At 40.1% G+C, this 57,671-nt stretch carries 54 protein-coding genes, 1 tRNA gene and 1 other RNA gene (2 of these 56 running past the window's edge); 44 read left to right on the top strand and 12 right to left on the bottom strand.

Annotation, left to right across the window (positions count from 1 at the left end):
* Positions 1-173: the 5' portion of a peptidylprolyl isomerase gene (locus MKZ26_RS10225; protein WP_340741506.1), read on the bottom strand. Its footprint begins 739 nt before the window's first position; 173 of the gene's 912 nt are visible here — the first part of the coding sequence; the start codon lies at positions 171-173; the stop codon falls past the left edge of the window.
* A gap of 144 nt (positions 174-317) precedes the next feature.
* On the opposite strand from MKZ26_RS10225, the gene MKZ26_RS10220 reads away from it, so the two are divergent.
* Positions 318-419, top strand: coding sequence for a YjcZ family sporulation protein (locus tag MKZ26_RS10220; RefSeq protein WP_082786481.1), 102 nt, complete (start codon positions 318-320; stop codon positions 417-419).
* A gap of 84 nt (positions 420-503) precedes the next feature.
* Here MKZ26_RS10220 and MKZ26_RS10215 read toward each other — a convergent pair whose 3' ends face one another.
* From MKZ26_RS10215 to MKZ26_RS10195, 5 genes are all read right to left on the bottom strand, one after another.
* Entirely contained in the window at positions 504-689 is a 186-nt protein-coding gene (locus MKZ26_RS10215; protein WP_067205932.1) for a hypothetical protein, read from the bottom strand.
* Between the two features lie 60 nt (positions 690-749).
* A complete protein-coding gene (locus MKZ26_RS10210; RefSeq protein ID WP_067205934.1) occupies positions 750-1,358 on the bottom strand; it encodes an HTH-type transcriptional regulator Hpr in 609 nt (202 codons plus the stop codon).
* Positions 1,359-1,698: 340 nt separating this feature from the next.
* Positions 1,699-2,061, bottom strand: a complete 363-nt coding sequence (locus tag MKZ26_RS10205; protein WP_340766106.1) for a YtxH domain-containing protein — start codon at positions 2,059-2,061, stop codon at positions 1,699-1,701.
* Positions 2,062-2,408: 347 nt separating this feature from the next.
* Positions 2,409-2,933 carry a tryptophan transporter gene (locus MKZ26_RS10200; protein ID WP_340766105.1) on the bottom strand — a complete coding sequence of 175 codons (525 nt, stop codon included), beginning with the start codon at positions 2,931-2,933 and terminating at the stop codon, positions 2,409-2,411.
* A 113-nt stretch (positions 2,934-3,046) separates the two neighbouring features.
* Complete coding sequence (locus MKZ26_RS10195) at positions 3,047-3,472, bottom strand: HIT family protein (protein ID WP_340766104.1); 426 nt, start codon at positions 3,470-3,472, stop codon at positions 3,047-3,049.
* 314 nt (positions 3,473-3,786) lie between these two features.
* Between MKZ26_RS10195 and MKZ26_RS10190 the strand changes: the two genes are divergently transcribed.
* From MKZ26_RS10190 to MKZ26_RS10165, 6 genes are all read left to right on the top strand, one after another.
* Positions 3,787-4,536: an ABC transporter ATP-binding protein gene (locus MKZ26_RS10190; protein ID WP_067205945.1), complete on the top strand. Its 750-nt coding sequence runs from the start codon at positions 3,787-3,789 to the stop codon at positions 4,534-4,536.
* Positions 4,520-5,731: an ABC transporter permease gene (locus tag MKZ26_RS10185; RefSeq protein ID WP_340766103.1), complete on the top strand. Its 1,212-nt coding sequence runs from the start codon at positions 4,520-4,522 to the stop codon at positions 5,729-5,731. Before MKZ26_RS10190 ends, MKZ26_RS10185 begins: the two co-directional genes overlap by 17 nt.
* Positions 5,732-5,958: 227 nt before the next feature.
* A complete protein-coding gene (locus MKZ26_RS10180; protein ID WP_067205951.1) occupies positions 5,959-6,195 on the top strand; it encodes an IDEAL domain-containing protein in 237 nt (78 codons plus the stop codon).
* A 156-nt stretch (positions 6,196-6,351) separates the two neighbouring features.
* Positions 6,352-8,334 (top strand): excinuclease ABC subunit UvrB, encoded by a 1,983-nt coding sequence (gene uvrB, locus MKZ26_RS10175; protein ID WP_067205953.1) that lies wholly within the window; start codon positions 6,352-6,354, stop codon positions 8,332-8,334.
* Between the two features lie 7 nt (positions 8,335-8,341).
* Entirely contained in the window at positions 8,342-11,215 is a 2,874-nt protein-coding gene (uvrA, locus tag MKZ26_RS10170) for an excinuclease ABC subunit UvrA (protein WP_067205956.1), read from the top strand.
* Between the two features lie 184 nt (positions 11,216-11,399).
* The gene (locus tag MKZ26_RS10165; protein WP_340766102.1) at positions 11,400-12,602 is read left to right on the top strand and encodes a DUF4097 family beta strand repeat-containing protein; all 1,203 of its coding nucleotides are present in this window, start codon (positions 11,400-11,402) and stop codon (positions 12,600-12,602) included.
* A gap of 400 nt (positions 12,603-13,002) precedes the next feature.
* Here MKZ26_RS10165 and MKZ26_RS10160 read toward each other — a convergent pair whose 3' ends face one another.
* Positions 13,003-13,122 carry an N-acetylmuramoyl-L-alanine amidase family protein gene (locus MKZ26_RS10160; protein ID WP_340767636.1) on the bottom strand — a complete coding sequence of 40 codons (120 nt, stop codon included), beginning with the start codon at positions 13,120-13,122 and terminating at the stop codon, positions 13,003-13,005.
* Between the two features lie 215 nt (positions 13,123-13,337).
* Between MKZ26_RS10160 and hprK the strand changes: the two genes are divergently transcribed.
* The 12 genes from hprK to MKZ26_RS10100 all read left to right on the top strand — a co-directional run bounded on the left by hprK (position 13,338) and on the right by MKZ26_RS10100 (position 24,549).
* Complete coding sequence (gene hprK / locus MKZ26_RS10155) at positions 13,338-14,264, top strand: HPr(Ser) kinase/phosphatase (protein WP_338653539.1); 927 nt, start codon at positions 13,338-13,340, stop codon at positions 14,262-14,264.
* 30 nt (positions 14,265-14,294) lie between these two features.
* The gene (gene lgt, locus MKZ26_RS10150) at positions 14,295-15,104 is read left to right on the top strand and encodes a prolipoprotein diacylglyceryl transferase (protein WP_067205964.1); all 810 of its coding nucleotides are present in this window, start codon (positions 14,295-14,297) and stop codon (positions 15,102-15,104) included.
* Between the two features lie 15 nt (positions 15,105-15,119).
* On the top strand, positions 15,120-16,064 hold the full coding sequence (locus MKZ26_RS10145) for a nucleoside recognition domain-containing protein (RefSeq protein WP_067205966.1): 945 nt from the start codon (positions 15,120-15,122) through the stop codon (positions 16,062-16,064).
* Positions 16,057-16,710, top strand: coding sequence for a pyrophosphatase PpaX (ppaX, locus tag MKZ26_RS10140; RefSeq protein WP_340766101.1), 654 nt, complete (start codon positions 16,057-16,059; stop codon positions 16,708-16,710). Before MKZ26_RS10145 ends, ppaX begins: the two co-directional genes overlap by 8 nt.
* Positions 16,707-17,231, top strand: coding sequence for an acyltransferase (locus MKZ26_RS10135; protein ID WP_340766099.1), 525 nt, complete (start codon positions 16,707-16,709; stop codon positions 17,229-17,231). The genes ppaX and MKZ26_RS10135 overlap by 4 nt, the downstream gene beginning before the upstream one ends.
* Before the next feature lie 85 nt (positions 17,232-17,316).
* On the top strand, positions 17,317-18,837 hold the full coding sequence (locus MKZ26_RS10130; RefSeq protein WP_067205973.1) for a tetratricopeptide repeat protein: 1,521 nt from the start codon (positions 17,317-17,319) through the stop codon (positions 18,835-18,837).
* A gap of 940 nt (positions 18,838-19,777) precedes the next feature.
* Positions 19,778-20,728, top strand: a complete 951-nt coding sequence (gene trxB, locus MKZ26_RS10125; protein ID WP_067205976.1) for a thioredoxin-disulfide reductase — start codon at positions 19,778-19,780, stop codon at positions 20,726-20,728.
* 196 nt (positions 20,729-20,924) lie between these two features.
* Positions 20,925-21,407, top strand: a complete 483-nt coding sequence (locus MKZ26_RS10120) for an NUDIX hydrolase (protein WP_067205979.1) — start codon at positions 20,925-20,927, stop codon at positions 21,405-21,407.
* Positions 21,404-22,294 (top strand): RNase adapter RapZ, encoded by an 891-nt coding sequence (rapZ, locus tag MKZ26_RS10115; RefSeq protein ID WP_067205982.1) that lies wholly within the window; start codon positions 21,404-21,406, stop codon positions 22,292-22,294. Before MKZ26_RS10120 ends, rapZ begins: the two co-directional genes overlap by 4 nt.
* A gap of 4 nt (positions 22,295-22,298) precedes the next feature.
* A complete protein-coding gene (locus MKZ26_RS10110) occupies positions 22,299-23,282 on the top strand; it encodes a gluconeogenesis factor YvcK family protein (RefSeq protein WP_067213832.1) in 984 nt (327 codons plus the stop codon).
* 25 nt (positions 23,283-23,307) lie between these two features.
* Positions 23,308-24,255, top strand: coding sequence for a DNA-binding protein WhiA (gene whiA / locus MKZ26_RS10105; protein ID WP_067205985.1), 948 nt, complete (start codon positions 23,308-23,310; stop codon positions 24,253-24,255).
* Positions 24,256-24,291: 36 nt separating this feature from the next.
* Positions 24,292-24,549, top strand: a complete 258-nt coding sequence (locus MKZ26_RS10100; RefSeq protein WP_067205987.1) for an HPr family phosphocarrier protein — start codon at positions 24,292-24,294, stop codon at positions 24,547-24,549.
* Between the two features lie 474 nt (positions 24,550-25,023).
* Here MKZ26_RS10100 and MKZ26_RS10095 read toward each other — a convergent pair.
* A tRNA-Arg gene (locus tag MKZ26_RS10095) sits at positions 25,024-25,095 on the bottom strand.
* Positions 25,096-25,285: 190 nt separating this feature from the next.
* Here MKZ26_RS10095 and clpP point away from each other — a divergent pair.
* From clpP to MKZ26_RS10005, 18 genes are all read left to right on the top strand, one after another.
* Positions 25,286-25,906, top strand: a complete 621-nt coding sequence (gene clpP, locus MKZ26_RS10090) for an ATP-dependent Clp endopeptidase proteolytic subunit ClpP (protein WP_067206000.1) — start codon at positions 25,286-25,288, stop codon at positions 25,904-25,906.
* A 178-nt stretch (positions 25,907-26,084) separates the two neighbouring features.
* Positions 26,085-26,663, top strand: a complete 579-nt coding sequence (locus MKZ26_RS10085) for a LemA family protein (RefSeq protein ID WP_340766097.1) — start codon at positions 26,085-26,087, stop codon at positions 26,661-26,663.
* On the top strand, positions 26,660-27,460 hold the full coding sequence (locus MKZ26_RS10080) for a TPM domain-containing protein (RefSeq protein WP_340766094.1): 801 nt from the start codon (positions 26,660-26,662) through the stop codon (positions 27,458-27,460). The genes MKZ26_RS10085 and MKZ26_RS10080 overlap by 4 nt, the downstream gene beginning before the upstream one ends.
* Positions 27,432-27,785, top strand: a complete 354-nt coding sequence (locus MKZ26_RS10075; RefSeq protein ID WP_340766093.1) for a glutaredoxin family protein — start codon at positions 27,432-27,434, stop codon at positions 27,783-27,785. Before MKZ26_RS10080 ends, MKZ26_RS10075 begins: the two co-directional genes overlap by 29 nt.
* A 136-nt stretch (positions 27,786-27,921) precedes the next feature.
* Complete coding sequence (locus tag MKZ26_RS10070) at positions 27,922-28,956, top strand: sugar-binding transcriptional regulator (RefSeq protein WP_340766091.1); 1,035 nt, start codon at positions 27,922-27,924, stop codon at positions 28,954-28,956.
* Positions 28,957-29,207: 251 nt separating this feature from the next.
* The gene (gene gap, locus MKZ26_RS10065) at positions 29,208-30,215 is read left to right on the top strand and encodes a type I glyceraldehyde-3-phosphate dehydrogenase (RefSeq protein ID WP_067206007.1); all 1,008 of its coding nucleotides are present in this window, start codon (positions 29,208-29,210) and stop codon (positions 30,213-30,215) included.
* Between the two features lie 117 nt (positions 30,216-30,332).
* On the top strand, positions 30,333-31,514 hold the full coding sequence (locus MKZ26_RS10060; RefSeq protein WP_197485404.1) for a phosphoglycerate kinase: 1,182 nt from the start codon (positions 30,333-30,335) through the stop codon (positions 31,512-31,514).
* 15 nt (positions 31,515-31,529) lie between these two features.
* Entirely contained in the window at positions 31,530-32,291 is a 762-nt protein-coding gene (gene tpiA / locus MKZ26_RS10055; RefSeq protein WP_067206017.1) for a triose-phosphate isomerase, read from the top strand.
* Entirely contained in the window at positions 32,284-33,810 is a 1,527-nt protein-coding gene (gpmI, locus tag MKZ26_RS10050; RefSeq protein ID WP_067206019.1) for a 2,3-bisphosphoglycerate-independent phosphoglycerate mutase, read from the top strand. Before tpiA ends, gpmI begins: the two co-directional genes overlap by 8 nt.
* 15 nt (positions 33,811-33,825) lie before the next feature.
* Complete coding sequence (gene eno, locus MKZ26_RS10045) at positions 33,826-35,121, top strand: phosphopyruvate hydratase (protein WP_067206021.1); 1,296 nt, start codon at positions 33,826-33,828, stop codon at positions 35,119-35,121.
* A 175-nt stretch (positions 35,122-35,296) separates the two neighbouring features.
* Positions 35,297-35,524, top strand: coding sequence for a preprotein translocase subunit SecG (gene secG, locus MKZ26_RS10040; RefSeq protein ID WP_067206024.1), 228 nt, complete (start codon positions 35,297-35,299; stop codon positions 35,522-35,524).
* 409 nt (positions 35,525-35,933) lie between these two features.
* Positions 35,934-36,680 (top strand): alpha/beta hydrolase, encoded by a 747-nt coding sequence (locus MKZ26_RS10035; protein ID WP_340766088.1) that lies wholly within the window; start codon positions 35,934-35,936, stop codon positions 36,678-36,680.
* A gap of 47 nt (positions 36,681-36,727) precedes the next feature.
* Positions 36,728-39,055, top strand: coding sequence for a ribonuclease R (gene rnr / locus MKZ26_RS10030; protein ID WP_257722499.1), 2,328 nt, complete (start codon positions 36,728-36,730; stop codon positions 39,053-39,055).
* A 152-nt stretch (positions 39,056-39,207) separates the two neighbouring features.
* Positions 39,208-39,675 carry an SsrA-binding protein SmpB gene (gene smpB / locus MKZ26_RS10025; RefSeq protein WP_067206031.1) on the top strand — a complete coding sequence of 156 codons (468 nt, stop codon included), beginning with the start codon at positions 39,208-39,210 and terminating at the stop codon, positions 39,673-39,675.
* An 80-nt stretch (positions 39,676-39,755) separates the two neighbouring features.
* Positions 39,756-40,116, top strand: a transfer-messenger RNA (tmRNA) gene (gene ssrA, locus MKZ26_RS10020).
* A 162-nt stretch (positions 40,117-40,278) separates the two neighbouring features.
* Entirely contained in the window at positions 40,279-42,159 is a 1,881-nt protein-coding gene (locus MKZ26_RS10015) for a hypothetical protein (RefSeq protein WP_340766086.1), read from the top strand.
* Between the two features lie 20 nt (positions 42,160-42,179).
* Positions 42,180-44,045, top strand: coding sequence for a T7SS effector LXG polymorphic toxin (locus tag MKZ26_RS10010; protein ID WP_340766083.1), 1,866 nt, complete (start codon positions 42,180-42,182; stop codon positions 44,043-44,045).
* Positions 44,046-44,057: 12 nt separating this feature from the next.
* Positions 44,058-44,600, top strand: a complete 543-nt coding sequence (locus MKZ26_RS10005) for a T6SS immunity protein Tdi1 domain-containing protein (protein WP_340766081.1) — start codon at positions 44,058-44,060, stop codon at positions 44,598-44,600.
* Between the two features lie 482 nt (positions 44,601-45,082).
* Here MKZ26_RS10005 and istB read toward each other — a convergent pair whose 3' ends face one another.
* A complete protein-coding gene (istB, locus tag MKZ26_RS10000; RefSeq protein ID WP_338655207.1) occupies positions 45,083-45,829 on the bottom strand; it encodes an IS21-like element helper ATPase IstB in 747 nt (248 codons plus the stop codon).
* Positions 45,826-47,373, bottom strand: coding sequence for an IS21 family transposase (gene istA / locus MKZ26_RS09995; protein WP_340767593.1), 1,548 nt, complete (start codon positions 47,371-47,373; stop codon positions 45,826-45,828). Before istA ends, istB begins: the two co-directional genes overlap by 4 nt.
* A 166-nt stretch (positions 47,374-47,539) precedes the next feature.
* On the opposite strand from istA, the gene MKZ26_RS09990 reads away from it, so the two are divergent.
* From MKZ26_RS09990 to MKZ26_RS09970, 5 genes are all read left to right on the top strand, one after another.
* Positions 47,540-48,685: an HNH endonuclease gene (locus MKZ26_RS09990; RefSeq protein WP_340766079.1), complete on the top strand. Its 1,146-nt coding sequence runs from the start codon at positions 47,540-47,542 to the stop codon at positions 48,683-48,685.
* The gene (locus tag MKZ26_RS09985) at positions 48,676-49,098 is read left to right on the top strand and encodes an SMI1/KNR4 family protein (protein WP_340766077.1); all 423 of its coding nucleotides are present in this window, start codon (positions 48,676-48,678) and stop codon (positions 49,096-49,098) included. Before MKZ26_RS09990 ends, MKZ26_RS09985 begins: the two co-directional genes overlap by 10 nt.
* A 20-nt stretch (positions 49,099-49,118) precedes the next feature.
* Positions 49,119-49,568 carry an SMI1/KNR4 family protein gene (locus MKZ26_RS09980; protein ID WP_340766074.1) on the top strand — a complete coding sequence of 150 codons (450 nt, stop codon included), beginning with the start codon at positions 49,119-49,121 and terminating at the stop codon, positions 49,566-49,568.
* Between the two features lie 532 nt (positions 49,569-50,100).
* Positions 50,101-50,442, top strand: coding sequence for a transposase (locus MKZ26_RS09975; protein WP_187045315.1), 342 nt, complete (start codon positions 50,101-50,103; stop codon positions 50,440-50,442).
* 5 nt (positions 50,443-50,447) lie between these two features.
* A complete protein-coding gene (locus tag MKZ26_RS09970) occupies positions 50,448-51,299 on the top strand; it encodes an IS3 family transposase (protein WP_187045316.1) in 852 nt (283 codons plus the stop codon).
* Positions 51,300-51,617: 318 nt separating this feature from the next.
* On the opposite strand, the gene MKZ26_RS09965 is transcribed toward MKZ26_RS09970, so the two are convergent.
* Together MKZ26_RS09965 and MKZ26_RS09960 are read right to left on the bottom strand one after the other, a co-directional pair.
* A complete protein-coding gene (locus MKZ26_RS09965; protein WP_340766072.1) occupies positions 51,618-52,379 on the bottom strand; it encodes a restriction endonuclease in 762 nt (253 codons plus the stop codon).
* 90 nt (positions 52,380-52,469) lie between these two features.
* Positions 52,470-55,241: a DNA methyltransferase gene (locus MKZ26_RS09960; RefSeq protein ID WP_340766071.1), complete on the bottom strand. Its 2,772-nt coding sequence runs from the start codon at positions 55,239-55,241 to the stop codon at positions 52,470-52,472.
* A gap of 524 nt (positions 55,242-55,765) precedes the next feature.
* On the opposite strand from MKZ26_RS09960, the gene MKZ26_RS09955 reads away from it, so the two are divergent.
* Both MKZ26_RS09955 and MKZ26_RS09950 read left to right on the top strand, forming a co-directional pair.
* Positions 55,766-56,941, top strand: coding sequence for a DUF3800 domain-containing protein (locus MKZ26_RS09955; RefSeq protein ID WP_340766070.1), 1,176 nt, complete (start codon positions 55,766-55,768; stop codon positions 56,939-56,941).
* Between the two features lie 517 nt (positions 56,942-57,458).
* Positions 57,459-57,671 carry the 5' portion of a hypothetical protein gene (locus MKZ26_RS09950; RefSeq protein ID WP_340766068.1) on the top strand. The gene runs 18 nt beyond the window's last position, so only the first 213 of its 231 coding nucleotides appear in the window; its start codon is at positions 57,459-57,461; its stop codon lies off the right edge, out of view.

The raw sequence follows: 57,671 nt of genomic DNA, 5'->3' as shown, positions 1-57,671 counted from the left end.
AGTTGTAATGTTTGTTCACCTTGAGCATCTTTCATTTCGTTATAAAGTTCACTTTGTGTTACATTTCCGGCTTTTGATTTGACAAGAACTTCATCACCGGCATTCTTGTCGCTGCACGCTGAAAGTGCAAGTACAGATGCGGCCATTGTAAGTGCTAAAATAGTTTTTTTCATTTTGAAATCTCCCCTAACTTTTATGTGCAACAGTAGACACTATACCATAAAAACGTATCTAAAACAAAAAGGTTCCCCTAGAATATACTGCCTACAACGAGCCAATTGTTTTGCATAGGATACATAGAGAGAGGGGGTGCTCCTATGAGCGGATATGACCAAGGTTCCCATGGTACTTCGGGATTTGCGTTGATTGTTGTTTTGTTCATTTTATTAATCATTGTCGGTGCAGCCTTCCTGAATTAATTCCAGAAAAGCTCAAGGCGTTAGGCGCTGAGGGTATCGATAATGGAAAAAGTCCATTTCCCGTAAAAAAGGGAATGGACTTTTTTATACTTGTAACAGAATCTCGACGTAAAATGACACGATTAAAATGGTTACAAGAACGTTAACGGTTGTGTATATTTTCTGTTGCTTCTCTTCAGGGATTTCCTTAGATTCGCATAGTGCATACGTCATTTTATTGATTTGAAACAGATATAATAACGAGAACAGAATTGTAATAATAAGGATCAAATCTATTCCTCCTCTTTAACTTCCCAAGGCAATCATAGCAGAAGTCCTTCTAAAATGAAATTAATTTTCCTCTGCGCTAAATACTGGGTTTTTAAGTTCTTCGTTACTTTTCGTATGATTAATAGCCATCATTTCACCGGTGGAGTCATCATATGATTCTTTGATTTTCTCAAAGCCGCGCTCAAATATTTCCATAAAATCTTCCCCATAAATATTTCGGACAACGGACATTACTTCGAGAAATTCTGGGAACTTTCCGTAAAGGTCTTTAATAGGGAGTGATCCCTCTAAAATATCATGTTTAGAATCATAGTAGTTCATGTTCATCTCGAGTATCAGTTTTTCCCCTTCTTCTGTAACTTCAACATATGTATTTCTTCTGTCATCATCTTTTTTATAAAACCGTAAATAATTACGTTCTTCTAGCTTCTTCGAAAAGTTGAAAGCTGTCGAAACATGCATGACTCCAAATTTAGCGATGTCAGAAATGGTTGCGCCTTGAAGATGGTAAGAAATCCATAAAATATGATGCTCATTAATATTCAAGTCATAAGGTTTTATCCACTGCTGCCAATCTTTTTCTACTGCTTTCCAAAGAGCTTTTGACATCTGTGCAACCCTTTGACTGAAAATCATTGCTTCTTTCGGAGAGTACTTTTGCTCTGACATTGGAAACACCTTCTTTCTATTTTTTCCCGCTTCTTTTATTATAGCAGGAAAGCAAAGAAGAAAAAAGTAAAAATTGTGAAAAAGCTTTCGATTCAATAATAATATTTTGGGAAATGGGTATGAAAATAAGGAATGCGGCCGTATCCACTAGTTAAAACCTATACAATGTAGGTCTTTCGTGGAGAGTTGACTGCATTCCTTACTGGTGGATTGTATTTACTTTTAACTTGAATTGGCATTAATCCCCGGCATCTATAAGTGGGAACAAATTCCCTGTAGGACCAAGCCTCCGAGGGATATTACAAATTTTGGACGTAATTACGCCGAGGCATAATTGACATTACTTTTGCTGTTTTGCGAAGTTTTGCTCAAGCTCTTCAATAGCGGATTGGATTGCGGCAATTTCTTTTTCCATGCGTTCCCGATTAGATTCCGTTGATTGTTGCCACTGATCTACTGACCCTTTAATTCCATCAATTGCTGTTGGAACAGTTTCTTTTGCTTCTTTCGTAAGGTGGGAAATGGACTCTTTTAAATCATCGACTTTTACTTTTACATCTTTGAACAAAAATTTCATGTCGCTTGAAGCATCCCTGACGGATGTCCGAAGTTGACTGCCCGATTGGGGAGTCGAATACAATACCGTAACAGCAGCTGCAACTGAACCTGCTGCGAGTCCGATGAAAAATGTAGATGCTTTCATTGTATAATACACTCCTTCCTGTTATGAATAGTATTCCTTACTCTAGTTTTATTAAAACATTTAAAAAGTGCATGAGCAATAAAAACAAGCGCAAGTGACCTGTTTAGACGCTACTTTATATTTTAAACTACATGTGTTGAGTAACCAGTAGATGACTACTTACTCCTTTTCGATAGCATTTCCTTTTCGAATTGGGGCAGTGTCACTTTCAATATAGCGTAGCACTGTTACTTGTATGATCTTTTCTTTAGTAAAAGCGGAGGAGTGCCCGAAATTTCATCTTCGGGTATATTATACAGACAACAAAAAAGCCCTCCTCGTGGAGACGGAAAGCTTTCGCTATAATTTCAATTAGATAATGCAGTTTTAAATGAGGAACGTTTGACCAAACCCTTAACAATCGGGTAAATCAAGAAAAATGCAATTCCGTTCATCGCAACAGCTGGAAGTACAACCGCTAAGAATAAACCACCGAACGGTAAATCTGCTCCAAGAATGAAAATGGCGATTGAAAGGAAGATACTCCCTGACAATACAGTTCCAATACCTGCAACAACAGTGGAAGCAATCAAGTTACCTGCAACTTTTTTAAGTGAGATAATAATTGCATAGATGATAAATGCAGTAATGAACTTATCAATCACATTGGGGATGAAACCTCCTGGAAAGTTTGAAAAAATACCTGATATAATACCTGTTGTTCCACCAAGTAAAAATACATTGCGCACTTCAGGGAACAGGAATATGCTGATAAACATCATCGTCAGCATGAAATCGGGTTTCATTCCACCCATAATTGGGGGAATTATTAAGTACAGTGCAGCACCTACAGCAGTTAATAATGACATTAACACAAGACTTTTCGTATTCAATTCTCATCTCTCCTCGGCTCATCTAGTATTTTGTGTTTCTCCCATCGTATCCTCATGATCGACAGCGAAAAACTTATTATGAATCATACACGGTATTCAGATAATTGACAAGCTTATTTTTGTAATTTCATTCGAATTCCAGCTGCAACTTCCTGAATTCGTTCCATACTTGTTTCAGATTCCTTCGTTTCAAACGTAAGTTGGAAGCCGTCAGTTTCATCATAGCGAGGGATGAGGTGTAGGTGTGAATGAAAAACGGCTTGTCCCGCATATGCGCCATTGTTTTGTAGTAAATTCATTCCAGCTGGTTTGAATTCATCTTTTATGGCATTGGCGATTTTGGGTACGACGGAAAATAGTTGTGCCGCTTCTTCAGCAGTTAAATCATAGATATTTTCACGATGTGTTTTCGGGATGAGAAGGACATGCCCTTTCGTTACAGGTACAATATCCATGAAGGCAAGAACGTTCTCATCTTCATAAACTTTAACGCTAGGGATCGTACCTTCAATGATTTTACAAAAAATACATTCAGTCATTTTCAACACTCCTGTTCATATTTTCATGAATGGGACAAGTGTAGCATAATTTTAGATATAGGTTGAAATATTGAATACGGTAAACTAGCGTAGGAGCCTTACAGGGGGAGACGAAGGCAGTCTAAGTTCGCGACGTCGTGTCGCAACAAGGAGGGATGTAGGTCAATCCCTCCCTCCCTCCCCACTGCATGACCTGCATCCTACAGGTCCAAGCTTTATTCGATTGCAATCATTCAATACTATATCGGTTGTATGAAGGAAAAAGCTTTTTGTAGCGTTTTTTGCTAAAATGAATGAAAGAATGGAGGATGGATATGGAAATTCTTGAATTACAAGACGTAACAGGCGGTTATACACGTAAACCTGTTCTGTATGATTTGTCATTTAACATCGGACAAGGTGAGTTAGTAGGTTTGATTGGACTAAATGGGGCGGGAAAAAGTACAACCATTAAACATATTATTGGATTAATGAATCCTCATAAAGGAGAAATTCGTGTCAACGGGGTGACATTCAGTGAGGATCCCGAAAAGTATAGAAAAGCGTTCACTTATATACCGGAAACGCCGATACTCTATGAAGAATTGACGCTTAGGGAACATCTTGAACTGACAGCAATGGCATACGACCTTGATAAAGAAGTGTTTGAAGCACGGTCTGATGAGTTACTCCGGGAATTCCGAATGGAGAAACGTCTAAACTGGTTCCCAGCGCATTTTTCAAAAGGGATGCGTCAAAAAGTAATGATCATGTGTGCTTTCCTCGTTAATCCATCTTTATATATTATTGATGAACCATTTGTGGGTCTCGATCCAATCGGCATCAAATCACTTTTAGAGCAGATGACGCAGAGAACAGAAAATGGGGCTTCCATTCTCATGTCAACGCATGTATTGGCAACTGCGGAAAAATATTGCGACAGGATCATCTTGCTGCACGAAGGACGGGTGCGAGCAGAAGGAACGATGGATGACTTGAGAAATGCATTCGGACGTCCTGGCGCGTCACTGGACGACTTGTATATCGCGATGACAGAGGAAACCGACAATGAACAATTTGCGTGAAATATGGGGATCTCGGTTCGTCCATTATATAACCGAGCTCCAAAAGTATTTGAAGTATGTATTTACAGGCCATTTGGCAATTGTCCTTGTCTTCACAATTGGGGCGGGGGGCTTTACGTATAGCGAATGGTTGAAGGAAGTGCCAGCGGAATTCCCTGCAGCGTTGCTTACGGCTCTCATACTTGGATTAGCGCTCACCTTTTCGCCGCCAGTGACGCTATTGAAACCTGCTGACACGGTTTATTTCCTACCACTGGAACAAAAGCTTATTACGTATATGAAACGGGCTTTGAGTTGGAGCTTCTATTCCCAATTGCCATTACCATTTATTTTATATATTGTGGCGTTGCCGTTACTTTCAGCTACAGGGACCGGTTCAAAGATGGAATACATCGTTATCGCGATTTTGATACTAGTCATTAAGCGAGTATTCATTGAATCAGAATATAATTTCAGACATGTATTGGATGGAAAAGGGATCTTGCTAGATAGGACCCTCCGGTTTTTATTGGCGGGAACCATAATTTATGCAGGTCTTGAAGGAAGTCCAATTATACTTCTGATTATTGGTGTACTCATTGTACTGTACAACTTCTATTGGCGAAAAAAGAGAATGCTAAAACCATTCCCTTACGATCATTTCATATCACTCGAACAGAATCGGATGATGCGTTTTTACCGTTTTGCCAATTACTTCACAGACGTCCCGCATTTGAAAGGATCCATTAGTAGAAGAGCATGGCTCGGTTTTGCGATGGGATCTCCGAATTTCGGTAAGCCTGTAGCACAACCGTATTTAATCAGACGTACATTTATACGTACGGATGATATTTTTTGGCTATGGGTAAGGCTCACTGCTTTATCGGCGCTTGGAGCGATTTTCATCCCGTTTCCGATTGTTGTATTTATTTTCGCAGGAGCGCTTGCATTTGCCTCTGCCGTACAACTTATCCACGCATTGCGGGCAGGGGACGATTTTCGGATGGATATGCTATTTCCTGAAAAGGAAGACACCCGCCCGGCTGCTATTAAAAGAATCGTTCGTACAGTCCAATGGATTCAGGCGGCAGTAGTCACATGCGCTGCACTGTATCTTTATGGGGTTTCTGTAACACCTCTTCTTGTCGGGGCTGTTATTCTCATCATCTCTGAGGCTACTATCAGATTGACTGTAGAGAAAAAAGAATATGACTAAGAAAAGTCGCCCCGTTTGCAATCATTTGCAGACGGGGCGTTTGTTTGTAGAAAAGGAAGTATGAATTTCTCGTCATGGAACAGTGTCTAGGCTCGGTGGGCTTAACGGAGCCTTACGCTTTTCTTTAATAAATTATGACTAAATATAAAAATAGAATATTCCAATAAACCTTGCAACTTATCTCTGGAATTAGATATACTAAATAAAAGGCATCAGGGGTGATAGGGATGGAGAACAATTATTCATATGCCGAGTTTTTAAAAGCTGTAGGGAAAAACAGTACTTCGCTCCAAGCGGAAAAACTGCTGAATGAAATTTATTTAGATCTTTTTTTGAAACATATACACAGAGAGCAGACAAAGAGTAGGTTCATGGGATTGATTGACCTTGCGCTTGACAGTAGGGATGAAAGCGCATTCCTACTGTATTCCAAAAGACTGGGCAAACTTGAAGAGAATGATTGAAAAATGCAAGGACGCTACATGTTGAGTAGACATGCAGCGTTTTTTTGTGTGTTTATAAAAGTAAAAATCAGTGAAAAAAACGTACGTTCGCTTTTTACTCGTCAAAAGATGGGTAAAGTGATAAGATAGATGTAACTGATAGAGGAGGTTTTTCCGATGGTCGGAAAATTCAATTTGCAAGCCCCTTATACACCACAAGGCGATCAGCCGTCTGCAATCGCACAACTATTAGAAGGACATAACCGAGGTGAGAAGCACCAAACTTTGCTCGGTGCAACCGGGACTGGAAAAACATTTACCGTGTCGAATGTCTTGACGGAGATTAACAAACCGACTCTCGTTATCGCTCACAACAAAACGTTAGCGGGTCAATTATATAGTGAATTTAAAGAGTTTTTTCCTGACAATGCAGTCGAATACTTTGTCAGTTTCTATGATTATTATCAGCCAGAAGCGTATATCGCGCATACTGACACCTTCATTGAAAAAGACTCAAGCATCAATGATGAAATTGATAAATTACGTCACTCTGCAACATCTTCCTTATTTGAAAGGAATGACGTACTCATTGTTGCATCTGTCTCTTGCATTTATGGTCTAGGTTCCCCAGAAGAATACAGCGCACATGTTGTTTCTCTTCGTCCAGGTATGGAAATCGGACGCAATGAACTGCTTCGCAGATTTGTAGATATTCAATACGAACGCAATGACGTAAGTTTCACTCGAGGTACGTTCCGGGTACGCGGCGATGTTGTTGAACTTTTGCCAGCATCCCAGGATGAACATTGCTTACGTATCGAGTTTTTCGGTGATGAAATCGAACGAATTCGCGAAGTGGATTCACTGACAGGCGAAATCCTCGGTGAACGTGAACACGTTGCCATATTCCCCGCATCTCACTTTGTTACTGGTGAAGAAAAAATGGTGAAAGCAATTGAAAATATTGAAATTGAACTGGAAGAACGTTTGAAAGAGTTTCGTGCCCAGGACAAATTATTGGAAGCGCAACGTCTTGAACAACGGACACGCTATGATCTTGAAATGATGCGAGAAATGGGCTTCTGTTCGGGTATTGAAAACTATTCCCGTCATTTAACACTCCGTCCTGCAGGAGCGATACCGTATACATTGCTTGACTATTTCCCAGATGATTTCCTCATTATTGTAGATGAAAGTCATGTCTCATTGCCACAAATCCGTGGTATGTATAACGGTGACCAGGCACGGAAAAATGTCCTTGTTGACCATGGTTTCCGTTTGCCTTCAGCACTCGACAACAGACCGCTTACATTCCAAGAATTCGAAAACCATGTCCACGAGGCGATTTATGTTTCTGCGACACCAGGCCCTTACGAAATTGAGCATACGCCTGAGATGATTCAACAGATTATCCGCCCGACTGGTCTACTAGATCCGACGATTGAAATCCGTCCGATTGAAGGACAGATTGATGATTTGATAGGTCAAATAAGAGAACGGACGAAAAACAATGAACGTGTTCTAATTACGACGTTAACAAAGAAAATGTCCGAAGATTTGACCGATTACTTGAAGGAAATTGGTATAAAAGTTCAATACCTTCATTCTGACATTAAAACACTTGAACGAATTGAAACGTTAAGAGAACTGCGAATAGGCACATATGATGTCCTTGTGGGTATTAACCTCTTAAGAGAAGGGATAGACATTCCTGAAGTATCGCTAGTTGTAATCTTGGATGCTGATAAAGAAGGGTTTCTACGTTCTGAGCGAGCACTTATTCAGACGATGGGTCGTGCTGCCCGTAATTCCAATGGACATGTCATTTTATATGCAGATAGAATGACGGACTCTATGGCGAAAGCAATTGGGGAAACGGAGCGACGTCGGGACATTCAACGAAAATATAATGAAAAACATGGCATAACACCGACGACAATCAAAAAGGAAATCCGTGATGTGATTCGTGCAACAGCAGTATCAGAAGAAGCTATTTCTTATTTAGAAAAAGTAACACAAGGCAAGAAGTTGACAAAAGACGAAAAAACAAAGCTGCTTGTAACTTTGGAAAAAGAGATGAAAGAGGCAGCGAAAGCACTCGACTTCGAACGTGCTGCTGAACTAAGGGATACAATCATGGAATTGAAGGCTGAAAGGTAGGGTTTTTATGAAGAATAAAGAAATCATCATACAAGGCGCACGAGCGAATAATTTGAAAAATATTAACATAAATATCCCTCGTGACAAATTGGTCGTCATGACAGGTCTTTCGGGGTCAGGGAAGTCCTCCCTCGCTTTCGATACAATTTACGCGGAAGGGCAGCGAAGGTACGTTGAATCATTATCTTCTTATGCGCGACAGTTTTTAGGTCAGATGGACAAGCCGGATGTGGATGTCATTGAAGGGCTATCACCGGCAATTTCAATTGATCAAAAGACGACGAGCCGCAATCCCCGCTCGACCGTAGGAACTGCAACGGAAATATACGACTATCTACGTCTTCTTTATGCACGTGTTGGCAAACCAATCTGCCCGATTCACGGAACGGAAATTTCGTCCCAAACGATTGAGCAAATGGTTGACCGCCTTATGAAATTACCAGAACGTGCGCGTATTCAAGTTCTGGCACCGATTGTTTCAGGTCGTAAAGGAACACATGTGAAATTAATCGAAGATATTAAGAAGCAAGGGTATGTACGAATTCGAGTCAACGGTGAAATTATAGATCTTGACGACAATATTGAATTGAACAAAAACAAGAAGCATACGATTGAGGTTGTCATCGACCGGATTGTTATGAAGGAAGACATTGCGCCACGTCTGAGCGACTCTCTTGAATCGGCTCTACGTCTCGCGGATGGTACTGTTTTGGTTGACGTCATGGACGGGGAAGAAATCTTGTTCAGTGAACACCATGCTTGTCCATTATGCGGTTTTTCAATTGGCGAACTTGAACCAAGAATGTTTTCGTTCAACAGTCCGTTTGGCGCTTGTCAGGAATGTGATGGACTCGGGACAAAGCAAGAAGTCGACCCGGAATTAATCGTGCCAGATCCAACGCTGTCGTTAAAAGATCATGCAATTGCGCCATGGGAGCCGACAAGCTCTCAATACTATCCGGAACTTTTAAAAACTGTCGCGAATCATTTTGGCATATCAATGGATGTACCGGTAAATGAATTGCCAGACGATGAACTTGATAAAATATTAAATGGCTCGAAAGATGAAAAAATTCGATTCCGTTACACAAATGAATTTGGTGGAACGCGGGATAGCAATATTTACTTTGAAGGTGTTTTGGCAAATGTAGAGCGCCGCTTTAAAGAAACTTCTTCAGATTATATCCGTGAACAGATGGAGAAGTATATGTCACAGCGGCCATGTCCTACTTGCGCTGGCTACCGGTTGAAGGAAGAGTCACTTGCGGTAAAAGTGAATGGCGTCCATATCGGAAAAGTGACGGAATTGTCCATTACTGAAGCAGACCAGTTTTTCAAAAACCTTGTGCTATCTGAAAAAGATACACAAATTGCGAAGCTTATATTGCGTGAAATTGAAGAACGTCTTGGATTCCTAATAAATGTTGGACTCGATTATTTGTCGTTATCGAGGGCGGCAGGAACGCTATCCGGCGGCGAAGCTCAGCGAATTCGATTGGCAACGCAAATTGGTTCAAGGCTGACAGGCGTTCTTTATATTTTAGATGAACCATCTATTGGACTTCATCAACGTGATAACGATCGTTTAATTGGTACGCTAAAAAGTATGCGCGACATCGGCAATACACTGATTGTTGTTGAGCATGATGAAGATACGATGATGGCTGCCGATTATTTAATTGATATCGGACCTGGTGCTGGTGTTGCGGGAGGAGAAATCGTTTCTGCAGGAACACCTGAAAAAGTTATGAATGACCCTAACTCACTGACAGGTCAATATTTGAGTGGTAAGAAATTTATCCCGCTCCCATTGGAAAGACGTAAACTGGACGGACGAAAAATCGTCATTAAAGGTGCATCTGAAAATAACTTGAAAAATGTAAATGTAGATATTCCGCTCGGACAATTCATCGCCGTAACAGGTGTTTCAGGATCAGGGAAAAGTACGCTAATCAATCAAGTTCTTTACAAAGTACTCGCACAGAAATTGAATCGTTCTAAGCAGAAACCGGGACAATATAAATCTGCTATAGGTCTTGAAGAGCTTGAAAAGGTCATTGAAATCGACCAGTCACCAATTGGACGGACACCAAGATCTAATCCTGCTACTTATACAGGCATGTTTGATGATGTACGGGATATGTTTGCATCTACGAACGAAGCTAAAGTTCGCGGTTATAAAAAAGGTCGTTTCAGCTTTAACGTTAAGGGTGGTCGTTGTGAAGCCTGCCGTGGCGATGGAATCATTAAAATCGAAATGCACTTCTTACCGGACGTCTATGTACCTTGTGAAGTTTGTCATGGGAAACGATATAATAGAGAGACACTGGAAGTTACCTATAAAGGGAAAAACATTGCGGACGTACTTGCTATGACAGTCGATGATGCACTCGTGTTTTTTGAAAATATACCGAAAATTAGCCGTAAGCTTCAGACGATTGTTGATGTGGGACTAGGTTATATTAATCTAGGCCAGCCGGCAACAACATTATCAGGCGGAGAAGCACAACGGGTGAAACTTGCTTCTGAGCTGCACAAACGCTCCAATGGAAAGTCATTTTATATTCTTGACGAACCGACGACGGGTCTTCATGTCCACGATATTGCCAAACTACTTATCGTATTGCAGCGCCTTGTCGATACAGGAAATACGGTACTTGTTATCGAACATAACCTGGATGTCATTAAAACCGTCGATTACATTATCGACATAGGGCCTGAGGGTGGTGATAAAGGCGGGAAAATTATCGCGACAGGTACTCCGGAAAAAGTCGCGGAATCGACAGTTTCCTATACAGGTTATTATTTAAAACCGGTACTTGAGCGAGAACGAAAACGAATGGACATGATGATTGAAGATGCAGAAAAGGTTTCGAAATGAAACCTTTTCCACATCCATTCGTATATATAGTATGTTGAACAATTGAATACCTATATAAACTGAGTGAAGGCGCCTTACTAGGCGAGCAGTAGCGAATTTAATGGGATTCTTTATTTCAACCTTTACTAGTTAGTCATAAAATAACGGAGAAATCCGGAACACCACAATACTAGGAGGCGTAATGATGCAAAATGAACGGAAACGGATTTTAGCAATGCTGGAAAACGGTACGATCACGACCGAGGAAGCATTGACACTTCTAGAAACATTAGGGAAAACTGGTCAAGTGGAAAAAAGCCCAGAAGCTAAACAGACCACTGTAAAGGCACAAGAATTGGAAAAAAAATATAGTGAACCAAAACAGCAAGAAAAAGTAGATCCATTCGAAAAGGCTGAGCCTATTATCGAAGACAAGGATCAAGATCAGCCTTCTATGGATGAATTCCTTGAAGATTTGACTAAAGATTTTACCAACGTCGGCGATAGATTCATGCAATTCATGCAGAGCGCTGTTCAAAAAGTGAAATCATTCGAATTTGATTCTCCATTTGGCAATACGGTTACGTTTGACCATACAATAACTAAGCCAGCAACCGAAATCGACGAAGTTATCATTGATATCGACAACGGAAAAGTGACAATCCATACTGGTGAAACAGAAGAAATACGGGCAGATTTCACGGTGAAAACCTACAATAGTGAGTCAGAAGAAAAAGCGAAAAAAGATTTTCTTGAAAAGTTATTGTTTGTTAATGACGAAGGGAAAATAAGGATTTCAAGCGATTTGAAAATGGTTCAAGTAAATGTTGAATTATTCATTCCGAAAAAGGATTACGCGAGAATTTCCGCACGTTTGCTGAACGGCTCATTTAAAATGAAAGATGCCACTGCTGAAAAGGTAAAAGTGAAGACTGCAAACGGGAAAATCGAGATTGCTGGTTTGACGTTCAAAAATGGTGAATTTGAAACTGTGAATGGCTCAATCGGTCTAAACGATGTGACTGCTACTACAATTGAAGCAGAAACACTCAACGGCCGTGTGTACATCGATGGCGCTGTGAAAGATGTGGAGGCACAATCTTTAAACGGACATGTCGTGGTTACAACGACAGATCTTGCAGCTGAGAAAATCGAAGCAAAAACAATGAGCGGTACAGTTGAAATTTACATTCCAACAGGAGTCGCTCTGTCAGGTGAAATTGCGTCCAATATGGGCCGATTGGACTTAAAACTTGAAGATGTCGATCGGACTGTCGAGCAGGAACAATTGCTACATCGGACAATTCGTTTTAAAAAGGACGTAGAAGGAAATCCATCTCCGTTACACATTTTGGGTGAAGCGAAAACGGGTTCTGTTCTCGTTTGTTATAACGCGAAAAAAGAATAAAGAAATAAAAAGGACTGTTGCTACACCGATTCCGGGTGTAGCAACAGTCCTTTTTAATTGATATGAAATTGCTGATTATATAATCGGTACTACCTATTTTGAGTTAACTAGGTGGTATACCTCAATAGTATAATGAACAAATCTAGCGAAGGAGCGACAAGCGTGAGGCCATCACCAAGCGATAAAGTGGTATTAGAAGAACATTCCATTTGGTGAGTGCTGATTATAGAGCCGTTAAATCGGGAAAAGAGCTCTGTCGGTTTTGATAGTTACCACGACAATTGCTTACTCCCTATCAAAAAAAATTATTCTCTTGATAAATCTAAGTTGATAGTGCGTGAGCAATTGCCCTTGCACACTGAAGTCTATATGCTTTCTTCATTAATAACATGGCTTCTTCTCAATTTGTCATGAATCCGCACTCAATAAGTATTGCAGCCATCCGGGTTTCACGTAGGACAGCGTAGTTCGCTTTCTTCACGCCGCGGTCTGTTCGATTACAAGCTGTTAAAAGCTGAATTCCCGCAATAGTCCATCTGTTTAGTGTGTTTTCGCTGTCTTGGGACCGTGGCCAGCATCAATCATTATTGTCGTCAAAATCTTCCCCTCCTTATCCTCTATATAGGGAAAAAGAGTTTAGAGGTGGACAGTTTCGGCACTAAATCATTTCATTTGAAAAAGAGCATGGTAAAATAGGCTATAGACGTTTTGAATATATAGAAAAGGGGCGAGTTAATGTCTTATGTAACAGTAAAGGACGCACAAGAAAAACTTTTTCTTGAACTATGCGCAGGCGAAGCCGGCATCGAGCGTGAGATACATACGAGTGATATTTCAAGACCAGGCCTTGAAATGGCTGGTTATTTCAATTACTACCTAGCGGATCGTGTTCAACTATTGGGCAAGACAGAGCTATCATTTTTCGCGAACTTAACCGAAGTAGAACGGATAGATCGGATGAAAAGACTCTGTTCAGAAACTACGCCGGCCATCATTGTAGCGCATGAAATGGAAGTGCCGGTTGAATTGATTGAGGCTGCTGAAAATCAAGGCATTCCTGTCTTGAAAACGGATGTTCCAACGACGCGATTTTCGGGTATGCTGACGAATTATCTAAGTGGCAGACTTGCACCAATGACAGCCATTCATGGAGTGCTTGTAGATGTTTATGGAATAGGGATACTGATCACGGGTAAGAGTGGTGTAGGTAAAAGTGAAACAGCGCTTGAACTTGTGAAAAGGGGCCATCGACTTGTGGCTGATGACCTTGTGGAAATTAGACAGGTAGCAAAAAATGTGTTGATTGGAAATGCACCAAAACTACTTGAACATATGCTTGAAATCCGTGGAGTCGGGATTGTAGATATGATGACATTGTTCGGGGCCAGCGCCGTGAAGAGTGATAAGCGAATTTTAATTATCGTCGATCTTGAATTTTGGGATCAGGACAAGATTTATGACCGACTTGGCATTGATGAAGAAAAGATGAAAATTATGGATTCGGAATTGACGAAGCTGACTGTGCCGGTAAGACCTGGGCGCAACTTGTCCGTTATTATTGAAGTTGCGGCAATGGATTATCGAATGAAAAAACTTGGAGTCAATGCAGCAGAGGAGTTTACGAAAAAACTTGCTGATGAAATTAAAGTGAATCGAAAGTAAATGATTGATAGAGAAAGGATAGGTTAATACATGTTTAATGTACTGGCAATAAACCCGATTGCATTTTCGCTAGGTTCGCTTGAAGTCAGGTGGTATGGGATTTTAATTGCGCTGGGAATTGTCCTCGCATTCATTGTTGTTCAAAAGGAAATGGTTAAGCGCGGGATGCATCCGGACTTTTTGACGGATCTGCTCATTTGGGCCGTTCCAATCGCGATTGTTAGTGCGCGAATCTACTATGTTATTTTCTCGTGGGATTATTATAAAGACAATCCGGGACAAATTATTCAAATTTGGCAAGGCGGCATCGCTATCCATGGTGCATTAATTGGTGCCTTCATTACGACATACTTCTTCACGAAAAAGAGAGGTATTTCATTCTGGAAAGTGGTCGATATCGCAGCAGCTGGACTGCTGATTGGTCAAATTATCGGTCGTTGGGGCAATTTCATGAATCAGGAAGCGCACGGAGGTCCTGTTTCAGAAAAGTTCCTTGAAACAACGATTATTCCTGATTGGATTATGAACCAAATGACGATTGAAGGCGTGACGTATCATCCGACATTCCTTTATGAATCTATGTGGAATATTGTGGGACTTATCATCATTATCTTGTTGCGCAAGGTGAACTTGAAGCGTGGCGAAATGTTTCTATTTTACCTTGTCTGGTATTCTGCTGGACGCTTCTTCATCGAGGGGATGCGAACAGACAGCTTATATGTCATCGGTGAACTTCGGGCGGCGCAGCTAGTATCGGTCATCACAATCATTGTTGCTATCGCGGTATTCATAGTAAGAAGATATGTTCAAAAAGTAAATGTGAAATATCAAGATAAATAAGAAGGAGTTTGGGGAATGGGGACGCTTCAAAATGGATTAAAGGCAGGACTTCGGACAACGTGGACGCTGGGGAAAATCATTTTTCCAATCACAGTACTCGTCGTAATTTTACAGCATACACCTGTGTTGCCGTGGCTTATTAAACTTGTTGCACCGTTTATGGGGATATTCGGTCTTAGTGGAGAAGCTGCAATCCCGTTAGTGCTTGGGAATGCACTCAATTTATATGCGGGAATTGCAGGGATTTTATCGTTGGAAATGACTGTGAAGGAAGTATTCATCATCGCCATCATGTTGTCATTTTCACATAATCTATTCATTGAAACAGGCGTTGCACTGAAAGTCGGCGTGAAGTTATGGATTGTGCTCGTGGTACGTTTTGGGCTTGCAGCGATGTCAGGTATTATCATTAACTTGATGTGGCAAGGTGGAGGAGAGACAGCACGTTACGGAATGACTCCGAAAGTTACGGATATACCAGATGGTTGGTTAGAAATTGGACTGTTAGGTGTTCAGAAAGCGTCATTTGGAGTTCTTCAGCTTGCCATAATTGTTATTCCACTTATGATTATTGTTCAGTTCTTGAAAGATCGTAATTATTTGCAGAAATTTTCGGAGAAACTGGCACCCTTCACGAAAGTAATTGGCGTACAATCCAATGCGTCGATGACACTTGTTGCCGGTTTGGTTATCGGTCTCGCTTATGGTGCTGGCGTTATGATACAAGCCGTACAAGAGGATGGTGTGAGCAAGAAGGACGCAACACTGGCATTCATCTTTCTAGTGGCCTGTCATGCAGTTATAGAAGATACACTGATTTTTATCCCACTTGGCATTCCGATTCTGCCATTACTGATTATCCGGGTCGTAACAGCTTTCGTGTTGACGATCATTGTCGCATATGTCTGGAAACGGGCTGAACAACAGAAAAAAAAGGAGGTTCCGGTTGCAGATGGCTAAACCAATTACTACACTACTATTTGATTTTGACGGAACATTACTGGATACGAATGAATTGATCATCCAGACATTCCAATATGTCCTTGGTAATCATTACCCGGGGAAATATGAACGAATCGATATACTACCGTTTTTAGGGCCAACATTGTATGAATCATTCGATTCGGTTGAACCTGAAAAGACGGAGCAACTGATTGAAGAATATAGAGCATGGAATAAATCAATGCATGACGAGCTTTCAATTGAGTTTGACGGTGTATCTGAAACGATGAGGTTGTTGAAGGCAGCGGGCATGAAAATGGCGATTGTCTCGACCAAGAGAAAAGATATGATTATGAGAGGGTTAGAACTCCTTGATGTGGAAGGGGTTTTTGACGAAGTCATTGCAATGGATGATGTAACGAAAACGAAGCCTGATCCAGAACCGATTTTACTAGCACTCGAACGATTGGGAGCCACCGCGGATGAAGCCCTTATGATCGGGGATAACTACCATGACATAGTTGGTGGGCAAAATGCAGGGGTCCGTACAGCGGGTGTCGCATGGTCGGCAAAAGGGGAAGCCTTTTTACAAACATTCAATCCAGATTACATGTTGCAGCATATTTCGGAACTACTCCAATTGGTTAAAGGCGAAAAAGATTGAGACGTACTGAAAGGTATCCCGCACGAGAGGGAGCAAATTCACTTTGGCATATTTACAAGACGGTTCCATTTTTCAAAGTTGCAAAAAACTTTGCTGTTATCCAATTATCGAGGTACACACCTTTCATCCCGATGAAGAACTTTTTGTTCCGCACGTTTTTGAAAATGGAAGTCGGGAATAAGACATCTTTCGCCCTTATGGTGATGCCTGATGTCATGTTCCCTGAGAGGATAAAAGTCGGTGACAATTCAATCATTGGCTTCAATACGACAATCCTTGCACATGAATACTTAATAGATGAGTATCGTATAGGAGATGTCATTATTGGAAAGAACGTATTAATTGGAGCAAATACGACAATTCTTCCCGGAGTGGAAATTGGAGATGGGGCAATTATTTCTGCTGCTTCTCTCGTAAACCGTGATATCCCACCAGGTGTGTTTGCTGGTGGCAATCCGGTTAAGATCATCTTTACAGTGGAGCAGATGATTGAGCGACAACAAAAAAATGAAAACGGATAGTGCCGATGTATCTTATGGTATAATGGGGGACAATACGAGAAGGAACGTGCTTTGCGTTCCTTCTTATTTTTTCGGGGGAATATGATTGGATAAACTACGTAACAAGCATGATAAAAAAATTATTTCGTTCATTCCAGACGGTGAATTTTATTATAATAAAGCGATTCAGGCGATGCAACGCGATCGTTTTGAAGATGCACAGCGGTATTTGAAAAGAGCATCAGAGCTAAGTCCTGAAGATTGGAAAATCCTCATGGAATATGGCGTGCTCGTCATGGAAGAGGGACGTTTTGAGGAAGCTCATGAACTGCTAATGACTGCAAACTCATTCGCACCTTCGGAAGAGGAAATTATATTCTATTTGGCAGAAGTGCATGCCCATCTTGGTATGCTGCGGGATGCAAAAATGTATGCGGAAAAATATATATTAATTGACCCAGATGGCCCATTTGCTGACGATTCAATGGAAATTATTGATTTTGCAGAACAGGAAGAGTCATTTAATGATGATGAAATGCCTGACGGTGAAGTATTCTTTTTACAGGAAAAGGCACGCCGACTTATGGAGTCGGGTGAATTCAAGGCGGCCGTGGAATTACTTGAGTCAATTATTGTCGATTATCCGGAGTTTTGGGCGGCTTATAACAATTTAGCTCTGGCTTATTTTTATATCGGGGAAAACGAGCGAGCTAGTAAGTTACTTCATGATGTTTTAAATCGTAATAAAGGAAATATCCATGCACTTTGTAATCTGGCGGTCTTTTATTATTACGAAAAGAAGGAAGAGGAATTGGAGTCCCTACTTGCTTTACTTGTGAAGATTAAACCGTATCAATTTGAAAATCGCTATAAACTCGGCGCGACATTTGCGCTTATTGGCAGACATAAAGAAGCTTATAATTGGCTCAGAAGTCTACAAAAGAGAGGGTTTGAAGGGGACACAGGCTACTACTTCTGGCTGTCCCATTCCGCTTATTTCTCTGGACATGAAAAAGTGGCGCGAGAAGCATATGCAAAGCTGATTGAACTGGATCCATCGAAGGCTGGTTACGAGCCGTGGAATGGTGTCCAAGAGATTATCACGTCTGATTCACTTGAGCAGGATAGGGAGTTTTTACTAAGTAAAATTGCCAACACCTACAGAAGTGAAAGGATGTTTGGTTTTTATCTTCTTGGAAAGTCAGGTCACAAGCAGGAAATCATCTCACATCCATCTTATATTGAAATGGAAAAACTGAGTGACTACGAGCGGCTTTTTCTGGCAAGTGGTCTCGATTATGAATTCATGCCGGAAACCAACTTTGATAAGTCATTTATGCGAGCGCTTGAAACGACCGACTTACTTTACAACAAATATTGTCCGCTCGATAAACAAGCATCTCATCTGTTTCAAATGTGGTTCACTCTATGCGAAACTGCATTAAGTCGATCTTATTTGTTTAGAAACCCGGCGGCACTTGCAGCCGCAGCAGATTATATGTTCCAGTCATCCCGGTATCCTGATGTAACAAAAACAGCGATTGCAAAGGAATTCGGTATATCTGTCCCGACACTGACAAAGTATGTCGGAGAATTGATTGAGTATTTACCACAGTTTGATGCCTAATGTCTTTCACTTTTCTTAATATATATGTTGACATAAAGAATCCTCTCAACAACGCTCGGCTACCCCTATGAGGCGCCTTCGCTGGAGATTATATAGAATCATTAGTTCGACATATATTGGTAAGAGAGTATACATTTTTTTGACTTAGAATAGTGCCTGTCGCGTCTAGCGGGCGCATTGTGCTTTTCTTGGTGTCTAGCTCCAGCGCCTAGACCCTCGAGTCGCTTCAGTCCTTAAGTTAAAGGCAAAGGGCGCCTTTATCTTAAGGCCCTCCAGCGCTTTTCGGGTCTACCAAGGCGCTTGCGCTTTTCTTGGTGTCTAGCTCCAGGCGCCAACTCCTCGGGTCATAAGTCAATCAGGCTATTCGGCAAAGAACGCCGCTTAGCCCGCCCGTCTTATGCCTGTCGGGGGCCTACAGGATGTAGGTCATGCAGCTGTTGCCACAGGAAGTGGCGTACTTAGGCTGCGTTCCTTTTTAAGGCGCCTTACGCTTTTCTCGGTGTCTAGCTCCAGGCGCCAACCCCTCGGGTCATAAGCCATTTTGCTGTGGGGGCTGAAGTACGCCTCCTCGCAAAACGTCTTATGCCTGTCGGGGCTGGACGGCGCCTTACGCTTTTCTCGGTGTCTAGCTCCAGGCGCCAACCCCTCGGGTCATAAGCCATTTTGCTGTGGGGGCTGAAGTACGCCTCCTCGCAAAACGTCTTATGCCTGTCGGGGCTGGACGGCGCCTTGCGCTTTTCTTAGTGTCTAGACTCCAGGCGCCAGCCGCTTGGTCATAAGCAATCCAGCTATGTGGCAAAGTGCGCCACGTCGCTGGATCGACTTATGCCTGTCGCGTCTAGCAGGCGCCTTGCGCTTTTCTTTGTAAGCAGAAAAGTTGAATGGAACTTAGGTATCCTATACGATTTGGTGTGTAAATGTTGTAGAGGAGGAAATTCACATGACAACTGAAAAAATTTATGATGTCATTATTATTGGTGCCGGCCCTGCGGGGATGACGGCTGCTGTCTATACATCTCGTGGGAACCTTTCAACGTTAATGCTTGAACGGGGAATTCCAGGCGGTCAAATGGCTAATACGGAAGAAATTGAAAACTACCCAGGATTCGAACATATATTAGGTCCGGACCTTTCTACAAAAATGTTTGATCACGCGCGTAAGTTTGGCGCTGAATATGCTTATGGCGATGTTACAGATGTTATTGATGGAGAAAGTTACAAGACGATAGTCGTCGGGGATAAAGAGTATAAAGCCCGTGCGATTATTATTACGACAGGTGCTGAATACAAAAAAATGGGTATTCCCGGAGAAGCTGAACTTACTGGCCGTGGCGTAAGTTATTGTGCGGTTTGTGATGGAGCATTCTTCCGTAAGAAAGAGCTCGTTGTTGTAGGCGGTGGCGATTCTGCCGTAGAAGAGGGAACTTATTTAACACGGTTTGCAGATAAGGTGACGATTGTTCATCGCCGCGGTGAATTACGTGCACAAAAAATTCTTCAAGACCGTGCATTTGCAAACGACAAGATTGAATTCATCTGGAATTCATCTGTGAAAGAAGTAAATGCTAGAGAAGGAAAAGTTGGTTCCGTGACACTTGTTTCAACTGTCGATGGTTCTGAAAGGGTATTTGAAGCGGATGGCATGTTCGTTTATATCGGAATGGACCCGTTAACTGCTCCATTTGCTAAACTTGGTATTCTTGACGAAAATGGTTACGTTGCAACAAACGAAATCATGGAAACATCTGTACCTGGTATTTATGCTGCAGGGGATGTTCGTGAAAAATTATTGCGTCAAGTTGTTACGGCTACTGGAGACGGTAGTATTGCTGCGCAGGCTGTCCAGAAATACGTTGAGGAATTGATGGAGAAATTAGGCGCAAAAGCTTAATGTAACCTTAATGAAGCTGTAACAGAAATGCAATGTCTAAAGGGTATAGTAAAAGTATCAATTGACCCCCCTTTTGATAAAGTAAATTTTGAAAGGCAATTTATCGGTTTATCCGATGGGTTGCCTTTTTTTTGTCGTTTTACAACGGTTCGATGTATAATGATACTATGCGTTTATAAAAAGTGGGGTTAGACAAATGCAGAGAATCGTAAATTTACTTGTAGTAAAAGATAATCATGTATTACTGTTAAAAAAACCTCGTCGCGGGTGGTATGTAGCTCCTGGTGGAAAGATGGATCCGGGTGAATCGGTTTACGAAACAGCCGTCAGAGAATTCACGGAAGAAACCGGTGCTGTACCGATTAGTCCATTGTTAAAAGGCGTCTACACAATGATGATTACAGATGAAACTGGGGAGACTGTGAAAAACGAATGGATGCTCCACACATTCATTGCTTTTGACTTAGTGGGTAAACCGTTTGAAACGACAATTGAAGGAGTATTGGAATGGCATCCTGTTGAAAGCTTAGAGACACTTCCGATGGCAGAAGGGGATCGAACCAATTTACTGTTTGCAGTATCTCAGAGTGGGATACAGTATGGAACGTTCTTTTATACCGAAGAATTTAAACTCTTGAAAGAGGAAATCCAAAATTCTGTGGAAGGTGATGGACAATGACTGAAATAGGGAAGCCAAGCAGCGATATTGAAATCGTTATTATTACGGGGATGTCGGGTGCAGGTAAGACGGTTGCAGTGCAGAGCTTTGAAGATCTTGGATTTTATTGCATCGATAATTTGCCTCCGGAGCTATTAGTTATGTTTCTGAATTTGATGATGAAATCGGAAAATCAAATGAAACGGATAGCCGCTGTAATGGATACGCGTGGAGGTGACCTATTTGATTCGCTCATTGGTGCTCTGGATGACCTTTTGGAAATGCAGGGTGTATCATCACGAATATTATTCCTTGATGCAGACGATGAGACGCTTGTTCGACGCTATAAGGAATCGAGAAGGTCACATCCATTATCGGCAGGCGGATTGCCTCTAGCAGGTATAAAGAAAGAGCGCCTGCTGTTGTCTGAGATGAAAGGCCGCGCACGCTCGATATTCAACACTACAAGTTTAAAACCAAGGGCATTGAGAGAAAAAATAATGGCTGAGTTCTCCTCTAAGGATGATCTTGGTTTTACACTAAACTTCCTCTCTTTCGGTTTTAAGCATGGCATGCCAATTGATGCAGATGTCGTGTTTGACGTGCGTTTCCTGCCAAATCCTTTCTATATTGAGGATTTGAAACCGAAGACGGGACTCGAGAAAGAAGTTTATGACTATGTACTGAAATGGAAAGATACTCAAATCCTTATTGAAAAACTAACGGACTTATTTAAGTTCTTAATTCCACAATATAAAAATGAAGGAAAATCACAAGTTGTGATTGCATTCGGCTGTACAGGAGGTCAACACCGCTCTGTCACACTCGCTGAATTTTTCGGAAGCCGGTTCAAAGACGAGTACCGGACACTCATCACCCATAGGGATATTGAAAAAAGAAAGGATTGACGCTATGCCGAAATCCGGGAACTTGAAGAAAGTCGTTGTGTTAGGCGGCGGAACTGGTTTATCCACTTTGCTACGCGGATTAAAAAATTACCCTGTCGATTTGACTGCGGTCGTTACAGTAGCTGATGATGGCGGCAGTTCGGGCAGACTTCTTGACGAATATGACATACCACCTCCGGGTGATATTCGTAAAGTGATGGCAGCGCTTTCAGATGTAGAGCCATTAATCGAAGAAATGTTTGAATACCGCTTTGCTACTTCAGAGGATTTGAAAGGTCATTCACTCGGCAATCTTATGCTGGCTGCTATGACGGATATCACAGGTGATTTCGCACGAGCAGTCGAACAAATGAGCAGGGTACTAAACATAAAAGGGAAAGTATTACCAGCCGCTAATCAGCGGATCACATTGCACGCAGAACTCGAAGACGGTACAATCGTGACGGGTGAATCGAAAATACCGGTTTACGAACGTAAAATTCGTAAAGTGTATTTATCACCACAAGAAGTTGAACCGTTACCTGAAACAATAGAGGCAATCAATTCTGCTGACCTGATCATTATTGGCCCAGGCAGCCTATATACAAGCATCTTGCCGGCACTGCTTGTCCAATCAATTCGTAAAGCGGTCTTGTCATGTAAGGCAAAAAAGGTGTATATTAACAACTTGACGACGCAAGCAGGAGAAACACACCGCTATACAGCTTCGGAGCATGTGCAGGCATTATATGATCATGCGGGTGAACCTTTTATCGACACGGTTTTATTGAACGGCACAGAATTTTCTGCGTTGCAGGGTGGGAAAGAATGGACGGGACCTCCCTGGCCTGTCGAAAACGATTTGGAAACGCTTCAACAACTTGTACCAAATATCGTAGTAAAAGACATTTGCTTATTATTAAATGGAACTATCATACATGATTCCGAAAAAGTAGCTAAATGGCTTATAGAATATATGGAAAATGGGATCGAAACGGAACAGACGTGATCGTCGCCGAGAAAGGGGAAGAATCATGTCTTTTGCTTCAGAAACAAAAAAGGAAATGACACAGATAGAAGCGGATGACTGTTGTGTAAAGGCAGAAGTAGCGGCGTTCATTAGGATGAATGGTGCACTTTCCTTTTCTAATAAACAGTTAAGTTTGGACGTACAAACTGAAAATGCAGCGATTGCCAGACGCCTATATACGAATTTAAAACGATTGTATCCTTATAAAGTAGAGTTGCTTGTTCGAAAAAAGATGCGCTTGAAAAAAAATAACGTTTACATTTGCCGGATTCGAGGTGGAGCAAAAGCTCTTTTGGAAGAACTACTAATCCTGACGGGAACATTTCAATTTAAAAATGAGATTTCAAAGGAATTGGTTAAAAAGAGATGCTGTCAACGCGCTTATCTGCGGGGGGCTTTTCTGGCAGGGGGTTCCGTGAATAACCCGGAAACATCTTCTTATCACCTTGAAATCTTTTCGATATATAAAGAACATAGTGAAGACTTAGTCGATCTGATGAACAAATACCATTTGAATGCGAAGTCGATTGAACGGAAAAAAGGGTATATTGCTTATTTGAAAGAAGCTGAAAAAATATCGGATTTCCTTAGCATCGTCGGCGCGCATGTGAGCTTAATGAAGTTTGAAGATGTACGAATTATACGCGATATGCGGAATAGTGTGAACAGGCTTGTGAATTGTGAAACCGCGAATATGAATAAAACAATTGGTGCAGCACAGCGCCAAGTTGAAAATATAAAGTTTATTGAAAGTACGATTGGACTTGCTGAATTACCAGATAGATTACAAGAAATCGCAAGGCTTCGGGTCGACAATCAGGATATTACGTTGAAGGAACTTGGAGAACTGGTTTCGGGTGGAATGGTAAGTAAATCAGGTGTGAACCATCGCTTAAGAAAAATTGAAGAAATTGCGGAAAATCTTCGCAATGGGGGAATCGGTAGTCGGTAAATCCACTGTCGAACCAAGAGAGGAGCTGGCGCTGTCATGGCAGAACGAATAGTTGAAGTGAAGTTGAAATCAGGATTGCAAGCAAGGCAAGCAGCACTATTTGTCCAAGAGGCAAATAGGTTTTTGTCAGACGTATTTTTGAAAAAAGAAGAACGCCAAGTAAATGCTAAAAGTATAATGGGGATCATGAGCCTAGCCATCGCGCGCGGCACGACTGTTACGTTGATTGCAGAAGGAATTGACGAAGAACAGGCTCTAGAATCACTCGCAGTTCTTGTTGAAAATGGAAATTAAATAAAACAATCACCGTTAGCGCTGTCAAACGACAAGTGGTAACGGTTTTTTTATGGAGACTGGATGTGAATTCATGACAATAACGGTTAGTCATGTCAATAGGGTGTGAAGTCATGGCGATAGGGTGTGAAGTCATGGGGATGTGGCCCGAACTCATGGCGAGGAGATAAATAGTCATGGCAATAACGGTTAGTCATGGCAATAGGATGTGAAGTCATGGAGATGTGGCCCGAAGTCATGGCGAGGAGATAAATAGTCATGGCAGGAGCGGTTAGTCATGGCAATAGGGTGTGAATTCATGGAGATGTGGCCCGAAGTCATGGCAATAGGGTGTGAATTCATGGGGATGCGCCCCGAAGTCATGGAAAGTCCGTAAACTATCGCAGCACCCTCCCCAAAAATACGACAAAAAAATATTCATCTGCTTGTTAAAAGCAGACGAATATTTTACAGTATAAACCTTATACTGGGATATGCCCTCGGCGAGAATCGAACTCACATCTTAAGCTTCGGAGGCTCACGTGCTATCCGTTGCACCACGAGGGCGTTACAAATCGGCTATCTTTTGCAGCAGACTAGATTCATTATACTGGTGTAGCTCAATGAATGCAATGCTTATTTTGAAAGCGTTATATTTGACCTTCGTTGACCATACTATGTATGATAAAGTTACAGTTGAAACGAAGTTATGTTTCAATAGGTAGACAACACTATCCAGCTTGAAGGAGGAAATAGAATGAATCTAATACCTACAGTAATTGAACAGACTAGCCGCGGTGAGCGTGCTTACGACATCTATTCACGTCTATTGAAAGACCGTATCATCATGCTTGGAAGTGGAATCGATGACAACGTTGCGAACTCTATCGTTGCTCAACTCCTATTTTTAGAAGCAGAAGATCCGGATAAAGATATTTCCATCTACATTAATAGCCCCGGGGGAAGCGTCACTGCTGGTATGGCGATTTTTGACACAATGCAATTCATCAAACCTGACATCCAAACAATTTGTATGGGGATGGCTGCATCTATGGGATCGTTCCTACTAGCGGCGGGTACTAAAGGGAAACGTTATGCGCTTCCTAACGCAGAAGTAATGATTCACCAACCATTAGGTGGAGCACAAGGGCAAGCAACAGAAATTGAAATTGCTGCAAAACATATCCTTTTCACTCGTGAAAAACTAAACTTGATTCTTGCTGAGCGTACTGGCCAATCGGTTGAAGTAATTGCGAGAGATACGGACCGCGACAACTTTATGACAGCTGAACGTGCGAAAGAGTATGGTTTAATTGACCATATTATTACACGCAGTGACATGAAAGACGGAGCTAAAACTAAACCTGAATCTAAATAAGTTCTACAAAAGTCGGCTTTCCATTATGGGAAGCCTTTTTTTGTGGCTATAAATAAACGTTGCCGTAGAATAAATGAAACCTTTTCAATCGTCATACTGTATATACTACTGTAGAAAAAGTTTCGGTACGGTGTGCGATAGGGTAAATGAAAGTAACTAACTCGTGAGGAGTGTTAACATGAAAAAAGTTTTAGGACCAATTGCGGTAATCGTAATTATACTTGCAGTTTTGGCTATGATACTGGTTCCAAGTTATAACAAATTCGTTAATTTAGAAGAAGATGTGGACCAGGCGTATGCACAAGTTGAAAATCAACTACAACGGAGGCTCGATCTGATACCGAACTTGGTAAGCACGGTTAAAGGTTTCGCGAGCCATGAAAAAGAGATTATCAGTGACATTGCAGATTCCCGTGCAAGACTTGCCGGAGCAAATGGGCCCGTAGAACAAGCGGATGCAAACGCTGACTTATCGGGTGCGCTTAGTCGTCTCCTTGTCGTCGTCGAGAATTATCCTGATTTAAAAGCAAATGAAAATTTCACTAAGTTGATGGATGAACTGGCTGGAACTGAAAACCGTCTGGGCGTTGCGCGTAAGGATTATAACGACGTAGTCGCCAATTACAATAGGCAAGTAAAAAGATTCCCTGGAAAAATCGTTGCATCCATTTTCGGATATGATGAAAAGGAATACTTTAAAGCCGATGCAGCTGCAAATGAAGTACCGAATGTCGATTTTGGAGATGACAAGGAATGATTAGAAAAGCTGTCCGCATACTGGTGACGGCATGTCTGATTGTTTTTACATCGTTAAACTCAGCAGTGTTTTCGGCTGATGCTGCTGTTCCAGTCGTTCAAGATTCTGCGAATGTGTTGTCCGCTGAACAGAAAGCGGAACTTGAGCAATATGGGATTCAATTAAATAATGCTACGACAGCGGAACTTGCGGTATTGATCCTCCCGAGCATAGGCGATAAGCCAGTTGAGGAATATGCAGTAGAGAAGCTTAGGGAATTTAAATTAGGCAATAAGGAAAAAAATAATGGAGCTTTGCTAGTTGTTACAACAGAGAAAAATTCCGATGGTAAACGACATTTCGAACTATCAGTCGGGTATGGATTAGAGGGTGCCCTTCCGGACGGAAAAGTCGGAAGTATAATGGATGAAGTAGCTGTTCCTTATTTGAATAAGCAACAGCCTGACATGGCGATCATGGAAGCATATAAATCATTCTATAATGAAATCGCAGCTGAATATGGCTGGGATGGCGCGGATGTGCCCGTCACAACTATAGATTCCGACTCAAGTGATGGGGGATTCGGTATTCCATTCCCCGTCATCCTTTTCATCATTATTTACATTGTCTTCCGTGTTATCAGTAATAGAGGAGGCCGAGGAGGCGGAGGCGGTTCGGGCGGACGGCGTAGCGGAGGGCCAATTTTCTTCCCGGGTTCTTTTGGGGGCAGAAGTGGTGGCGGTAGTTCCGGCGGCGGTTTTGGTGGTTTCGGTGGCGGTGGTTCCGGCGGTGGTGGCGGAGCAGGCCGAAGCTGGTAAAAAAATTATCTGGTGGCATGCACAGGCAATATCCTGTGCATGCCGCCCATTATTCTATTATAATGAAGGTATTATAGAGGTAGCGAGGTGCATTAGAGTGCATGTGACATTTTACACAAAACCCGGTTGTCACCTTTGTGATGAAGCTGAATTAATGATGAAACTTGTCCAAGAGGATTTCCCGCTGACGTGGACGAAAGTAGATATAGAAACTGATGATGAAAATCATGAGAAATATATGTTTTTGATTCCTGTCATCGAAAAAGATGGCGATGTAATGCTTTACGGGTCAATTGGCTACGCTGATATCATTGATTTATTCTGATAATTAATGCTGTATTGTTTGTAAAGTCGAATGAAAAGAGCTATAATGAAGTTAGAAATATTTTTTTGCTTTATGTGGGACGCTATTCAGTATGTAGGGTCGTTAAATGTCCCTATGGTAAAGAGGAGGGCAGCCATTGGACGTTTTGATGGATGCACAGAGTAAACTCGTACCAGAAATGATGGAGTTAATGCAGCAAAGATATCGGATATTAAAGCTTGTAAAAATGGCTGGTCCAATTGGAAGGCGTCCACTCGGTCAGATGGCTGGTTTATCGGAGCGGGAAACGCGAACCATGATGGATACGCTAAGGGGTCAAAATCTGATTACTGTTGCAAAAGACGGAGCTTCAATTACCACTGAAGGATTGACTGTCTTACTTGCTCTTGAGTCTTCAATGGAAGACTGGTCGGGCCGTACGTCTATTGCAAAGAGACTAATGGAATTCCTTGGCATTCAATCAGTCAAAGTTGTTGCAGGTAACTGCGATACCGATACCGCTTCGAAAAGCTTACTTGGTATGGAGGCAGCGAAACAATTTTCTTCTAAAATTGACGAGGGCAAAGTAGTCGCCGTCACTGGAGGAAGTACAATTGCATCGATTCCACTTCATATCGAAAAGTTTAGCGGTACCAATAATCTGCTATTCATCGCTGCAAGAGGCGGTGTAGGAGATGATATTGGTTTGCAAGCGAATGTCATTGCGGCCTCTTTCGCCTCGGCATGCGGAGGTACGTATAGTACATTTTATTATCCAGAGTCGTTAAGCGAAGAAGCCCATGAAGCGTTCCGAAAAGAACCTTCCGTCTTGAAAATGCTTGAACTTTATGACACAACAGATTGTGTTCTGCATGGAGTAGGCGACGCGCAAACAATGGCAATTATGCGTAATTCGCCTACAGAAGAGCGAGATATGATCCAAGACAATGGAGCTAAAGGCGAAGCATTCGGTTATTATTTTGACCAGGATGGTAACGTTGTCCACAGATTACGGACAATCGGTATCCAAACTGGCCATCTCGAGAAGATTCCGCTTATCATTTCAGTCGCAGGCGGCAGCAGTAAAGCTGAAGCTATCTTGGCTTATATGGCAAGTGCGCCTAAACAAACGATTTTAGTAACTGATGAAGGTGCAGCAACTGAAATGCTGAAAATACTCGTCAATAAATAAACGCATAAATGACTAAGACGGGTATTTTCAGGGAATAGGTTTAGATGGGCTTTGTGTAAATGTAGCTATAAGAAATTTTTTAATAGAGAACGGTGTCTAGGCTCCAGGCGCCAACCCCTTGGGTCATAAGCCGTTTTGCTGTGGTGGCTGAAGTACGCCTCCTCGCAAACCGTCTTATGCCTGTCGGGGCTGGACGGCGCCTTGCGCTTTTCTCACTATAAACTAAAAAAAACAACATGGAGGAATATATTATGACTTTGAAACTTGCGATTAACGGATTTGGACGGATTGGGCGTAAAGTATTCCGCGAAGCTTTGAAACAAGAGGAAATTGAAATTGTAGCAGTGAACGATTTGACGGATGCAGCAATGCTTGCACATCTTTTGAAGTATGACTCTGTACATGGCGTATTTGACGCGGAAGTCAGTTTTGATAATGACACGCTTATTGTCGATGGCAAAAGAGTGAAAGTATATGCAGAAAAAGATCCAGCAGCGCTACCATGGGGCACACTTGGGGTTGACGTTGTCGTTGATTCGACAGGCGTATTTACGGACAGAGCTGGACTGAACAAACACCTTGAAGCGGGTGCGAAAAAAGTTATCTTGTCATCACCGGCAAAAGGCGATATCACGACACTTGTAATGGGTGTTAACCACGAGTCATACGATCCGGCAAATGATAACATCGTATCGAATGCATCATGTACGACAAACTGTCTTGCTCCAGTTGTAAAAGTACTTCACAACGAATTCGGTATAAAACGCGGTCTAATGACAACAATTCACTCGTACACAAATGACCAACGCATTTTGGATTTACCGCATTCGGATTACAGACGTGCTCGTGCAGCTGCAGAAAACATGATTCCAACTACGACAGGCGCAGCTTCAGCTGTAACAAAAGTTATTCCTGAATTGAAAGGTAAACTTGACGGTATGGCTGTCCGCGTTCCAACACCAAACGTTTCACTCGTTGACTTTGTCGCTGAACTTGAGAAAGATGTGACAATTGCTGATGTGAACAATGCATTGAAAAACGCGTCTGAAAATGAGCTAAAAGGTTTCTTGGCTTATAATGAACTCCCACTAGTTTCTAAAGATTATAACGGAAATACTTCATCATCTACTGTAGATGGTCTTTCAACGATGGTCCTTGAAGACAACATGGTGAAAGTAATTACTTGGTATGACAACGAATCAGCTTATTCTGCACGTTGTGTGGACTTGGCACTTTATATGTTTGGTAAAGGTCTATAATTCAGTTAAATATAGCCATAAACAATAAAACCCCTTATAATGTAGTTGGGTAAGAGGAGCGGGGGTTACCCCGTTCCTCATTTTTTTTTAGTATATATGGAGGTGGGCGTTTTCATGGTGTCGAAAAAGACGATGAAAGATATGCAGCTTGAAGGGAAACGCGTTTTTTGCCGGGTAGATTTCAATGTGCCTATGGAAGATGGGAATGTAACGGATGATACAAGGATCCGTGCAGCAATTCCGACCATCAATTATATGGTAGCTCAGGGTGCGAAAGTTATTCTCGCGAGTCATTTAGGACGTCCAAAAGGCGAAGTGAATGAAGACATGCGGCTTACTGCTGCAGGCGAAAAACTTGCGGAATTGATTGGCAAGCCGGTAACAAAGCTCGATTCATCCATTGGGAAAGAAGTGGAAGAAACCATTTCGACAATGAAAAATGGCGATATCATTCTGCTTGAAAATGTTAGGTTCCATGCTGGAGAAGAAAAGAATGATGCAGGACTAGCGAAGCAATTTGCGGAACTCGCTGATGTTTTCGTCAATGATGCATTCGGTGCTGCACACCGTGCACATGCTTCTACTGCGGGCATAGCGCAACATATTCCGGCTGTATCTGGCCTCCTTCTTGAAAAAGAATTGGATATTCTCAGTAAGGCATTATCAGAGCCTGACCGTCCGTTCACAGCAATTATTGGCGGAGCTAAAGTGAAAGACAAAATTGGCGTCATCGATCATCTATTAGACAAAGTGGATAACTTGATTATCGGCGGCGGATTATCATATACATTTGCAAAAGCACAAGGCCATGAAATAGGAGATTCGCTCCTTGAGGAAGATAAAATCGACCTGGCGAACTCATTTATTCAGAAAGCCAAAGAAAAAGGCGTTAATTTATACTTACCAATCGACGTTGTCATAGCGGATGCGTTTTCAAAAGATGCAGAGACAAAAAACGTGAATATCGATTCCATACCAGAAGGATGGATGGGTCTGGATATTGGACCAAAAACAGCTGAACTTTACGCAGACGTTATTAAAGAGTCGAAATTGATCATTTGGAACGGGCCTATGGGTGTGTTTGAAATGGAGCCGTTCGCGGGTGGCACACAACGAGTTGCAAAAGCGATGGCTGAAACAAAAGCATATACAGTTATTGGTGGGGGCGATTCAGCCGCTGCTGTCGAAAAGTTCGGCGTAGGAGATAAAATGGATCACATTTCAACTGGTGGAGGCGCTTCTCTTGAATTCATGGAGGGAAAAGACCTACCGGGCCTCACTGCACTGAACGATAAATGATCGGGGGGAAACATTTTGCGAAAACGAATAATTGCGGGTAACTGGAAAATGTACAAGTCTCTTGAAGAAGCGAAAAGTTTCGCGATAGAAGTGCAAGAAAAAGCAGCAGCTTCAGAAAAATTGGAAGCGGTTATCTGTCCACCCGCTTTATACCTTTCAGAACTTGTACAAATTACAAAAGGTTCAGCAGTCGGTATTGGTGCACAAACGATGCATGACGTAAAAGAAGGTGCTTTCACGGGCGAAATCAGTCCAGCGATGCTGTCAGAAATCGGCGTTGGCTATGTTGTCCTGGGTCATTCTGAGCGTCGCCAGTACTTCAACGAAACAGATGAATCCGTCAACAAGAAAGTCCATGCTGCATTTGACTACAAGCTTACGCCAATCGTCTGTGTGGGAGAGTCACTTGAAGATCGGGAAAGTGGACAAACAGTTGAATTAGTAGCAGGACAAGTGAAAAAAGCATTCGAAGGCGTCAGCGCTGATTTAGCGGCACAAGCAGTCATAGCTTATGAGCCAATCTGGGCTATCGGTACAGGTAAAACAGCAACTGCACAAGATGCCAATGAAGTATGTGGAGCAATCCGTACGACAATCGGCGAATTATATAATGAAACAGTTGCAGACCAAATTCGTATTCAATATGGCGGTAGCGTTAAACCGGACAATATTGAAGAACTTCTCACAATGGAACATATCGATGGCGCACTTGTCGGCGGCGCAAGTTTGGATCCTGCATCATTCTTGAAATTGCTAGAGGCTGGAGCACATGAGTAAAAGTCCGGTAGCGCTTATCATTTTGGATGGCTTTGGCCTTCGTGATGACAAGCTAGGAAATGCAGTTGCGCAGGCGAACAAGCCGAATTACGATCTATTATGGAACAACTTCCCGCATTCAACGCTGACAGCTTGTGGGGAGGCGGTAGGTCTTCCTGAAGGACAGATGGGTAACTCTGAAGTAGGGCATCTGAATATTGGAGCTGGTCGCGTCGTCTATCAAAGTTTGACTCGTATTAATAAGTCAATCAGGGAAGCTGACTTTTTCGATAACGAAACGCTTCTGAGAGCAGTTACACACGCGAAGGAAAACGGCTCTGCACTCCATCTGATGGGGTTACTATCCGACGGTGGTGTACATAGCCATTATGAGCATCTATTTGCACTTCTTCGTCTAGCGAAGTTGAATGGGCTTGATAAAGTATTTGTCCATGCCTTCCTGGATGGCCGTGATGTGAGCCCACAATCTTCTCTTGATTACATTGAAAAGACTGAAACATTCATGCAAGAGTTGGGTGTTGGCAAGTTTGCAAGTATTTCAGGACGGTATTATGCGATGGATCGTGATAAGCGCTGGGAGCGTTTGGAAAAGGTCTACCGTGCAATTGTTGAAGGCGCTGCTTTAACGGCAGCTACGCCGACTGCAGGCGTACTAGCGTCGTATAAGCAAGGCGTTCATGATGAATTCGTTGTACCATTCCTTATAGAAGAACTTGGTAAACCGGTTGCGACGGTTGAAGACGGGGATGCAGTTGTATTCTTTAATTTCCGTCCGGATCGTGCCATTCAGCTTTCACGCGCCTTAACAGATTCTACTTTTGATGAATTTGAAACAGGAACGAAAAGATATAAAGATTTGAAGTTTGTGACATTCACTCATTATAGTGACGACATTGTTGCAGATGTCGCTTATAGTAGTGACAACTTGGAAAACACTCTTGGTGAAGTTATCGCCCGCAACGGTTTGACACAACTGCGCATTGCGGAAACCGAGAAATTTCCACATGTCACTTTTTTCATGAGTGGCGGACGAGAAGACAAGTTCATAGGTGAAGAACGAATCTTGATAGCTTCACCGAAAGTTGCAACGTATGACTTGCAACCGGAGATGAGTGCTTACCAAGTGACGGAATCGCTTATTGAAGGAATTGAAGCGAATCGTTTTGATGCAATTATTCTCAATTTCGCAAATCCCGACATGGTCGGGCATAGTGGAATGCTGGAACCAACCATCAAAGCGATTGAAACGGTTGATATATGCCTTGGCAAAATTATCGACGCAATCCATGCTAAAGGCGGTACGGCAATCGTAACGGCTGATCATGGAAATGCTGATGAAGTAACTACGCAAGACGGGGCTCCGATGACGGCGCACACAACGAATCCGGTTCCGGTTATCGTTACGAAGGCGGGAATTAGTTTGCGCGAAGGCGGTAAACTCGCAGACTTGGCACCAACAATGCTAAAATTGTTACAAGTAGAACAACCGGTAGAAATGACCGGCACACCATTATTTTAAAAAGGGGAGAATGACATGCCAATCATTACACTTATCCAAGCGAGAGAAGTACTTGATTCACGTGGAAATCCAACAGTAGAGGTTGAAGTATTTACGGAAAGCGGTGCATTTGGTCGGGCAATCGTTCCATCTGGCGCTTCAACAGGCGAATATGAAGCAGTAGAACTACGTGACGGTGATCCGGATCGCTACTTGGGCAAGGGTGTTCTTCAAGCGGTTGACCATGTTAATGAAGTTATTTCGGCGGAATTGGAAGATGCGTTTTCAGTTCTTGATCAAGTGACGATTGACAAAGCGTTGATTGAAATTGATGGTACTGCCAACAAAGGTAAATTGGGCGCAAATGCAATTCTTGGCGTATCGATAGCTGTCGCACATGCTGCTTCTGATTATCTTGATATTCCCCTTTATCAATATCTAGGCGGCATTAACGCAAAACAATTGCCAGTGCCAATGATGAACATTCTAAACGGTGGCGAGCATGCGGATAACAACGTGGATATTCAAGAATTTATGGTAATGCCAGTCGGCGCTACTTCATTCCACGAAGGTCTTCGTATGGGCGCGGAAATTTTCCATACCCTTAAGACTGTTCTACAGGCAAAAGGCATGAATACATCAGTGGGTGATGAAGGCGGATTCGCTCCGAACTTATCTTCCAATGAAGAAGCTTTGTCTATTATCCTTGAAGCAATCGAAAAAGCAGGCTACAAACCAGGTGAGGAAGTTCTCCTTGCAATGGACGTTGCAGCATCTGAGTTTTTCAATAAAGAAGATGGTACGTACAATCTTGCTGGCGAAGGTATCGTAAAAACATCGGCAGAAATGGTTGATTGGTATGAAGAGCTTTGCAGTAAGTATCCAATCATCTCTATCGAAGATGGTTTGGATGAAAATGACTGGGCGGGTCATAAACTATTGACGGACCGCTTAGGCAAAAAAATCCAACTTGTCGGAGATGACTTGTTCGTAACGAACACAGAAAAACTGGCACGAGGAATTGAAGAGGGTATTGGTAACTCAATCCTTATTAAAGTGAACCAAATCGGTACATTGACGGAAACGTTTGATGCGATTGAAATGGCGAAGCGCGCTGGCTATACGGCAGTTATTTCCCACCGTTCAGGTGAATCAGAAGATACGACAATTGCTGATATCGCAGTTGCAACAAACGCTGGACAAATCAAAACGGGTGCACCATCTCGTACGGACCGCGTTGCGAAATACAACCAATTGCTTCGTATTGAAGATCAGCTAGATGATACTGCTGAATATCTTGGTGTTAAAACGTTTTATAACTTGAAAAAATAATGATTGCTAAAAACCCGCTTCGGCGGGTTTTTCTTTGGTTTTTAATAGATTGAGTGGAAACTCACTGAGTGACTATGAGAACTTCTGTCTTAAAATTAGAACAATAGGTTGTAACACCAGTCTGTTTTTGGTAAAATAGAACTGTTGTGAAGTTCGAATCGGGAGGTGGAACAAAATGCATACTTTGCTGATGACACTGCTCGTAATCGTAGCACTATCATTGATCGTAGTCGTATTATTGCAATCTGGGAAAAGCGCAGGTCTATCAGGAGCCATCTCTGGCGGAGCCGAACAACTTTTCGGGAAACAAAAAGCACGTGGACTTGACCTCGTACTTCAACGGGTCACTGTTGTACTTGCCGTTTTGTTTATCGTATTGGCAATCGTCATTATGAAAGTATAATCTTAAATAGACCATTATCGCCTGACCTTCCGACTGGTCGGGCGTTTTTTATTAAAAGTAGGGAAGTATAAGTTTTCTACTGGGGTCGTTGTCTAGCTCCAGGCGCCAACTCCTCGGGACATAAGTCAGTCAGGCTATTCGGCAAAGAACGCCGCTTAGCCCGCCCGTCTTATGCCTGTCGGAGCTGAACGGCGCCTTACGCTTTTCTTAGTGTCTAGACTCCAGGTGCCAGCCGCTCGGGTCATAAGCAATCCAGCTATGTGGCAAAGAGCGCCACGTCGCTGGATCGACTTATGCCTGTCGCGGGCCTACAGGATGTAGGTCATGCAGCTGTTGCCACAGGAAGTGGCGTACTTAAGCTGCTATCCTTTTTTGGCGCCTTGCACTTTTCTTAGAAAGGATGATCTAAATGAGAATTGCACAACCGAAACCATTCTTTTTCGAAAGAGGGAAGCGTGCAGTTTTACTGCTACATGGATTTACAGGTACCTCAGCGGACGTACGGATGTTGGGACGGTTTCTTGAAAAGGAAGGCTACACCTCGCTTGCACCCCATTACAAAGGCCACGGTGTTCCCCCAGAAGAATTGATCCACACAGGTCCCGAAGAGTGGTGGGAAGATGTTCTTGCGGGTTATAATCAATTAAAGGAAGCTGGATATGATGAGATTGCAGTTGCGGGATTGTCATTAGGAGGCGTATTTTCACTCAAATTAGGGTATAACAAGCCAGTGAAGGGTATTGTTACAATGTGCGCGCCAATGTCGATGAGAACAACTGACATTATGTATGAAGGTGTCCTTAAATATGCACGGGAGTATAAGAAGTTTGAAGGGAAAGCCGAAGAAGACATCGAAAGAGATATAGAGGCATTACGTGCGCAAAATATGCCTTCTCTCGAAGAACTTCGTGCACTTGTCTATGATGTACGAGATCATATCGATCACATCTATGCACCGCTATTTGTTGTGCAGGCTACAAACGATGATGTTATCGATACCGATTCCGCAAACATTATTTATGACAATACCGAATCAGACATAAAAAATATTAAATGGTATGAACAATCGGGACATGTCATTACACTCGGACCCGAAAAAGTGAAACTTCATGAAGATATTTTGAAATTCTTGGAATCATTGGACTGGAATGAGTGAAAGATAAGACCAATGACCATACTATAGACTTATAAGGAGTGATGCAATTGGATAGCTTAGAACAAGACATACAGCAAAAATTGCTGTCTCTAATGAAAGAAGAATCGTATAAGCCGCTAACCGTACAGGAAATCCAGGAAGTACTGGGATTTGAACAGGCGGCGGAGTTTAAGGAACTAGTGAAAATGCTTGTTGACCTTGAACAAAAAGGGCAAATTATTCGCTCGAAATCGAACCGTTATGGCGTGCCAGAAGGCATGAATCTCCTTCGTGGAAAATTCATCGGGCATGCAAAAGGATTTGGTTTTGTGGCACCGGATGTAGAAGGAATGGATGATGTATTCATACCACCACATGAAGTAAATGGCGCGATGAACGGAGATACTGTCCTCATACGTGTCGTTAATGCCACATCAGGCGGTAGACGTGAAGGGGCAATTACACGTGTCGTGGAACGCAAAACAACAAAGGTAGTGGGCATGTACCAGAACAATAAAGGCTTCGGTTTCGTTGTTCCTGATGATAAAAAATTACCAATGGACGTTTTCATCGGTAAAGGAGATTCACTTGATGCGGTTGATGGTCACAAAGTCGTTGTTGAAATAACAGACTGGCCTGTAGACGGGAAGTCAGCAACAGGTATGGTGACACAAATCCTTGGTCACAGAAATGATCCAGGCGTGGACATCTTGTCTATTATTCATAAGCATGGAATTGAAGTTGATTTTCCGCAAGCAGTACTAGACCAGGCAAATAAAATACCTGAAGAAGTTCAGGAAGAAGATTTGTTCAAACGTCGTGATCTCCGTGAAGAACTTTCGATAACAATTGATGGCGCGGATGCCAAAGACCTTGATGATGCCATTTCAGTTGTGAAAAACGACAATGGTAGCTATATATTATCTGTTCATATTTCGGATGTCAGTTATTATGTGACGGAGAATTCTGCAATGGGTGATGACGCTTATGACCGTGGAACAAGCGTGTACTTGACGGATAGAGTTATTCCGATGTTACCGCATAGATTATCGAACGGAATCTGTTCATTGAATCCAGGTGTCGATAGGCTTACGTTATCTTGTACGATGACGATAGACCGCAACGGGAAAGTCGTCGAGCACGAAATATTTGAGAGTGTTATTCGCTCGAAAGAACGTATGACTTATAATGAAGTTTATAAAATCATCGAAGAAAAAGATGAAGAACTTTCAGAGAAATATGCACATGTTGTTCCTATGATTAACCATATGGCAGACCTCGCGGCTATTTTGAAACAGAAGAGAGAAGATCGTGGAGCCATTGATTTCAATTTCAAGGAATCGAAAATCCTTGTTGATGAAAAAGGATGGCCAACGGATGTTGTCATTATGGAGCGTACTGTATCAGAACGCCTGATAGAAGAATTCATGCTTGCTGCGAACGAAACAATCGCGGAACATTTCCACTGGCTTAAAGTACCGTTCATTTACCGAATTCACGAAGATCCGAAAGCAGAGAAATTACAACGTTTCTTCGAATTTCTAACGAACTTTGGTGTTGTTGTAAAAGGAACGGGCAATAAGGTCCATCCAAAAGCGTTGCAGGAAATCGTTGAATCAATTGAGGGACTACCTGAAGAAACAGTTATTTCGACAATGCTCCTGCGTTCAATGCAACAGGCGAAGTATTTAGATCAAAGTCTGGGTCACTTTGGTTTATCCACAGAATTCTATACTCATTTCACGGCACCAATCCGCCGCTTCCCAGATTTGATCGTCCACCGTTTGATCCGGACATATCTAATTGAAAAAGACATGTCGACACAGACACTTGCGCATTGGAGTGCGATATTAGCTGATATTGCAGAGCATACATCTGAACGGGAACGTCGTGCAGTTGAAGCAGAACGTGATACAGAGTCACTGAAAAAAGCTCAATTTATGCTCGACAAAATTGGCGAAGAATTCGAAGGTGTTATTTCATCGGTTACAAACTTTGGTTTGTTTGTCGAACTGGAAAACACAATCGAAGGACTTGTTCACGTTAGTCATATGACAGATGATTATTATCGATTTGACGACAGACAAATGATGATGATTGGTGAACGTTCTGGCAAACAATACAGACTCGGCGACGAAGTAACCGTGAAAGTGATTGCTGTGAAGCCTGAAGAATCGACAATCGATTTTGAAATCGTTGGCATGAAACAAGACTTCCGTCGTACACGTAAAGAAACTCCGAAAGTCATCCATGCAAAGAAAAAGGATGGCGACAATAAATCTGGAGATAAATCAAAAGATAAAAAGAAAACAGGCACATATAGTAAAAAGAAAAAGTTCTATGAAGGCGCAGCGAAAAAAGCGGGTACTAAACCTAAGCCTAAAAAGAAAAAGTAAAGAAGGAGCGGTCTAGGCCGCTCCGCAGTTTTGCTTCCGGCTGTATTGTCACAAACTTTGAAAGGTTGCTTACCTGCGTCCAGCAGGCATAAGCGCTATTCAAAATTTGGATGCAATTACGCCGGGGCGTAATTGATTAAGGGGTGAAAGAAATGGCGAAAGGCCAGGGGAAGGTAGTCGCCGTTAATAAAAAGGCGAATCATGATTTTGCAATCGAAGAAACAATTGAGGCAGGTATTGTTCTACAAGGTACTGAAATCAAAGCAATTCGTACTAGTAAAGTTCAACTGCGTGATGCGTTTATAAGAATCCGCAATAACGAAGCGTGGATTACCAATATGCACATTAGCCCATATGACCACGGGAATCAGTTCAATCATGATCCGGTGCGTTCTAGAAAGTTACTTCTTCATAAAAAACAGATTAGCAAATTGATTGGACAAACGAAAGAACAGGGATCTGCGATTGTACCGATTAAGATGTATTTAAAAGACGGCTTTGCAAAAGTGTTAATTGGTGTTGGTAAAGGGAAGAAAGATTACGACAAACGCCAAGATCTGAAGAAAAAAGATGCGAAGCGTGAAATCGATCGTGCACTTAGAGATAGACAGAAATATTGAAGTTTTGATGGAAATGTGGTATACTAATTAATGTTCAAGTAGTTCAGAAGCCTTTAAATAGGTTCTCCTGACATCCCTTTGGGGACGTTACGGATTCGACAGGGGTCGTCTTAGCTTGAGTTGCGCGTCGGAGGGCTCGGCTCCGTCAGAAACGGCACCTTATAATAACAGGCAAAACTAACAACAACCTAGCATTCGCAGCGTAAGCTGTTGAATCTGCCTTACATTTCCATCGCCCATGTGGCATTTGTAGGGCTCAACCTTTAGTGGGATACGACGGCTGTTGCCTCTTGAGGCAGTCGGAAGAGACTTCCAAGATAGCGTACATGACGCCCTGATTGCCGGCATAATGCTACGCGAATCCAAATAGACAATCTACACGCGTAGATGCTTAAGTGTTAGAGCCTCTGGACGCGGGTTCGACTCCCGCCGTCTCCATATTAAAAACTGCTATAAACGCAGTCGTATCAACGGTTTTATAGAGGAGGGGTATTGAACGGGAGTTGAACTCCTGGTCAATATCCCTTTTCTGCTCCCTAGGGTAAATTATCATATTTCATGGTTTATAGACCTTCTAATCAAAATGATTGGGAGGTTTTTTGTATGTCTAGAGGTAGAAAAAAAGGAGTGTTTGCGGTAAGTGGTGATGTTGTGGTCATGCCGACAAAGGCGAAGGTATTAGAACGAGAAGGAATGTTAATCGAGGTAGCTCTTGATACAGTATTTCAGCAAATGAGGATTGCAGGGAACAGACAACGCACAATTGATAGCTATCAGTACATCTTTGTACAGTTTTCCACAACTTGCAAGCTTAGGTATGTAGAGGATATTACAATGGAAGCTCTATATTATTACCTAGATGTACTAGAGGTTAGTCCTGCAACAAAATTGATTCGCTTAAAGTCCACGAAGGCAGTTCTCAGCAAGTTTTTTAACAATGGTTGGATTAAGGAAAAGTTTTGGAATAGCATTCATATCAAGATTGATAAAGAGGTGAAAAAGGGAGCAAAGGAATCTGACATTGACAAGCTTCTAGAACTCATTGACCAGACCTCATTCGTTGGCTTTAGAGACGCAGGGGCGATTAAGTTGATGTACAAGACTGGTATTCGTATTCGTACGTTAGATGAGAATAATGTATTGGATTGGTTCGACGAATATGCAAAAAATAGTGGAATCGAAATGTACAAGCTGAAAAAATCAAGAGTTACAGTCTCATATGCTATAGGACAATTAATTGCAAATTCCTATAAGAACAGAAAAACAGATGATACTTTATCGATTGCAACAACAGCATTAAGCGAGATACTATCCATGATACCGGATGATTATGAGATATTAAAATACGTCTTAAATGTCTTTGGTGAAATGACTTATCCAATAGATTATAAGTATATAAACAGGTTTAAATGGTTTAAACAGCTTCTAGAAAACAATGGGGCAGCCGTTATTAATCGAGATAACAGCCGAAAAGATGTTGTAATATGCTCGAAAAAATTGGACTACTTACAGTATGGTAGCGTACTGGTTTTAGACGGGACAGCCAGACAAACTAACATAATTTATAAAGAAATGGGTTTCGAAATAAAACCTTTAAAGAATTACCATAACTACGAAGCAAGGTTGAAGGTACAGCATGTAAATATTAAAACCACTCAAGGTAGTCGGAATGGAGATCTTGCAATTTTCAATACTATCAGCGAGGATATAAAGTTATTGAGGAAAAGTAATTTAGAATTGAATCTATTACTTTTACCAGACAAAAAGGATATTGAAAAATACTACAAATTAGGTGCGATTACTGAAGAGCAATATGCAATTCACTTTCAAACAGTAGTAAGCGATGGAGTAAATCAGGAAGAATCAATGGCCTTAAACCTCCTCAATACAACGGGGCAAAACGAATTGTCAAAATATAACGGTTTAGCACTAGCAAATTTACCGATAAGACATCCAGACTTCTACAAATCCTATGCAATAGCACTATATGGAACAGAAATAAACATTTCATTGAAAAAAGGGAAACAGAAGAATGACGGTAATAGTAGTTGGTTTGAAAGTAAGAAGGTCAATGACATATATATAGGACTTCTCCTGGCGGATATTTTACAGATCATTCACAGGGCAAATATACGATTATTAAACACTAAAGAGCAATGTAATATCTATATTTATTCTGATATATTAACGGCCATCCAGCAGTTGGAGGTAAGTCTGAATTTAGATTTTGAAAAAAGATTATTAAGTAAAACATTTGAAACCGACTGTGAAAGCTATTTTAAAGAAGCGCGCGAGAAATTCGGGAATAATCATGAATTAAGAATGGGTAAAGTTTCGAATGGATTTAAGAAATGGTTCAATAGGCATTGGGATGACAGCGAAAAAAGAATAATAATGGAAAAAATAGCGGAGTCCAAATATAAGATTCATATTGACGATTTAGGAGGTCAAAAGGGAAAGATTTTGATTTTATCAGCATTTTAAACAAATCTAAACAAATTACTATGTTGGACAGGCTAAGCAGTGAAATGGAAGCGATCCACCATGCAGTGGAGGGTCTAGTTGAGATGGAGGAACAATTTAAAGGAGCGGGAGGTAATGCCATCCGTTCCTTTTACCAGGAATGTCATTTACCATTTCTTCATTTTTTTAAGTTGTTTTCCGAACAGTTCAAACAAGTGCTTCACCAGATGGAGGGGGCACTTCATTCACTCGAACCTGATTCAACCGGTTACATATTAGAACCATTCCTAGAGGGAGAGCTAGAACAGGGACTTACGCTAATTGGTCGCCTCACCGCTAGTTTGACGGATGAGGCAAACAGTATCATGGATCAGGTGAGTGATATTGTGGGACTGCCCCACTTAGATGATAGCGGAGTCCAGGAGGGAGTCATTCGTTCTAAGAGAAAACGTGAAGATACCGTCTCACAACTTTATGAATTTGATGCAACACAGACTTCCGCACTGAATCCCATTGAACAAGAATTGCAGACGATGAACACGTGGCTTACGGATATGGAGGGACTGTTCCAAGCAGGGGTAAAGGACATAAACTTCGTCCCAAGCCAATGGAATGTTCTGACGTTTAGAAGTGACATTAGAACGGAACTGTTCCCAAAAGTGTACTTAGATCCTAGCGATTTATGGATAAAGGAACAAGAACAGCTGATCGGTACGATGATTACTGCGGCCACTTTTCAAACCCTTGAAGGGAAAAAAGTGAACACTGTCGAAGAGAATTTGGATGAAAATATAAAATACCATGTGTATGAGAATGGTTTACTTATTAAAGAGTATGCTATAGGCCAATCAGTTTTCTATGAAGTTGTTTCCAAAGTTGAATATAAAGCAAAAGAGATCGTTCAAGCGGACACAACGAAGGAAAGTAATGGTCTAGATCGCTTCCAGACTGTATTAGATATAGCTGGGCTTGTACCTGTTTTTGGTGAAGTAGCAGATGGCATAAACGGTATTATCTATGCGGCGAGAGGGGATGCATTAAATGCGACTCTTTCTTTGGGAGCGATGATTCCCTTTGCTGGCTGGGCAAGTACGGGCACGAAATTAGCTGTAAAAGGGAACAATTTAAATCAAGTAAGAAATGTGGTAAGTACAGAGAAGATGGAGTCCATCTATTCTCCAATTTACAAAGATGTCGTCAACAGTTCACTAGGAAAAACTCAAAATCAACTAGATCTCTTAACTAATACTCATTACCAATTGGGTACGCCAAATGCCCTTGCATTCAATATGCCATTTCCAAAAACAGATATTCCTACAAGTATCAAAGGTGGAGATGTCGATGTTAAGGTTGAAGTGAAGAATGTGGATGTTGGGGCTAAGGGTACGGGAAATGGTAAGCTTTTAGATAATTTACCTAGAATAAAAGAAATTGAAGTGAACTTTAATAGAAATGTTAAACATGATTCAGAAGAGTTTACAAGACAATTAAGAGACCAAGAAAAAGGTATGAATGAGTTAAGGATGGACGAGTATCTAACAAATAGAGAAAGATATATTGCTGAAGGTAGAGCAATAGAAGGGAATGTTGCTCAACAAACAGCTAGAGAAGAAGCCTTATCTGATAAAATTTTCGAATTTATGGCTGATGAAAAATCATTTGATGAAGCAGAAAAAGAAGCTAAAGAATGGCTAAATACCCAAGCAGCACTTCATAATCCAGATCAGATTGCGGGAGGAAAACCTGATAAAATTGGTGGAATGGGACATAAAGGTATAAATTCTTCAATTGGTTCCCAATGGAGATATAGAATTGATGTTGTTGATGAACAAATAAGGGAAATGGCTAAGAATATGACACCTGAGCAAATAAAAAATACCTATTTGAATGTAAAATTGAAAAACTAAGGAGATTTTTTAATGGAAAAAGTTTTAAGTGATTTTAAGTTGAATAGTAAGGTTCCTAACGAGATCATTGAAAAATATAAAAATTTAGTCCCTAAAGAAATAATAGATTTGTGGCAGGATTATGGATTTGGAACATTTATGCAAGGTTATTTTAAAAGTGTCAACCCAGAAGAGTACATTGATATCTTACAAGAGAGTAGTCAAAGATATACTGATTCTGTAGTGTTATTTGCAACAAGTATGGGGGATTTAGTTATATGGGCTGATGGTTATGTAAGATTGCTTAATTTTAGATATGGGGTGCTTAAAACACTTATACCAAACTTTTTATACTTTTTTAAAAGTCTGAATTCAGAAAGGTTTCGAGACGAGTATTTAATGTGGCAACCATATCCCAAAGCAGTTGAAAAATGTGGAGAAATATCTTATGAAGAGTGCTTGGGCTATACACCTCTATTAGGTCTAGGTGGAGCAGAAAAAGTAGAGAACTTAAAAAAGGTCAAATTGAAGGAACATATTCTTATTATTACTGAATTTATGGGACCAGTCCAGTAATATCGGGAAGTATAAGACAAGCTGTAACAAGAGAATGATTTCCTAATTGAAGATACGGGTGACTAGAACGAAAAAAAGATGTTTAAGGATAAGATTTGTGTATTCCTTTATATAGCTAACAATAAGCATTTGATTGTCTTTTAGGCAACATGTGCTTTTTTTTTGAGAAATTTATGTTTTGAAGACATAAAAATTGAAGTAAATAAGTGTCGGGTACCAGGTAGTCAAACAATTCGCTACTCTGGTAATTTAAATGTAGGTCCAGGAGTTAAGTGTATAATAGCTTCGCATCAGGATTTATCTCCTGTGTGGGGCTTTTTGTACTTATATCCCACTGACTTATGGCTAAAGGAACATGAACAGCTGATCGGTACGATGATTACTATAGCGACTTTTCAAACCCTTGAAGGGAAAAAAGTGAACACTTGTAACCGTCAAGGTCAAAACGACAGTTTCTGCTCGTTTGAAATGAACACTTTCGCTTAAAATATATGCTGCCTATTTTTCATTCGATAGCTATCACTATTCATGTGAATCACTTCGACACGATGTAACAGCCGATCTAGAATGGCTGTCATAATCCCTTGATCCCCCATTAACTCCGTCCATTGTTCTGGGCTCTTATTCGACGTTAGAATAATCGAACTTCGTTCGTATAGATAATTGATGAGCTGGAAGAATAGATTTGCCTCACGCTGATCCATTGCCATGTACATTAAATCATCAATAATCACTAAATCAGATGTTTGAAGTCGTTTCATTTGAACCTGCGATTTATGCGCAAATTCTTGGGTTTTCAGAAGCTGAATTAATTCTCCCATTGTCACAAAGTACACTTGGAACCCTTTATGAATAGCCTCTAAGCCTAACCCTATCGCTAGAAATGTTTTGCCAACACCAGGTGGGCCTAATAAGATTAAGTTGTATTGCTGCTCTAACCAGCTGAACTCTTGTAACTGTGTCAGTTGACGAGATGTAAGAGCTGTTTGCTCCTCTACTTGAAATTCTTGTAACGTTTTAATGTAGGGGAAGCGCGCCCATTTAATACGACGTCCTATACTTTTTTCCTCGCGTTTGCCTAGCTCAAATGATGTGATAGCTTCCAAAAATTCTAAGTAAGTCCATGATTCTTTTTCAGCTTCGCGAAGGAGCTGCGGGAGCTCCTCTGCCGTTTCTGACAGCCGTAGCTGACGAAAATGATTCTGTAAGTCTTTCACCGTTTTATTCATGAGACAATCCCTCCTAGAATTCGTGTATACGTTTCTAAGGGGCGTGTTTCTACTTGAATATTCGTTGGAGTCATTGAAACATTCTGTTGCTCATGGAGTAGGGCTGATTCCTCTAGATTCGATTGCTTCAAGTAACGCACTACGTCTCTAAAGTCATTCGCACTATATAATTTTTCACGCATACACTTTTGAAGTGCTGAATCAATCCATTCGGGTTCTTCTTTAATCACCTTTTGTAGAATTATTAATTGATCTCTACGATAACGCACGTATTTCATACAAATTTCGTCCACATACATCAATGCGTCTTCTTGTTCTTCAAAATATGAAATGACGGTTTTCTTTAACTCTTCAATTCCTTTAGAACGGTCTCGGGTATGATTACGATTTTGAATAAGCTTTCCTTTTTCGCTACTAATTTGATGTTCGGCCAGCACTTCACCGTTTGACTGCTTACGAATAACCAACGTATCTTGTTGCTCACCTTGTATGTCTAAAACAACCTGATTCTCTGGTGATACTCCATAAGTTCCTAATGGAACTGAGTAACGGTTGGACGCAAAGCGAATCGTATTGTCCTTGCCTACATTTCTTGTTATAATATATGCATGTGTACTTTCATTTGAAAGTAGTGAAGAGACTGGTTCTAAGTGTTGCTTTTCGACGAGAAACACTTCGACTGGGCTCTTTTTTGTTGTGTTATGCACATTTTTATTTCCTGTGCGTTCCAACCACTGGAGCGCACGTTCATTCCAGTCCTCAATATCTTTAAAAACACGGCTGTCTGCGAAATTTCCCTTTATGTATTTCACTACATTTTCAATCATTCCTTTTGATTCAGGATCGGCTTTTCGACATAAATGAACACGGAACTTTTGATCTTTTACATACGCTTGGAATTCTGCTGTTAACACGATATCCCCAGCGTTTTCGCTGACTGATAGTAAGTGATCTTGGTCATACACAATTTCTTCCGTACGACCACCCAAAAAGCGAAAGGCATTTTCATGACAACGAATGGCATCCTTCGTAGTGAAAGGTCGGTCTTGCCACTCCATGTACTTATACCGCGAATGTGCTAAAACAAAGGCAATGAAGTATAATTTCACTTCTTTTTTCGTCGTCGTTTTCTGTCTTGTTTCTCCCCAATCCACCTGTATCTGTTTGCCCATCGGCTGTTCAGGAACGGCCTCATATTGCCTAACAATCGCTTTTTTCTCAATTTGATAAATCTCACGGATCTCTTTTACATAGGTACGAACTGTGCTTTCTCCGATTACCAAATCAGGATAGCGCTCGATTAACCAATCTTGAATTTGTGCTGCACTTAAATGTGGGTATTCTTCTAGCCATGCGACAACCCAATCCTTGTAGGGATCCAATTTCTTAGGTTTCTTCAAAGGATTCCCCAAATATTCTTGTGCTTCCTCAAATGACATATTCAAATACTTATAAACAGTTCCACGCGTTACTTTCAAATGTTTTGCAATCTGTGCAATCTTCATTTTCCGTTTGTATAGTTGCTGAATTTCGATGTATAACACTAACTTTTCCTCCAAGTCCTTACCTCCAGTAAACTAATAATCCTAGCTTACTAGATGGCATGATTGTTGGCGAAAGTGTTCAAGGCATTCGAGCGAAAACTGTCTCTTTTAGTATAGCGGTTACAACACTGTCGAAGAGAATCTGGATGAAAATATAAAATACCATATGTATGAAAATGGTTTACTCATTAAAGAGTATGTTGTAGGCCAAACAGTTTTCTATGAAGTTGTTTCCAAAGTTGAATATAAAACAGAAGAGACCGTTAAAGTCGACAAACCCAAAGAAAACAAATTACTTGATTCTTTCCAGTTTGGATTAGATTTAGCAGGGCTTGTACCTGTTTTTGGTGAAGCAGCAGATGGTGTTAATGGTATTATCTATGCGGCGAGAGGGGATGCATTAAATGCGACTCTTTCTTTGGGAGCGATGATTCCCTTTGCTGGCTGGGCAAGTACGGGCACGAAATTAGCTGTAAAAGGGAACAATTTAAATCAAGTAAGAAATGTGGTAAGTACAGAGAAGATGGAGTCCATCTATTCTCCAATTTACAAAGATGTCGTCAACAGTTCACTAGGAAAAACTCAAATTCAACTAGATCTTTTATCTACCACTCATTACCAATTGGGTACTCCAAATGCCTTTACATTAAATATGCCATTTGCAAAAACAGATATTCCTACGAGTATAAAAAGTGGAGCTACCGATGTTAAGGTTGAAATAAAGAATGTGGATGTTGTGGCTAAGGGTACGGGCAATACTAAGAAGACTCAGTCAATTAATAAAGAAAAATTTGAGAATGCAATGGTTGAAGCTGTAAGGAATCAACCTCCGTATACTAGAAAGCCTAATAAACCTAGAAATTTCACAAGCAAAGTTCGTAATGAGGATGGAACAACTACTTATACGTTCATATCTAAAAAGAATGAAAAAGAGTATAATGTAGCATATGATAAAAAGGGTTTTCCAATATTTAGTGCAAAGCATGAAATTTCTTTACCAGAGAAACTTTATCTAGAAACTGACGCAGTACAATTTGGATATTTATCTAAATCGTTATACAAAGAAATAAAAGAAAATCCAGAATTGGCAACAAAATTCACAAAGCAAGAAATAGAATTTTTGGAAGCAGGTAAAGTACCTCAAACTTTAACATGGCATCACAACCAACAGCCAGGAAAAATACAAATAGTTGACTATTTTGAACACCAATCAGCTAGTCATACTGGTGGAAGAGCAATATGGGGTGGAGGTGAAGCTGGTAGAAAAGGGGAAATTAAAAAACAGATTTTGGAGATGATTTCATGGGATTAATTAAATGGATTTTTACAGAAGAACCGCTAGATGAAATGAAAATTGGTGAAGTTGAAAATTCATTTGGGTTTAATCTACCTGATGACTATAAACAGTGCATAATAGAAAATAATGGTGGTTTCCCAGAACCTAATATTTTTGATTGCGATGATGGAATGATTGAAGCTGTCTTCAATAATCTAATTAGTTTTACTAATAAAGACTTAAACATTAAAATGTTTTATGAGTTCTCATCTCAGAAATTAATTCCTTTTGCTAAAGATCCTTTTGGTAATTTATTATGTTTTGACTATCGCTACAATGAAAAATCACCAAAAATTATTTTTTATGACTGTGAAGAAACAACAATAACTCCAGTGTGTGATTCATTTACTGACTTATTAGAGAGATTATATGCGTTAGAAAGTATTTAATGGAGTAGGAAGTGGTATAATTGGAATTAAACTTTGAATTTTCATTTAAACGATTAGTAAGGCAAGATATTGAGGCATTCGAGAATGAATATGGTGTAAATCTCCCAGAAAATTATAAGAAGTTTTTGCTTCTCAATAACGGTGGTAAACCAGTGAAAAGAAGATTTAAGACAGCAGATGGAACCATTACGTCCTCAGTAATGTTGTTTCTACCTATATCGAAAGAAACAGATTCAAATCTAGAGAGCTTTTATGAGAAATATTGTACAAACAAGATAGTCCCTTCTAATTTAATTCCAATTGGTGTAGATCCTGCTGATAGCTTGATTTGTTTAGCAATTAGTGAGCAGGATAAAGTGTATTTTTGTGATATGGATTACTTTGAAGAAGATAATGAGTTAAAAGATGAGTACGTTAACTTAATTTCAGAAAACTTCACATTTTTCCTCAATAACTTGTACGAAGCATAAGTATTAAATATAGCATAATAAATTTATAGAATCAGAGGCTCGTTAAGATGACTTTGAAATTCTGAAAAAGGTGGACAAACACACTCTGAAAAGAAGGCGTGGCTAACAGTTAAGATCTGGACCATTTTGCATAGGGCGTAAATAGGCATTAGCACATCCTCAACTAGAAATGACACCAAAATATTGCCGAAACAATAGTTTATTTCAAATTAAAACTTATCAATACCCTTGGGAATCCAGTATTCCCAGGGTATTTTTTTATCTATTTTATCTAACTGTCCAACAAGTGTCAGTATAGGAACTAAATTTTGGGGTACCTGTGCAACAAACAACAACGAACAATTCACCCAATTGTATAAAAATGAAAAAAGGAATAGATGTTGAAGTATATACCTAATCCACTTCTTATAAAAATGTAATTGTAGTGAATTGACGGAATAGTGTCGTGCACAGTGGTCGCCCCCCTTAAAACGGACAAAATAGGGTATAGAATATACAAAGCCTTATTATTCTATTTAAAGGAGAGGTTATTATGTATATCCGGAAAAAGTTAAAAAAGCGTCGTTCAACATTTGAAACAAAATTATATGCGGTTACACAAGTGATAGAGTTCAACCGAAACAAAAGGCTTGTTGCCGAAGAAATTGGCTTCAGTGTAAATTCAGTAATTAATTGGGTCAAAACCTTTGAACAGCACGGTGAGACTGGTCTTCAATCGAAAAACCCAGACTTACTATCAGATGATAGGATTGAATTAGAACGCCTACGTTGCTTTGAGACGAAATATTATCAACAACAAGAGGAGATTGAAATTCTAAAAAAGTTCCAGGTCTTTCTCAAGGAGAACGAAAACAAAAGTCATATGATGCCATAACTTCTTTGAGAAAGGAATATTCGGTTGAAAGACTTTGCAAGACACTTGGTGTATCAAAAAGTGGGTATTATGATTACATGAAGCGCCCACAACAAGGACCATCAGAACGCGATCTTCGAGATATTAAAGCTATAAAACGAACGTATAATAAGAGCAAAGGTACTTATGGTTGTAAACATATTGCAGGAGAACTTAAAGAAAGAGGCCATATTATAAACCATAAACGCGTGGCCAGATTAATGCATGAATTGAATTTAGCATCTAAGATAAGAAAGGCAAGAATCACTAGAGAAACAAGAACAAACCTTGTTGGCCATGTTTATCCAAATATATTAAATCGAAATTTTGATGTAGATTCTCCGAATCTAAAATGGGTTATGGACCTCACCGAAATCAAAGCAGAGGGCGCAAAACTGTTCATTTCAGCTATTGTTGATTTGTTCAATCGAGAACTAATTGCGCTGGCTGTTGGTTCCAGGCCGATTTATGAGCTAGTGGAAGCTACTATTCATATGGCAATGAACGAACGTGATCTTCAGTCAATGAAAGGCATTCTCTTCCATACCGATCAAGGAAGTGTCTTTACATCACTTCAGCACCATAAGAAATCAAAGGAACTTGGCTTTACGCCAAGTATGTCGAGAAAAGCAAACTGTTGGGACAACGCGGTCATTGAAAGTATCTTTTCTCACTTCAAAACCGAATTTGATTTTCATTATCCTTTGAATAATTATGCACAGGCTAAAATCGACTTACTGGCCTTCCGCAACTACTTTAACGATGAGAGAAGCCAAAAACGTTTAGGGTATAAGACACCTAAAGCCTTCTTGGAAGCGCACTTGTTACCTCAAAGCTAGTATTTAACTGCGTCCGATATATAGGGGGCAAACCACAGGTACCTGAAATTTAAAAACGAATTCTTTAATAAGTGAAAGAGTTTGGGTCGCATTGCTCCCGTAAAAGATTAAAAGCTTCTCCTAAAGATGTGTGAAGGGAATAATTAAAAGACTTATGGGAAGCATTTACCCTAGCCGAGACAGTTTCAAAATAGAGCATTGCAGTTAACAATCAAATAAAGAGCAAAGTTTGTGAATAAATGTACTTAAACTAATGTTCTTTAGATGAACAATCGGCTGCCTTTACAGGGCAGCATTTGTTTCCATTCTAGAGCTATATCAGTTATATCTTTGAACGTGGAGTTTTGCATCAGTATTCTTGAAAAGCTCTTCAAATAGATGAATTCCTTCCACGCATTTTTGTTCTATGTGTTCAAAAAAATCAGTGTAACTATTAAAGGAATAGCCTTCAAAATGTTTCTGAGCTGTTTTAATTATGTTGTCAATTTGTTCTTTATGTGTAAGTGACATACTCACGATTTCTCCAAAAGCTATCTCATGAGTATAAATACTATACTTTATATAGTCTTCGCATAACTTTTTGTACTTCGATATTTCATTTTTTGAGAGTTGATTCCGATAGTCAGAAACATCTAGAGGATCACTGTAAATGTGCAAGGGTTTTGCTGTATGATGTATCCTTTTGATTCTTTTTTCTAGCCAACGTTTTTCAAATAATGATAAAAACTCATTCCAAGAAAGCAAATGTATATTAGTATTTTTAGTTGCCTCATATGCTCCTGATTGAAATCCTTTTTTAGCGATGATTATACCGTGCTGGGAACCATAATCACTTACAACCGTTCTAAATGAGTGAATAACCATTTGAGGGATATCTGTGTTCCAATATTTACATTCGATAAGGTACTCTGATGAAGGTGTGCTATTGCTATCCTTTGCGAACACATCGATATTAACAGTACCTCTTACTGTTGATATCTGTTTGCCACGTTTCGCATCAAATCCACATTGATTTAATATTTTCGCAACTATTAATTCTAATTCTTGCCAACTGTTTGGAGGTTCATGAACAATTTCCAATACAAAGTCCCCCCATAAACTTAAGATTAAAAATGTTAGATTATAAGCATATTCATACATTTCTAACTAGAGATATTTCAAATCTATTAATTAAGCATTGCTTAATTTTTTATACATATTCATAAGTTCAGCCACACACTCTGATTCGGTCATCGTTCGCCAATCAAGTCCATAAGCATCCATAACTTTCTTATCGTTCTCTTGATGTGCTTTTCGTAATTCTGGTGGCATGGTTAGTTCATCGTATAGATCCGCTAAAGACCAATTGGGATATAATTCTCTTGCCTGTAAAATATTTTCAGCTGTTTGTTCAAGTTTCTTTTTTTCTGCTTCGTTTAGATTAGGAAATGGAAATGTATTATAAACTATAAATATTGAGTATCTGTAATCGCTTTTCAGTCTTCCTGCAACAGTTCTCATCCAACCCATATGAACATTAGAATTTAAAATAGAAAAATCCAATAGGGTTCCTTTTGGTAGTGTTTGTACTAAGTTACTTAGGATTACAGATTTATCTACATAACCAATTGGAATATATCTACGATTTTCTGAAGACGCTGAAGGTATAACTAATGCTGTCTCAGGATTATTTGTTTCTCTAAAAAGCCATGGAGTTTCAGCTTTTTTTCTAGTACCTGCGTCCTGACTAGCTAAACGCATCTTCCGAACATTATCTATCCTTTCCATTAATAGTGGATGTTTACGTACCTCTCGCATATCTGCATCTGCAAACCACAAACAGTATCTTTCTTTCCCTTGAATGAATTCTCTTGCACCCATAAATATTTTAATCCACTTTATAGCCTCTGGATCTTTGGAAAGTAGCTCATCTTTTTCTTTTTTTGTCAGAAGTAAAAATCCTCCTTCTGTGGGCTGGTTACCCCTGACCATTTTCTTTCTGTTATTAAATGGGAATCTTGCTTCCTTTACAATAATATTCGGCGCATCAACGAGATATGGATTAATATTATTTGCTATTATTGATTTTCCTTCTGAAGAATAAATCAATTTTGTTTTAGGGCTAATCTCCTCTTTACTGAATCCAATGATTACACAATGAACAGCAGCTTTCCCTTTAGATTCTGTTATCCATTTGAATGTTGTGTATGCAAAGTTAATGGATATTCTATTATTTAAAAAAGGTTCCCATAAAATTTCTACTTGCTCTCCTTGTGTAATAGAATTTGTAGCTACAAAAGCAGCTTTAATTGAAGGTCTTTTATTCATTAATTGCATAGTTTTTAAAAACCAGGAAGCTACATAATCTAAGTTTTTCAGTTTAGCTTTTTCACCAAAAATGTCTCTCATGTCTTGTTTTTGTTGTCCAGTTTGATAAACTCCACCAATGAAAGGTGGATTACCAACTATATAATTAATATCACCTTCAATAATAAGGGTTTCCCAGTTCATGTTTAATGCGTTATCTTGTATTATTTTTGCATCGCTTTTGATTGGTAAGAAATCAATGTTTGTATGAATAATATCCTCAGTTTCTTGAATCATCTGTGATTCAGCTATCCAAAGAGCAGTTTTGGCAACTGTTACAGCAAAGTCATTGATTTCAATTCCGTAAAATTGAGTAATTGATACTTTGATGGGATTTACTACATCACCAAGAACGACTTGCATTCCAAAGATGTTTTTAATCACTTCATTTTCTAGTCTTCGTAATGAAATATAAGTTTCGGTTAAGAAGTTTCCGCTACCAGCTGCAGGATCTAAGAATTTAAGAGACGCAAGTTTCTCTTGGAATTCTTCAAGTCTTTGTATTCTTATATTGTGAGTTTTTAGAAGTTGAACTTTTTCAAACTCTTTATTTAACTCATTCATAAATAATGGATCTATAACTTTATGTATATTTTCGATAGAAGTATAATGCATTCCTCCTGATCGCCTTGTATCAGGGTTTAGGGTACTTTCAAATACACCACCAAATATGGTTGGACTGATATTACTCCAATCAAAACCTGAACTTGCTTTATTGAGAATAATGTCGATGATTTCATCGTTTAGTCTTGGTATTTCGATATCTGAATGCTCAAATAAACCTCCATTTACATAAGGAAACGCTGCTAAATCATCTTCCAAGTAAGGGTCTCTTTCCTCAGGTTTTTGATTGAGAACTTTAAAAAGTTTAATTAAGGCGCCCCTAAAATGAATACTCTGATGTTTAATCAAATAATTATAAAACATTCTATGTCGACCAAAAAGACCAGAATCTTCAGCATAAAAGCAAAAAACTAATCTTACAGATAATGTATTTAAATCTTTTAAAGTTTTTTCATCTTCAGGATTTTTATACTCTTTTAGTAAAGCATCGTACAAACTCCCTACTATCTCACCAGCTTGAATTGATATTTCTTTCATTTTTTCAATGTTTCTATCTTCTTGATGAACTAGAAATGATAATCGATAATAGTCTTGTTCCAAATCCTTTAAATGTAAAACTTCTGGTTCTCCATTAGGATTTTCCATATCGTATATGTGAAACATCTTAAAGTTACTAAGCACTATCCAACGTGGTCTATCTGAGTATGGTAATTCTGCAGAATATCTTTTAGCCTGCTGAAAAGGGGTGAGTAAAGAATTATCTGATTGACGGATCGCTTTCCCTAAATCTTTATCAATACTTTTTTGCTCTATTAAGACATGTGTAGAAGGAATGTAACCATCAATGAAACTTGTATGATCTAACATTACTCTATCTTCAAATCGTATAAAGTCTGTTGGATTTTCAACTCCATAGACATCCTGAAGCAAAGATATCCAAAAACGAGCACTGTCCCCTTTTTCATATCCTATACCTTCCCATTTTCCAGAAAATTCTTTTGCTGCTTGTCTTTGTTCTAGTTGTCCTATCATTTTCCCACCTCGTAATGAATTTTAATTATTCCTGTTATTTATATCATAGCACTTTATTTGGTTCCTACTTTAATTATTAAAACAACTGTCAGAAATCAAATAGATTACTTGTACATAATTTAATTACTTTTCACTTTCTATTTCTATAAAGCTTTCATACTTTCGCAAGTTAATCCAATTCTGAACCTTGTCTTTCCAAATCACTTTTGCACCCGTTAATGGATATGGACTATGAAGTCTTTGAAATTTTCTATCGTGCGTTGAAAAGGAAAGGACTCATTGTCTTTTCGGGCGTTTTCAAAGATGCGCTCAAGAAATTTTAAAGCGGTGAATTGGACAAGTATCGAGTAAAGGCTAAAAGTATCTAAATTTATAAATAATTGTATACTTAAGGAGAGAATGAGTACGCTTTGAGAGAAACTGACCGAAGAACAGCAAAAAGAATTGAATCAACAATTGATTGATGAAAAGGAAGATGACTAGTTTCGTATTATATATTTCAAAACTTTCTGGGGGGATATATTATGTCTGAAAGTAATGAGGATGTTGTTGATGAAGAACGTCCAGAAGAAATAAGTGAAGAAGAAATAGAAAAAGAAAAAGTGAAGACAGAAGAAAGAAAGAGTAAAGCAGATGAGTTATGGAAAGCCGTTCAAGCTGGAGATGATAAAAAGCTTACTACTCGTGTAGCAAGTATTTTGAATAGATATCCTGACACTAGAAATTCGGATATTACTCTGCAAATGCAATACTGGCGTGTTTATAATGGCATTACTTCTGATTCTGTCGATTTGAAAGATTTATATAAGCTAGAGCGTTTAACCTCTATTACTAGAGCTAGAGCTAAAATACAAAATGAGTATCAGCTTTTTAGAGCTGATACTGAAGTAAGACGAAGAAGAAGAACCTTAGAAGAGGAAGAAAAAGAAAGCCAGTTATTAGATAAGCCCTCTTATAAATCAATTGATGTTTTTTCTGATGAGACTGGTAAAACCGCAAATTATGTATTTGTTGCAGGTGTTTGGTTTTTAGACAGTCAATATACTTCAAGAGTTCAACGAGATTTTTTTAAGTGGTCAACAGAAAAGGAAAAAGCAGGCGTAAGACTATCGAAAGAATTTCATTTTATGAAATTACCTAATAACAGCAATGAGCAATTGGAACTTTATAAAGAGTTTTTCGATATTATTATGCAAAACAGTGCAATGGTTAGTTTTAAGGCTGTTGGAGTGAATAAAACTAAAATTAATAGAATGCCTATCTCCGATCTAGTTACCAAGCTTTATTATCAATTTGTCAGATTAGGTGTTGAACATGAAATTAAATCTGAAAGAATTTCATTACCACATAAGATTAATCTAACAAAAGATCAAGATGGAGAAAGTGAGTTAGTCATAGAAACTATAAAACAAAACATAGGAGATAACTTTAAACTTCATCATGAAAATGATTTAGTGATGGATCAGTTAATTTGTATGGAATCTGAGAAGAGTATATTTTTACAGTTTGCAGATTTGTTTGCAGCATCAATTAACAGAAAATATAACAGTTCAGGAAATAATAATAAGGATAGATTAGCTGAATATATTTTAGACGTTGTAGGAATAAATGAAATTAATATTTCTGCTCATGAAGTTAATAGAGACGATCTTGAAACTGAAGATGACACTGACCATTCAGTTTTGTTTATGTTTGATTAATTTGCACATTTTGCTAAGTAATTGAGATTGACTATCTGACGGTCATTTTTTTGTTCAAAAGCTGACAAGCTGCAGAAGGAAAAACGCGGCATTAGTCAACGGTAAATATCTGACTGGAGCGAGAGCGGAAGGAATTTAAGGAGTTGATGAATTCGATACACCCGAACCCTCTCATCGTAGTTCAATAATCGGGTGCATTTCTACGATAAAGTGGAGACGCCTTTTTACTATTGTGGCAGTTTAGTGCACAAAAGAAAAAGGTACCTTATAAAACAAAGGTACCATCCGTTTTTATCTATTTTGTATCTTAATAACCTTATCCAGCCACTCATCAGGCTTTATTGCTTTTTGCATTTTAGTGTTAAATATTATTAATATTCTAATAAAAAAGATATGCAAAAAATCGAGGAGATGCAAATTAATAGTATTGTGTTCAACAGCAATACAATTATAGACTAGTAATTGTTTATTATACTGATAAATAGGAATTTATCGATTTGAAAGAAAGGTGAATACTATGGAAAAGAAACTCACTCCTGAATTAAAATTATACAAAGAAGAATTTGATTTTCTTCATAAAAAGATTGGTGAATTAGAATGGGAAATTGCTACAATATTTTATGGGCGAAAAGCTTTTAAAAGATCGGAAATTGAGACATTAAAGGATCGGCTTGAAAATTATAGAGATAATATTGGAATGTTAGTAGAGAAGATCAGAGATGAAGTAGGA

It is taken from the genome of Sporosarcina sp. FSL K6-6792, assembly GCF_038004885.1.
Lineage (GTDB): Bacteria > Bacillota > Bacilli > Bacillales_A > Planococcaceae > Sporosarcina > Sporosarcina psychrophila.
This window is presented reverse-complemented; position numbering and strand designations above follow the sequence as displayed.

Bases quoted from the DNA above. Each gene is read 5' to 3' on its own strand.
- MKZ26_RS10220 (WP_082786481.1), top strand. From the start codon at position 318: ATGAGCGGATATGACCAAGGTTCCCATGGTACTTCGGGATTTGCGTTG.
- MKZ26_RS10210 (WP_067205934.1), bottom strand. From the start codon at position 1,358: ATGTCAGAGCAAAAGTACTCTCCGAAAGAAGCAATGATTTTCAGTCAA.
- MKZ26_RS10205 (WP_340766106.1), bottom strand. From the start codon at position 2,061: ATGAAAGCATCTACATTTTTCATCGGACTCGCAGCAGGTTCAGTTGCA.
- MKZ26_RS10195 (WP_340766104.1), bottom strand. From the start codon at position 3,472: ATGACTGAATGTATTTTTTGTAAAATCATTGAAGGTACGATCCCTAGC.
- MKZ26_RS10190 (WP_067205945.1), top strand. From the start codon at position 3,787: ATGGAAATTCTTGAATTACAAGACGTAACAGGCGGTTATACACGTAAA.
- MKZ26_RS10185 (WP_340766103.1), top strand. From the start codon at position 4,520: ATGAACAATTTGCGTGAAATATGGGGATCTCGGTTCGTCCATTATATA.
- MKZ26_RS10180 (WP_067205951.1), top strand. From the start codon at position 5,959: ATGGAGAACAATTATTCATATGCCGAGTTTTTAAAAGCTGTAGGGAAA.
- uvrB (WP_067205953.1), top strand. From the start codon at position 6,352: ATGGTCGGAAAATTCAATTTGCAAGCCCCTTATACACCACAAGGCGAT.
- uvrA (WP_067205956.1), top strand. From the start codon at position 8,342: ATGAAGAATAAAGAAATCATCATACAAGGCGCACGAGCGAATAATTTG.
- MKZ26_RS10165 (WP_340766102.1), top strand. From the start codon at position 11,400: ATGCAAAATGAACGGAAACGGATTTTAGCAATGCTGGAAAACGGTACG.
- hprK (WP_338653539.1), top strand. From the start codon at position 13,338: ATGTCTTATGTAACAGTAAAGGACGCACAAGAAAAACTTTTTCTTGAA.
- lgt (WP_067205964.1), top strand. From the start codon at position 14,295: ATGTTTAATGTACTGGCAATAAACCCGATTGCATTTTCGCTAGGTTCG.
- MKZ26_RS10145 (WP_067205966.1), top strand. From the start codon at position 15,120: ATGGGGACGCTTCAAAATGGATTAAAGGCAGGACTTCGGACAACGTGG.
- ppaX (WP_340766101.1), top strand. From the start codon at position 16,057: ATGGCTAAACCAATTACTACACTACTATTTGATTTTGACGGAACATTA.
- trxB (WP_067205976.1), top strand. From the start codon at position 19,778: ATGACAACTGAAAAAATTTATGATGTCATTATTATTGGTGCCGGCCCT.
- MKZ26_RS10120 (WP_067205979.1), top strand. From the start codon at position 20,925: ATGCAGAGAATCGTAAATTTACTTGTAGTAAAAGATAATCATGTATTA.
- rapZ (WP_067205982.1), top strand. From the start codon at position 21,404: ATGACTGAAATAGGGAAGCCAAGCAGCGATATTGAAATCGTTATTATT.
- MKZ26_RS10110 (WP_067213832.1), top strand. From the start codon at position 22,299: ATGCCGAAATCCGGGAACTTGAAGAAAGTCGTTGTGTTAGGCGGCGGA.
- whiA (WP_067205985.1), top strand. From the start codon at position 23,308: ATGTCTTTTGCTTCAGAAACAAAAAAGGAAATGACACAGATAGAAGCG.
- MKZ26_RS10100 (WP_067205987.1), top strand. From the start codon at position 24,292: ATGGCAGAACGAATAGTTGAAGTGAAGTTGAAATCAGGATTGCAAGCA.
- clpP (WP_067206000.1), top strand. From the start codon at position 25,286: ATGAATCTAATACCTACAGTAATTGAACAGACTAGCCGCGGTGAGCGT.
- MKZ26_RS10085 (WP_340766097.1), top strand. From the start codon at position 26,085: ATGAAAAAAGTTTTAGGACCAATTGCGGTAATCGTAATTATACTTGCA.
- MKZ26_RS10080 (WP_340766094.1), top strand. From the start codon at position 26,660: ATGATTAGAAAAGCTGTCCGCATACTGGTGACGGCATGTCTGATTGTT.
- gap (WP_067206007.1), top strand. From the start codon at position 29,208: ATGACTTTGAAACTTGCGATTAACGGATTTGGACGGATTGGGCGTAAA.
- gpmI (WP_067206019.1), top strand. From the start codon at position 32,284: ATGAGTAAAAGTCCGGTAGCGCTTATCATTTTGGATGGCTTTGGCCTT.
- eno (WP_067206021.1), top strand. From the start codon at position 33,826: ATGCCAATCATTACACTTATCCAAGCGAGAGAAGTACTTGATTCACGT.
- secG (WP_067206024.1), top strand. From the start codon at position 35,297: ATGCATACTTTGCTGATGACACTGCTCGTAATCGTAGCACTATCATTG.
- MKZ26_RS10035 (WP_340766088.1), top strand. From the start codon at position 35,934: ATGAGAATTGCACAACCGAAACCATTCTTTTTCGAAAGAGGGAAGCGT.
- smpB (WP_067206031.1), top strand. From the start codon at position 39,208: ATGGCGAAAGGCCAGGGGAAGGTAGTCGCCGTTAATAAAAAGGCGAAT.
- MKZ26_RS10015 (WP_340766086.1), top strand. From the start codon at position 40,279: ATGTCTAGAGGTAGAAAAAAAGGAGTGTTTGCGGTAAGTGGTGATGTT.
- MKZ26_RS10010 (WP_340766083.1), top strand. From the start codon at position 42,180: ATGTTGGACAGGCTAAGCAGTGAAATGGAAGCGATCCACCATGCAGTG.
- MKZ26_RS10005 (WP_340766081.1), top strand. From the start codon at position 44,058: ATGGAAAAAGTTTTAAGTGATTTTAAGTTGAATAGTAAGGTTCCTAAC.
- istB (WP_338655207.1), bottom strand. From the start codon at position 45,829: ATGAATAAAACGGTGAAAGACTTACAGAATCATTTTCGTCAGCTACGG.
- MKZ26_RS09990 (WP_340766079.1), top strand. From the start codon at position 47,540: ATGTATGAAAATGGTTTACTCATTAAAGAGTATGTTGTAGGCCAAACA.
- MKZ26_RS09985 (WP_340766077.1), top strand. From the start codon at position 48,676: ATGGGATTAATTAAATGGATTTTTACAGAAGAACCGCTAGATGAAATG.
- MKZ26_RS09975 (WP_187045315.1), top strand. From the start codon at position 50,101: ATGTATATCCGGAAAAAGTTAAAAAAGCGTCGTTCAACATTTGAAACA.
- MKZ26_RS09960 (WP_340766071.1), bottom strand. From the start codon at position 55,241: ATGATAGGACAACTAGAACAAAGACAAGCAGCAAAAGAATTTTCTGGA.
- MKZ26_RS09955 (WP_340766070.1), top strand. From the start codon at position 55,766: ATGTCTGAAAGTAATGAGGATGTTGTTGATGAAGAACGTCCAGAAGAA.